A 57671-nucleotide genomic window follows, 5' to 3' on the forward strand; every position below is an offset into this window, starting at 1 on the left:
CACCATGTTCAACGCGGCGCTACGGCCACGGCGATCGCCTTTGTGGAAGTTGTCGATCAGGTTCTGGTCGTTGGTGTACGAGTGAACGGTTTCAACGTGGCCGTTAACGATGCCGAACTTGTCATTCACAGCCTTGAGCACCGGCACGATGGCGTTGGTGGTGCAGGAAGCGGCGGACACGATCTTGTCGTCAGCGGTGATTTCAGCGTGGTTGATGCCGTGCACGATGTTCTTGAGCTTGCCCTTGCCAGGCGCGGTCAGCACAACGCGGTCGACACCCGGGCAAGCCAGGTGCTGGCCCAGGCCCTCGGCATCACGCCATACGCCAGTGTTGTCCACCAGCAAGGCGTTCTGGATGCCGTACTGGGTGTAATCCACCTCAGTCGGGTTCTTCGCGTAGATCACCTGGATCAGGTTACCGTTGGCGGTGATGGTGTTGTTTTCTTCGTCAATGGTGATGGTGCCATTGAACGAGCCGTGTACCGAATCGCGACGCAGCAGGCTGGCGCGCTTGGTCAGGTCGTTCTCGGCGCCTTTGCGCACCACGATGGCACGCAGGCGCAGGCCGTCGCCACCACCGGTTTTCTCGATCAGGATGCGCGCCAGCAGGCGGCCGATACGGCCAAAGCCGTACAACACCACATCGGTGCCTTTGCGGGCGGCAGCGTTTTGCTGGCCAACCACATCGGCCATTTCTTCACGTACGAACTGCTCGGCAGTGCGGCCGGCACCTTCTTTACGGAATTTGTAGGCCAACTTGCCCAGGTCTACCGAAGCCGCGCCGAGCTTGAGCTCGCTCATGGCTTTGAGCAGTGGGAATGTTTCGTGGACGGAGAGTTCGCTGTCGTCGGCGGAGCGATGGCGTGCAAAGCGGTGCGCTTTGAGAATCGCGATGACAGACTGGTTGATCAGGCTGCGGCCATAGATCGAGCTCACCACATTGTTATTGCGGTACAGCTGACCGATAAGCGGAATCATCGCTTCAGCGAGTGCTTCACGGTCGATCCATTCACCAAGACACTGGTCGGGCTTCTGAGTCACGGGAACCTTCCACATGTAGGGGCAGAAAAAAGGGGCTACATTATGTCGCCCGACTGAGCGTTGAGCAATGCGCGAAGGGCAACAAAAAGCCCTTGCAAAAAAATACCACCGCGCTACAGCCCAGGAAACACGCGGGTTCCAGAAGGCCACTAGTTTGGCGAGCAGGCCGACTTGTCCGTAACTCTCCTAAACATTCGCGCTTTTTGGCACTACATATTGAGTCAAAACCCGCCATTGTTTGTCTTAGCCACTACATTTCCTGCAAACCGTAATAGGCACAGTCAGCAACTGACAGGCGGCACCTGGGGCCGTTACAATTACCGACTTTGTCGCAACGCTTGGAGCTCAACCTTCCGTGCCCGTTCTGCGTCTACCGCTACTCCCTGCCGCGGCAGGTAAACAGCACTGGGGCAACCTGCCCGGTGCCGCCCTGAGCCTGGCCATTGCCGAGGCTGCCAGCGCAGCCAAGCGCTTTACCCTGCTGCTCACCGCCGACAGCCAAAGTGCCGAACGGTTGGAGCAGGAGCTGAGCTTCTTCGCCCCGGATTTGCCGGTGCTGCATTTTCCCGACTGGGAAACCCTGCCCTACGACCTGTTCTCGCCGCACCAGGACATCATCTCCCAGCGCATCGCCAGCCTGTACCGCTTGCCGGAACTGGCCCACGGCGTGCTGGTGGTGCCGATCACCACCGCCCTGCACCGCCTGGCACCGACCAAGTTCCTGCTCGGCAGCAGCCTGGTGCTGGACGTGGGCCAGAAGCTCGACGTCGAGCAGATGCGCACGCGCCTGGAAGCCAGCGGCTACCGCTGCGTCGACACGGTGTACGAGCACGGTGAGTTCGCGGTGCGCGGCGCTTTGATCGACCTGTTCCCGATGGGCAGCAAGTTGCCGTACCGCATCGACCTGTTCGATGACGAGATCGAGACGCTGCGCACCTTCGACCCGGAGAACCAGCGTTCCATCGACAAGGTCGACTCGATCAAGCTGCTGCCGGCGCGGGAATTCCCGTTGCAAAAAGACGCGGTAACACGCTTCAAGGCGCGCTTTCGTGAGCGCTTCGATGTGGACTTCCGTCGCTGCCCGATCTTCCAGGACTTGAGCAGCGGGATTACACCTGCCGGTATCGAGTACTACCTGCCGTTGTTCTTCGACGAAACCTCCACCCTCTTCGACTACCTGCCCCAGGACACCCAGGTGTTCTCCCTGCCGGGTATCGAACAGGCGGCGGAAAACTTCTGGAACGATGTGCGCAACCGCTACGAAGAACGCCGCGTCGATCCATCACGGCCTTTACTGCCGCCCGCTGAACTGTTCCTGCCAGTTGAAGACTGCTTCGCGCGCCTGAAAAACTGGCCACGTGTGGTCGCCAGCCAGCAGGACGTGGACGCCGGCAGCGGCCGCGAGCGTTTCCCGGCGAGCGCGTTGCCCGATCTGGCGATCCAGGCCAAAGCCACGCAACCGCTGGAGGCGCTGTCTAACTTCCTCGGTGACTTCCCGGGCCGCGTGCTGTTTACCGCCGAATCCGCCGGGCGTCGCGAAGTGCTGTTGGAGCTGTTGGAACGCCTGAAGCTGCGGCCGAAAACCGTCGACAGCTGGCCGGACTTTGTCGCCAGCAAAGAGCGCCTGGCAATCACCATCGCGCCGCTGGACGAAGGGCTGCAGCTGGATGACCCGGCGCTGGCCTTGATCGCCGAAAGCCCGCTGTTCGGCCAGCGCGTGATGCAACGCCGTCGCCGGGAAAAACGCGCAGACGCCAACAATGATGCAGTCATCAAGAACCTCACTGAGCTGCGCGAAGGCGCGCCGGTGGTGCATATCGACCACGGTGTAGGCCGCTACCTGGGCTTGCAGACCCTGGAGATCGACAACCAGGCCGCCGAATTCCTCACCATGGAATACGCCGAGGGCGCCAAGCTCTACGTGCCGGTGGCCAACCTGCACCTGATCGCCCGCTACACCGGCAGCGACGACGCCTTGGCGCCGTTGCACCGCCTGGGCTCCGAGACCTGGCAGAAAGCCAAGCGCAAGGCCGCCGAACAGGTGCGCGACGTGGCCGCCGAACTGCTCGACATCTATGCCCGCCGTGCTGCCCGCGAAGGTTATGCCTTCGCTGACCCCAAAGCCGATTACGCCACCTTCAGTGCGGGCTTCGCCTTCGAAGAAACCCCGGACCAGCAAACCACCATCGAAGCGGTGCGCGCCGACATGCTCGCGCCCAAGCCGATGGACCGCCTGGTGTGCGGCGACGTGGGCTTCGGCAAGACCGAAGTGGCCATGCGTGCAGCCTTTATTGCGGTACACGGCGGTCGCCAGGTGGCGATCCTGGTGCCAACCACCCTGCTCGCCCAGCAGCACTACAACAGCTTCCGCGATCGCTTTGCCGACTGGCCGGTGACCGTGGAGGTGATGAGCCGCTTCAAGTCCGCCAAGGAAGTGAATGCCGCCGTCGCCGATCTGGCCGAGGGCAAAATCGACATCGTCATCGGTACTCACAAGCTGCTGTCGGACGATGTGAAGATCAAGAACCTGGGCCTGGTGATCATCGACGAAGAACACCGCTTTGGTGTGCGCCAGAAAGAACAGCTCAAGGCCCTGCGCAGTGAAGTCGATATCCTCACCCTCACCGCCACGCCAATTCCGCGCACGCTGAACATGGCGGTGTCGGGCATGCGCGACCTGTCGATCATCGCCACGCCACCGGCGCGTCGCCTGTCGGTGCGCACCTTCGTGATGGAGCAGAACAAGAGCACGGTCAAGGAAGCCCTGCTGCGCGAACTGCTGCGCGGCGGCCAGGTGTATTACCTGCACAACGATGTAAAAACCATCGAGAAATGCGCCGCCGACCTCGCCGAGCTGGTGCCGGAAGCCCGTATCGCCATTGGCCATGGGCAGATGCGCGAGCGCGAACTCGAACAGGTGATGAGCGACTTCTACCACAAGCGCTTCAACGTGCTGATCGCCTCGACCATCATCGAGACCGGCATCGACGTGCCGAGCGCCAACACCATCATCATCGAGCGTGCCGACAAGTTCGGCCTGGCGCAGCTGCACCAATTGCGCGGTCGCGTCGGGCGCAGTCACCACCAGGCCTATGCCTACCTGCTCACACCGCCGCGCCAGCAGATCACTTCCGATGCGGAAAAACGCCTGGAAGCGATCGCCAATACCCAAGACCTCGGGGCCGGCTTTGTATTGGCCACCAATGACCTGGAAATCCGGGGTGCCGGTGAATTGCTCGGCGACGGCCAGAGCGGGCAGATCCAGGCGGTGGGTTTCACGCTGTATATGGAGATGCTCGAACGCGCGGTAAAAGCCATTCGCAAAGGCGAACAACCGAACCTCGACCAACCCTTGGGCGGCGGCCCGGAGATCAACCTGCGCTTGCCGGCGTTGATTCCCGAAGACTACCTGCCGGATGTGCATGCACGGTTGATCCTGTACAAGCGCATTGCCTCGGCGGCCGACGAAGAAGGCCTCAAAGACTTGCAGGTAGAGATGATCGACCGTTTCGGCCTGCTGCCGGAACCGACCAAGAACCTGGTGCGCCTGACCCTGCTCAAGTTGCAGGCCGAGCAGTTGGGCATCAAGAAAGTCGACGCCGGGCCGCAAGGCGGGCGTATCGAATTCGAAGCGCAGACACCGGTCGACCCGTTGGTGCTGATCAAGCTGATCCAGGGCCAGCCCAACCGCTACAAGTTCGAAGGGGCTACGCTGTTCAAGTTCATGGTGCCGATGGAACGTGCCGAAGAACGCTTCAACACCTTGGAGGCGCTGTTTGAACGCCTCATTCCGAAATCCGTTTAAGGACGCCCCCATGCGCGTGTTCCGCATTTTGAGCCTGTTGTTGGTGGTACTCGCACCTTCGGCCTTTGCCGACAGCCTGTATCAGGTGGAAATGATCCTGGTGCGCCAGAATGCAGAACCGGTGATCAGCAGCCGCGCCGCCCCGGAAAACTGGGATGCGGGCGCGCCGCGCCTGGGTGAGCGGATGAGCCCGCCGCGCCTGGGCAATATCGTCGACAAGCTGCGCGCCGACACCAACTACACGGTGCTCGCCCACAAGGCCTGGGAACAGAACCTGGGCGAGCAAGCGGTGAAAGTGGCCATCACCGACGGTCAGGAGCAGTTCGGCCAGTTCCCTATCGAAGGGGTGTTGAGCCTGCAACTGGGGCGCTTTACCGATATCGACGCGGATTTCTGGATCAACCAGTTCGACGGCAACGGCAGCGTGATCGCCAGCGAACACTTGAGCCAGAAAGACGTGCGCACCAAGAACAACCAGCTCAACTACCTGGACGGCGGCCACCTGGCGCTGCTGATCAAGATCACCTCGCTGACCGCCAAGCCACCCAGCGCACCACCGCCCGACCTTCAGGACTGATTGCGCGCCATGCCCCTGACGTCGTCGTTGACCAAACCCCTGGCCCCTTCGTGGGCCAATCGCTTCAAAGAGCAAAGCCTCGAGCGCGGGCGAGGCTACGCCCTGGAGAACCGCGTGCGCATCGTCGAATGCGGCGACAGCACCATCACCGCCAGTTGCGAAGGCTCGGGCGGTAATGTTTACCGCCAGACCATCTCACTGCGCGAATCGGCCAAGGGCCTGCTGATCCTGGTGGACAGCCGCTGCACGTGCCCGGTGCACACCAACTGCAAACACATCGCGGCGGTGCTGCTCAAGGTTCAGGAAACCCTGGCCTACCCGGCAGCGGCCCAGGATGCGCAACTGCTGGAAAAACTCCAGGCCGTGCTCGATAACCGCGTTGTCCTGCCGCAGGTGGTGATGGACGACGTGCAACCGGTGCCACGCCTGTGGCTGGCCAGCGTGGAATTCAGCGCGTTCGAGCCGCGCAACGGCAAGATGCAGCGCTATATCCAGCACCGTGCGGCGCTGTCGTTCAACTACCTGGGCAACTATGTCAGCGGGCAAAAAAATGCCGACATCATTGTGCGCCAGGAGACGCAGAGCTTGCGGATCAAGCGCCAACCCGAGCAAGAGCAGGCCTATCGCGAACACCTGCGCCTGCTTGGCTTCAAGATCGCCACGCGCCAGAGCAAGGCCCTGCCGGAAAGTGCCGGCGAGCTGTTCGAGATGGTCAATGACAGTGCCTGGCTGAACTTCACCCTCAATGTGTCGCCCACTTTGCGTGCCGAGGGTTGGGAGCTGCAGATCGATGAAGACTTCGGCTTTGACCTCAGCCCCGTCGATGACTGGTATGCCACGGTCGATGAAGGGCCGGAACGCGATTGGTTCGACCTGGAGCTGGGCATCATCGTCAACGGCGAACGCTTGAGCCTGCTGCCGATCCTGCTGAACCTGATGCGCTCTCATACCGAGATCCTCAACCCGGAGAAACTCGCGCGGCGCCGCGATGAAGAGCTGATCCTGGTGAACATCCCCGGCCTGCCCAACGGCCACGGCCCGCTGCAAGTGGCGCTGCCCTACGGCCGCTTGAAGCCGGTACTGGCGACCCTCGGCGAGTTCTACCTGCAGGAAGCCGGCACCACCGCGCTGCGCTTGGCCAAGGCCGACGCCATACGCCTCAACCCGCTGGAAGACCTGCCTCTGCAATGGGAAGGCGGCGAGAAGATCCGCAACTTCGCCCAGCGTCTGCGCGATATCAAGGATTTCACCTGCGTGGCGCCCGAAGGCCTGAATGCGACCTTGCGCCCCTACCAGCTGGAAGGTCTGAGCTGGATGCAGTCGCTGCGCCAACTGGAGGTGGGCGGGATACTTGCGGATGACATGGGCCTGGGCAAAACCTTGCAGACCCTGGCGCACATCCTTACCGAAAAAAACGCAGGGCGCCTTGATCGGCCGTGCATGGTCGTAATGCCTACCAGCCTGATTCCAAATTGGCTCGATGAGGCGGCGCACTTCACCCCGCAGCTGAGAGTGCAGGCACTTTATGGCGCAGGACGTAAGAAACATTTCGCCAACCTGAATGACTACGACCTGCTGCTGACCACCTACGCCCTGCTGCCAAAGGACATTGAACAGCTCGCCGCCCTGCCCTTGCACGTCTTGATCCTCGATGAAGCGCAGTACATCAAGAACCCGTCCAGCAAGGCGGCCCAGGCCGCACGCGAGCTGAATGCCCGCCAGCGCCTGTGCCTGAGCGGCACGCCTTTGGAAAACCACTTGGGCGAGCTTTGGTCGCTGTTCCACTTCCTGTTGCCGGGCTGGCTGGGCGACGTGAAGAGCTTCAACCGTGATTACCGCGTGCCGATTGAAAAACGCGCCAGTGACGTGCGCTTGCAGCACCTCAACGGTCGGATCAAACCCTTCCTGCTACGCCGCACCAAGGAACAAGTGGCAACCGAACTGCCACCCAAGACCGAAATCATCCACTGGGTCGATCTCAACGAGGCTCAGCGCGACGTGTACGAAACCATGCGCCTGGCCATGGATAAAAAGGTCCGCGACGAGATCACCCGCAAGGGCGTGGCCCGCAGCCAGATCATCATCCTCGAAGCCCTGCTTAAACTGCGCCAGGTGTGCTGCGACTTGCGCCTTGTCAACGACGCCACCCTGCCCGCCCGTGGCAGCAGCTCGGGCAAGCTCGACAGCCTGATGGACATGCTCGACGAGCTGTTTGCCGAAGGCCGCCGGATCCTGCTGTTCTCACAGTTCACCTCGATGCTGAGCCTGATCGAGGCCGAACTGAAAAAGCGCGGCATTGCCTACGCCCTGCTGACTGGCCAGACGCGGGATCGACGTACACCGGTGAAGGATTTCCAGAGCGGTAAGTTGCAGATCTTTTTAATCAGCCTGAAGGCCGGCGGCGTCGGCTTGAACCTGACCGAAGCCGATACGGTTATCCACTATGACCCCTGGTGGAACCCGGCCACGGAAAACCAGGCCACCGACCGTGCGTACCGCATCGGGCAGGAAAAGCCGGTGTTCGTGTACAAGATGATTGCCCGGGGCACAGTGGAGGAGAAAATCCAGCATTTGCAGAAGGAGAAGTCCGATCTGGCTGCGGGCGTGCTGGATGGGCGAACCACGGGGGATTGGCAGTTGGGCAATGACGAGATTGAAGCGTTGTTTGCGCCGTTGCCCAACAAGCAAGAGAAGCGCTGACTGTTCGGCCGCCTTCGCGAGCAAGCCCGCTCCCACACCTGACTGTATTCACAAATCAAAATGTGGGAGCTGGCTTGCCTGCGATGGCCGCGCTTCGGTTTTCAGTCGATCAACTGCGCATCGCGCAACGCAGTAAGCGCTGTCAGCCAACGCGGATCCTGTTTGTAATCAGTCGACGCAACCGCCTGCCCACGCATACGCGCAATCCGCGCCGATGGCGTGACCTTCATCCGCTGTGCTGCACTGAGCGCCAGCTCGGCCGCCGCACGGTCATTGCACACCAAGCCCATGTCACAACCGGCGGTCAGCGCCGCTTCGATACGACTGGCCGCATCGCCGACCACATGGGCCCCGGCCATGGACAGGTCATCGCTGAAGATCACCCCGTCGAACTGCAACTCACCGCGCAGGATGTCCTGCAACCAGCGACGCGAAAAACCAGCAGGCTGGGCATCGACCTGCGGGTAGATGACGTGCGCCGGCATCACGGCGGCTAATTGCTTGCTCAGGCGTGCGAAAGGCACCAGGTCGTTGGCGCGAATCTGCTCCAGGCTGCGCTCGTCATTGGGAATGGCGACGTGGGAATCGGCCTCGGCCCAACCATGGCCAGGGAAGTGCTTGCCGGTGGCGGCCATGCCGGCGCTGTTCATGCCACGGATAAAGGCACCCGCGAGCACGGCAGCGCGCTCGGGGTCGCCTTCGAAAGCACGGGTACCGACCACGGCGCTGCGTTGGTAGTCGAGGTCCAGCACGGGGGCAAAACTCAGGTCCAGGCCCACCGCCAGCACCTCGGTGGCCATGATCCAGCCGCACTGCTCAGCCAGGTATTCAGCGTTGGGGTTATCCGCCAGCGCACGCATGGCCGGCAGGCGCACGAAGCCTTGGCGCAGACGCTGTACGCGGCCGCCTTCCTGATCCACAGCCAGCAGCAGGTCCGGGCGCACTGCGCGAATGGCTGCGCTCAATTCGCGAACCTGACGCGGGTGCTCGATATTGCGCGCAAAAATGATCAGGCCGCCCACTTCCGGTTGGCGCAACAGATGACGATCCTCGGCCGTGAGCCAGGTACCGGCGACGTCGACCATCAAAGAACCTTGCAGGGCAGCAGTCATAAACCTTCCTTAAATAACGCACACAACCCGTGGTCCCTACCAGGCAGGGCAAGGACGACGGGTTGTGAATAAATAGCTGAAATCGGCATGGCGGCTAGCTTAGCGGATGCAAGCGACCGCGCCCACCCGCAGCGATCAAACCTTGGCGGCGACCGGTACGGTTTTACTGCGCGGGCGCAACTGGGCGGTGGCCATGGCCGGGTCGGTGACGCCGGTTTCGGCGCGCATGCCAGCGGCAAGGAACGGCACCATCAGGCGCATGACTTGCTCGATGGACGTGTTCACACCGAAATCGGTCTCGGCAATTGCCCGCAACGCCTTGATACCCGACATGCTGAAAGCTGCGGCACCGAGCATGAAATGCACACGCCAGAACAGTTCGATAGGCGGAATACGCGGCGCCGCTTCGTTGACCAGCAGCATATAGCGGCGGAACACCTTGCCGTACATGTCTTCCAGATAACGGCGCAAGTGGCCCTGGCTCTGGCTGAACGCCAGGCCAAGCAGGCGCATGAAGATCGATAAATCGTTGCCGCTACGGGGCTGCACGACCAACGCTTGCTCCACGAGGATTTCCAGCAGCTCTTCCAGGCTGGGCTTGTGATCGGCCTTGGCCTGGCGGCGTTCCAGCTCACGGTCGAGGCTTGCGCAGAACGGGCCCAGAAAGCGTGAGAACACCGCCTGGATCAGAGCCTTTTTCGAGCCGAAGTGGTAATTCACGGCGGCCAGGTTGACCCCAGCCTTGCTGGTGATCAGACGCAATGAAGTTTCAGCAAATCCTTTTTCCGCGAACAATTGCTCGGCAGCATCGAGAATGCGTTCAACGGTTTCCGACTGGGCCATGGCTACTCCGCCTGACAAACACTTGTTTGAAACATACGTTTCAGAGTGTGTCTTGTCAAGCCTGCGGGTCCGCTTTGCGGCTGGTCGGTCATCTGTTTCACCGCTATTTAATCATATCCTCGCAGCTCTGTAGGCAGCGCCGCTTCTGCTCTGTAGGACGGCTGACGGATGACCGTCCAGCGGAGCCGCCAAAAAGGATGATTGCCAAGCGCAGTTCACTGTATATAATCCCAGTCACTGTATAAAAAGACAGAGCGATCAACATGCTAAAACTGACGCCACGCCAAGCTGAGATTCTGGCTTTTATCAAGCGCTGCCTTGATGACAATGGTTACCCGCCTACCCGTGCGGAGATTGCCCTGGAATTGGGGTTCAAGTCCCCGAACGCCGCCGAGGAACACCTCAAGGCACTCGCTCGCAAAGGTGCGATCGAGATGACCCCCGGTGCTTCGCGGGGTATTCGCATCCCTGGCTTCGAAGCCAAGGCAGACGAGTCGACATTGCCGATCATCGGTCGCGTCGCCGCAGGTGTGCCGATCCTGGCGCAGCAGCACGTCGAGGAATCCTGCAACATCAACCCGACCTTCTTCCATCCGCGTGCCGACTACCTGTTGCGTGTGCACGGCATGAGCATGAAGGACGTGGGCATCTTCGACGGTGACCTGCTGGCCGTGCATACCACCCGCGAAGCCCGCAATGGCCAGATCGTCGTTGCCCGTATCGGCGACGAGGTCACGGTCAAACGCTTCAAGCGCGAAGGCAGCAAGGTCTGGCTCCTGGCCGAAAACCCTGAGTTTGCCCCGATCGAAGTCAACCTGAAAGACCAGGACCTGGTGATCGAAGGCTTGAGTGTCGGCGTCATTCGCCGTTAAAGGAGGCATCATGCAGCTCGTGCACACCCCACAACACACACAACTGTCGCTGTTCGAGGCCTTCATGGCCCAGCCCCTTGCGCCAATCCTCAAGGAAACGGTCGAAGCCCCCTGGGGCGGCGAACCTGAGGCGTTCAGTGAATTGTCGTTGCGCGGTGCGGCTGAGAGCTGCCTGAACCTGCTGGCACCTATCCTGCGCGAATTGAGCGAAGATCAGGACGCCCGCTGGCTGACCTTGATCGCCCCGCCCGCCAGCCTCACCCAGGCCTGGCTGCGGGACGCCGGACTCAACCGCGAGCGTATCCTGTTGCTGCAACCACGCGGCGCACAAAGCGCCCAGCAACTAACCTGCGAAGCCTTGCGCCTGGGCCGTAGCCATACGGTGGTGAGCTGGTTGAACCCGCTGAATGCCAGCGCCAAGCAGCAACTGATCAGCGCTGCGCGCACGGGTGATGCACAGAGTTTGAATATTCGATTGGGGTAATGATGGGCGCGCCACAGAAGCAGCCTTCACGAAGGACTCAGTGAAGAACGCGCGGCCCTTCTTCTTTCTCCGGCTCGCCTTCGGCAAGGCGACCTGCCATCTGCACACCCACGCTCAACATGGCTTTAGCCACTTCGACGTGCTGGCCTTGCAGGAAGACTTTGGCGTCTTCGGAGAAATCCAGAATAACCAGAGAACCCTCGTCCTCCGCCCGGCGCAGTTCGATTCGGCCGTCAGGCAGTTCAACAATTTCCAGAAAGGACGTTGGCATAAAAGTCTGTTCTCCACGAAAGGCCTGGGATTATATCAGTCATCCACCCAGCCTCGCAGGAGATATGGACAGGTTTGTTGACGGCTTGATGAATGGTGCCCTGGCAAAACGCTAATCAATGTGGGAGCTGGCTTGCCTGCGATGGCGGTGGGTCAGTTATCTCAGGGCTTTTCTGACTCGCCTCTATCTCAGCATGGGCATCACAGAACTTTGCAAGCTGTAGCAGCCAACGGTAACCACGATGCGAAGCGAGCCGCTCTTGATCTTGATCTGCTTGTGATCTTGATCTGGCTTTAGACGCCCCGTTAAACCACGCTGGCCGTACGCAGGCTTGAATTCGTGGGTAACCCGGCAGGACGCCGGGTTAGCCGCCCCGCGCCATGGATGGCGCGTGGCGGCGGCCCACGGATTCAAGGCTGTGTTCGGGCACACCGAGCCTAAGCGAGGTGCCGAGTGGTGGGGCAAGAGCGCTTTGGTTACTTTCGCGCTTTTCGAAAGTGACCCCACGTCAGGCGGAACCCTAAGTGGCCGTTACCGCAGGAATGGATATGTACTCGGTATAACAGGGTCGCCTGTCAGGCCGCCATCGCAGGCAAGCCAGCTCCCACAGTTTGATCGCAGGGAATCAGGTAGATAGGTGTCGCCTGGCAGGCCGCCATCGCAGGCAAGCCAGCTCCCACATTTGGATCCTAGGGCGTCAGGTAGATAAGCGTCGGCCGTCCGGCCGTCGCGGGAGCAAGCTCCATCGCCACAGGTTCAGCGTCGCTGCGCAGCCAGCCCCCTCATTTACTCCTTCAACACTCGTTGAGCCCTTCACGAAAGCGCAGCGCCATCTTCTTCAACTCCTGGCGCCAGCCTTCCAACTCTTCGCGGCTCAAAGGCTTGGGCTCATCCTGTTCCAAGGCCACGGCGACGATCAGCGGCTGGGTGACATCCCCCTTGGGCACATGGGGAATACGCGGCGGCTGAAACATATCCGCATGTGCTTTGAGCAGCCGCGCCACCCAACTGTCGGGGCTCTGGGCCATTTCCACCAGTTCGGCCAACTCGGGGATCGCCATGGCGTCCAGCACTTCACGATTCATGATCATTTCTGCACGCGGCGCACCGGCCTGGGGTAGGCGGTAGAACCCGGCGATTTCATGGCACAGCCCCAGCAAGGCACCGTACAGGTGGAACAACGCCGCTTCGCGCCCCGCCTGTACCAGCGCGATGGCGTTCATCTCTTTCCCTTCCTCGGCACGGCCAAGGGCCTCCAGGGATAAACCCGCGAAGTAAATTTTCTGATTGGTACGGGTATAGAGTTCGTTGGCCATGACGGCAATCTCCACAACGAATAGGCGTGATGCTGACTGCGTAGGAGCGAGCTTGCTGTGGCGAGGGAGCTTGCTCCCGCTCGACTGCGTAGCAGTCGCCAGCTATTGGGGGCGCTTCGCACCCCAGCGCAAGCAAGCTTGCTCGCCACAACAAACTCAATCCTACAGTAAGCAAAAGCCGTCTATACAGACGGCTTTTGGCGTTAACAGACTAGCGGATCAAGCGCCCTGGCGCTTGTCCTCGACCTTCCACTTGCCGCCGTCGTAGAACGCTTTCCAGCCAGTAGGCTTGCCGTCCACTTCGGTCTGCACGTACTGCTCCTTGGTCTTGCGGCTGTAGCGGATCACGGCTGGACGACCATCCGGGTCCTTCTTCGGCGCTTCACACAGGAAGTGGTACTTCGGATCGATCTCGTCCTTGTGCGGCACGATCTCCATCACCAGTGGCGCACGGGTCTCGCGGTTTTTCGGGAACTGGCTCGCAGCCAGGAACAGCCCCGAAGCGCCGTCACGCAGGATGTAGGTGTCGTTGACCTTCTCGCACTTGAGCTCGGGCATTTTCACCGGGTCCATCTTCGGCGGCGCCGCATCACCGCTTTTCAGCAGTTTGCGGGTGTTCTTGCAGGTTGGGTTGGTGCACCCGAAGAACTTGCCGAAACGGCCAGTCTTGAGCTGCATCTCGCTGCCGCACTTGTCGCATTCCAGGCTCGGGCCTTCATAGCCCTTGATGCGATAGGTGCCCTCTTCGATCTCGTAGCCGTTGCAATCCGGGTTGTTACCACAAATATGCAGCTTGTGCTTCTCGTCCAGCAGGTAGGCGTCCATCGCCGTGCTGCAGATTGGGCAACGGTGCTTGCCACGCAGTACCAGCGACTCGGACTCACCCTCGTCGTCAGCCGCGATTTCATCGCCCGGCACCAGGTTGACGGTCGCCTTGCAGCGCTCTTTGGGCGGCAGGCTGTAGCCCGAGCAACCGAGGAACACGCCAGTGGAGGCGGTACGGATCTGCATGGGGCGACCGCAGGTGGTACACGGAATATCCGTCATCACCGGCTGGTTGGCGCGCATACCGTTTTCAGGGTTCTCAGCCACTTCGAGTTTTTTCTTGAAGTCGCCGTAGAACTCGTCCAGCACGTTTTTCCAGTCGCGTTCGCCCTGGGCCACGTCATCGAGGTTCTCTTCCATGCCGGCAGTGAAGCCGTAGTCCATCAGGTTGGAGAAGCTCTCCGACAGACGCTCGGTCACGATGTCACCCATCTTTTCCGAATAGAAACGACGGTTGTGCAACGCAACGTAGCCACGGTCCTGGATGGTGGAGATGATCGCCGCGTAGGTCGACGGACGACCGATACCGCGCTTCTCCATCTCTTTCACCAGGCTGGCTTCGGAATAACGCGCCGGTGGCTTGGTGAAGTGCTGGGACGGGTCGAGCTTGATCAGCTTCAGCGTGTCGCCCTGGGCCATGTCCGGCAGCACATCATCATCGCCAGGCTTGGCGATCTGCGGCATCACACGGGTGTAGCCGTCGAACTTGAGGATACGGCCCTTGGCACGCAACTCGAAATCGCCCGCGCCCACGCTGACGGTAGTAGACAGGTATTGCGCCGGCAGCATCTGGCAAGCCAGGAACTGGCGCCAGATCAGCTCGTAGAGGCGCTCAGCGTCGCGCTCCATGCCGCTCAGCTTGGCAGGCGTGGTGTTGGCGTCAGAAGGACGAATCGCTTCGTGAGCCTCTTGTGCGCCTTCCTTGCTGCTGTAGACGTTCGGCTTCTCCGGCAGGTAGGTCTTGCCGAATTCGCTTTCAATATAGGTACGCGCCATCGCCACCGCGTCTTGCGAGAGGTTGGTGGAGTCCGTACGCATATAGGTGATGTAGCCAGCCTCATACAGACGCTGGGCCATCATCATGGTCTTCTTCACCCCGAAGCCCAGGCGGTTGCTCGCGGCCTGTTGCAGGGTGGAGGTGATGAACGGCGCCGACGGCTTGCTGCTGGTCGGTTTGTCTTCACGCTTGACGATGCTGTAGCTGGAAGCCTTGAGCTTCTCCAGCGCGGCCATGGCCTGGGCTTCGTTCAGCGGTTTGAAGGCCTCGCCTTTCTCACGGGCCACTTCAAAGCGCACATTGGCGCCCTTGGCAGTGCCGAGGTCGGCGTGGACTTCCCAGTATTCTTCAGGAATGAACGCACGGATCTCGCGCTCACGTTCCACCACCAGCTTCACCGCAACCGATTGCACACGGCCGGCGGACAGGCCACGAGCGATCTTCGCCCACAGCAGTGGCGAGACCATGTAGCCGACGACGCGGTCGAGGAAGCGACGGGCCTGCTGGGCGTTGACACGGTCGATGTCCAGCTCGCCCGGCTTGGAGAAGGCTTCCTGAATGGCTTTCTTGGTGATTTCGTTGAACACCACGCGCTTGTAGCGGCTGTCATCACCGCCGATGGCTTCGCGCAGGTGCCAGGCAATGGCTTCCCCTTCGCGGTCCAAGTCCGTCGCGAGATAGATGGTGTCAGCATCTTTGGCGAGCCGGCGCAGCTCTTCGATGACCTTTTCCTTGCCCGGAAGGATTTCGTACTTGGCCTTCCAGCCATGGTCCGGGTCCACACCCATGCGCGAAACCAGTTGCTTGCGCGCTTTTTCTTTAGGCGTGAGTACCGGACCCTCGCCCGCGGCGGCCTTGCCGCGCTTGGCGGCAGGCTCCTTGCTGGCGCTAGCCGAACCGCTGGTGGGCAGGTCTCGGATATGGCCGATACTCGACTTCACCACGTACTCGTTGCCCAAGTACTTGTTGATGGTCTTGGCCTTAGCCGGGGATTCCACAATGACCAGCGATTTGCCCATGGATCGGAAAATTCCTGAATTCGAGAAGTGAAAGGCAGTTGGCGCCTGACGCGGCAACGCTATATATAGTGGCAACCGGATGAGGTCAAGCGCAGCATTCTGCGCGACCTGCCGTTATTGCCCTGTAAAAAGACTGGGTTCGGCCGTGACCAAAGCAAAGCGCGGGACCTGCTCGCCGTCAACTTCGACGGTCTCCAGGAACATGCTCAAAGGGCGCACCCAAAAGCCGTATTCGCCATACAGCGCTTGGTAAAACACCACTTCTTCTTCGGTTTCAGAGTGGCGCGCCACGCTGAAAACACGGTACTGCGGCCCCTTGTAATGCTGGTAGAGCCCTGGTTCGACTTTCATGCTCTGGCCCTCATGCAAAATTTGTTGAAAAAAAATATTTAAAAGTTCCAAAAAACAAAAACCGGGGCACTGGGCCCCGGCTTCCGTCAACCGAACGTTTAGACGCGTTCGAAGACGGTAGAGATGCCTTGGCCGAGACCAATGCACATGGTTGCAACCCCAAGGTTGCCGCCATTTTGCTTCATCACGTTAAGCAAAGTGCCAGAGATACGTGCACCGGAGCAACCGAATGGGTGGCCCAGGGCAATCGCACCGCCGTGCAGGTTAACCTTCTCGTTCATCTTGTCGAGTACTTTCAAATCTTTCAGCACTGGCAGGGCCTGTGCGGCGAAAGCTTCGTTGAGCTCGAAGAAGTCGATATCGGAGATGGAAAGGCCTGCGCGCTTCAAGGCTTTTTGTGTGGCCGGTACTGGACCATAGCCCATGATCGCCGGATCCACACCCGCCACTGCCATCGAACGAATCACCGCCAGCGGCTGGATACCCAGGTCCTGGGCACGCTGTGCCGACATCACGATCATGCACGAAGCACCATCGGTGATTTGCGAGGAAGTACCGGCTGTCACGGTGCCGCCCTTTGGATTGAAGGCTGGCTTGAGGGCCGCCAGGCTTTCCAGGGTAGTGTCCGGACGAATGGTTTCGTCGTAGTCGAACAGTTTCAGGAAGCCATTCTCGTCGTAGCCGTTCATCGGGATGATTTCATCCTTGAACTTGCCTTCCACAGTCGCCTTGTGGGCGAGCTGGTGGGAGCGCAGGCCGAAGGCGTCCTGGGCTTCACGGGTGATGCCGTGCATTTTGCCGAGCATTTCCGCGGTAAGGCCCATCATGCCCGAGGCTTTCGCCGCGTAGAGGGACATGTGCGGGTTAGGATCGACGCCGTGCATCATGCTGACGTGGCCCATGTGCTCCACGCCGCCGACCACGAATACATCGCCGTTGCCGGTCATGATCGCTTGCGCAGCGGTGTGCAGCGCGCTCATCGACGAACCACACAGACGGCTGACGGTCTGGCCGGCCGCGGTGTGCGGGATCTGGGTCATCAACGACGCCATGCGCGCGATGTTCCAGCCCTGCTCCAGGGTCTGGTTGACGCAGCCCCAGATCACGTCCTCGACTTCGTTCGGGTCGACCTTGGTGTTGCGCTCCAGCACTTTGCTGATCAGGTGCGCCGACATGTCTTCGGCGCGGGTGTTGCGGTGCATGCCGCCCTTGGAGCGGCCCATCGGCGTACGACCGAAGTCGACGATCACGACGTCTCTTGGATTCAAGCTCATAAATATTCTCGCTCTAGTCGTCTGGGCACTTAACCGAAGAAGCTCTGGCCATTCTTGGCCATTTCACGCAGCTTCGCGGTCGGGTGGTACAGCGGGCCCAGATCAGCGTACTGATCAGCCAGGGCAACGAACTGGGCCACACCGATGGAGTCGATGTAACGCAGCGCACCACCACGGAATGGAGGGAAACCAATGCCGTACACCAGGCCCATATCGGCTTCGGCGGCGGTTTCGACGATGCCGTCTTCCAGGCAACGCACGGTTTCCAGGCACAGGGCGATCATCATCCAGTTGATGATGTCCTCGTCGGACACCTCACGCTGTTCGTAGATGACCGGAGCGAGTACTTCGTGCACCGACGGGTCGGCCACTTTCTTCTGCTTGCCCTTCTTGTCGGTCTCGTAGGCGTAGAAGCCCTTGCCGTTCTTCTGGCCCAGGCGCTTGGCTTCGTAGAGTGCATCGACAGCCGAACGACGGTCGTCTTTCATGCGGTCCGGGAAGCCTTCAGCCATGACGTCGCGACCGTGGTGGCCGGTGTCGATGCCGACCACGTCCATCAGGTACGCCGGGCCCATGGGCCAGCCAAATTTTTCCATGACCTTGTCGATGCGCACAAAATCCACACCGGCGCTGACCAGCTTGGCGAAACCGCCAAAGTACGGGAACAGCACACGGTTGACCAAAAAGCCCGGACAATCGTTGACGACGATCGGGTTCTTGCCCATTTTCTTGGCGTAGGCAACGGTGGTGGCAACGGCCAGCTCGCTGGACTTCTCGCCACGGATCACTTCCACCAGCGGCATCATGTGCACCGGGTTGAAGAAGTGCATGCCGACGAAGTTTTCCGGACGCTTGAGGGCCTTGGCCAGCAGCGAGATGGAAATGGTCGAGGTGTTGGAGGCCAGGATGGTGTCATCTTTGACCTGGGCTTCCACTTCAGCCAGTACGGCTTGCTTGACCTTCGGGTTTTCGACAACCGCTTCGACCACCAGGTCGACGTGGCCGAAATCGCCGTAGGACAGCGTAGGGCGAATGCCGTTAAGCACTTCAGCCATTTTTGCAGCGGTCATGCGACCTTTATCAACGCGGCCCACCAGCAGCTTGGCGGCTTCGGCCAGGCCCTGCTCGATACCGTGTTCGTTGATGTCTTTCATCAGGATCGGCGTGCCTTTGGACGCCGACTGATAGGCGATACCGCCGCCCATGATACCGGCGCCGAGTACGGCGGCCTGTTTCACGTCCTTGGCGATTTCGTCGTAGGCCTTGGCCTTTTTCTTCAGTTCCTGATCGTTCAGGAACAGGCCGATCAGGCTCTGGGCCGCCGAGGTTTTCGCCAGTTTGACGAAGCCTGCCGCTTCCACTTCCAGGGCTTTGTCGCGACCGAAGTTCGCGGCCTTCTGGATGGTCTTGATCGCTTCCACCGGCGCCGGGTAGTTCGGGCCGGCCTGGCCGGCCACGAAACCTTTGGCGGTTTCGAACGACATCATCTGTTCGATGGCGTTGAGCTTGAGTTTTTCCAGCTTCGGCTGACGCTTGGCCTTGTAGTCAAATTCGCCGCTGATGGCGCCCTTGATCAGGTTCAGCGCGGCTTCGGCCAATTTGTCCGGGGCAACCACAGCGTCGACAGCACCGACTTTCAGTGCATCTTCAGCTTTGTTTTCCTTGCCGGCGGCGATCCATTCGATCGCGTTGTCGGCACCGATCAGGCGCGGCAGGCGCACGGTACCGCCAAAGCCTGGGTAGATGCCCAGCTTGACTTCCGGCAGGCCGATCTTGGCCGTCGCAGACATGACGCGGAAGTCTGCCGCCAGGCACATTTCCAGGCCGCCGCCCAACGCGATGCCATTGATGGCAGCAACGGTCGGCACGTTGAGGTCTTCGAAATCGCTGAAGATCTTGTTGGCTTCGAGGTTGCCAGCCACCAGCTCGGCATCGGGCAGCTTGAAGTTGTCGACGAATTCGGTGATGTCAGCGCCGACGATAAACACGTCCTTGCCGCTGGAGACGATCACGCCCTTGACCGAAGCATCTGCTTTGATGGTGTCTACGGCCTGACGCAGTTCGTTCAGGGTTAGACGGTTGAACTTGTTGACGGACTCACCCTTGAGGTCGAATTTGAGTTCGACGATGCCACTTTCAAGAGCCTTAACCGTGATGGCTTTACCTTCGTAAATCATCAACTGATCTCCACGATATGGAAGCTGAACAGTACACACTGGACGCTGGTCTTTGGTTTGACATTGACAGTTGAATCAATGCTCACGCCAATCCGCCAGGCACACCCGCCAGTGCGATAGTCGGGTTTTGTATGAGTCGTCTGACAGGCAAACGCTCAATTCATACGCCCGTTTGATTTGGGTACGCCACCTTCATCCAATTCCGAGCAATTGTCAATCGCTCCAAAGGCTAGGAAAAACGCGACTTTCCGGTCATTTCAGAACCCGGACCACCGGCTGGCCACCCGCCAATATTCAAATATTCACAGGATCAATAATAGAAAAGGTGTGGGAAAAAGCTGTACAGAACGCAATACACGGCTAGGCTAGCGGCAACCTACAGATTTACCGGCCTGCCTGGCCAGCTCCAGCCCGATGATGATGTCGGGCTTTTTATTGGCCGGCTTTTCTGTAGGAGCGAGCTTGCTCGCGAAAACCTGGAGAGCGCCGCGTATAGCCTGGTTATCCGCGTTATCGTTGGCGATTTTCGCGAGCAAGCTCGCTCCTACAGGTGTGGGTCAGGCCAGGGCCTTGAGCAGCGCATCGATGTCTTTCAGGACGCTCGCGTCGCCCTTTTCGCCCCAATACAGGGCAATCATTTGTTTGTCGGCCTCGACCTTGTAGACGTTTGCCGGCAGCGTTGCAAAATGCGGCAACAACTTCTCATCCACACAGGGTTCACGCCACTGATTGACCCACAGCCCGGGCTCCAGCTGCCAGTAGCTCCAGGTTGCGGGCGCGTTGCCGCGTCGTGGCCGGCAATACTGCGCGCACGGGCTCGGCGGCTCCTGTTTGAGCCAGTGCGGCCACTCCTGGGGCGCCAACTGCATGGCCAGCCCGATGCGGCGTGCCTCCATGCGCAGGGCCATGCGCCCACTCTGCTGGCGCGAAGGGCGCAGCCATACCAGGGGGCTTAAAACCACCGCAAGGATTGACACCACTATCCAGACCGTCATATGTGTACTCCCGAATTTCTAGATGAGCGGATTTGATCTGCGGCAACCCCATCCGCTTGAAAGCAGCCATACTGAACTTATTGCAGCCCCCTGGAGGAACGCCTCATGCCCTACGAACATATTCTGGTCGCTGTCGACCTGACCGAAGAGTGCGATCCAGTGATCAAGCGCGCACAGGAATCCGCGATTGCCAATGGCGCCAAACTGTCGTTGGTACACATCGTCGAGCCCATGGCTATGGCCTTTGGTGGTGACGTGCCAATGGACCTTTCCCAACTGCAGCAGCAACAGTTCGACCAGGCCAAGGAGCGCCTTGACCGCTTGATTCTCAAGTATCCCAAGGTCAGCAAGGAAAATTCCCATCTTACCTACGGCCAACCGCGCCAGGAAATCCACCACTTGGCCAAAGAACAGGGTTGTGACCTGATCGTAGTGGGTAGTCATGGGCGACACGGTTTGGCACTGCTGCTGGGCTCGACCGCCAATGATGTATTGCACGGCGCACCGTGCGATGTACTGGCCGTCAAACTGGTAAAGAGTTCGTAAGACCGATGAAGGTCTAATGTGGGAGCTGGCTTGCCTGCGATAGCGGTGTATCAGCCACCCGATGCATCAACTGACAGACTGCTATCGCAGGCAAGCCAGCTCCCACAGTTGAATCGCATTTCATATTAAAAAGCCCGGCGCTCATAGAAGAGCGCCGGGCTTTTTTATTGCGGGTCGATCAGTCAGGCATCCAGCTCGGCCCAACGCTCAACCAACGCTTCCAGCTCCTGGTTCAGCGTCTCCAGAGAGGCGATGACCTTGGCGGTTTCTGCCGCAGGGCGCAGGTAGAAGCCGGCGTCAGCCATTTCCGCTTCGACCGCAGCGATCTGCTGTTCCTTGGCATCGATATCGCCTGGCAAGGCTTCCAGTTCACGCTGCAACTTGTAGCTGAGCTTTTTCTTGGCAGGCGCAGCTTCAGCAGCCGGTGCAGGCGTTTCGGCAGCGACCGGCGCCACCACCGCCGTGTTCAGGTCGGCCTTGCCCGACTTGCTCTCGGTCACGCCCAGCAGGCGCGGCGAGCCGCCCTGACGCAGCCAGTCCTGATAACCGCCCACGTATTCGCGCACCTTGCCTTCGCCTTCGAAAACCAGGGTGCTGGTGACCACGTTGTCGAGGAATTCCCGGTCGTGACTGACCATCAGCACGGTGCCGTTGAAGGTCAGCAAGACCTCTTCCAACAGTTCCAGGGTTTCCACGTCGAGGTCGTTGGTCGGTTCGTCGAGCACCAGCAGGTTGGCCGGCTTGCTGAACAGCTTGGCCAGCAGCAGGCGCGCGCGCTCACCACCAGACAGAGCCTTGACCGGCGTGCGCGCACGTTGCGGGCTGAACAGGAAGTCGCCCAGGTAGCTGAGTACGTGGCGGCTCTGGCCGTCGATGTCGATAAAGTCGCGACCTTCGGCGACGTTGTCGATCACGGTCTTTTCCAGGTCCAACTGGTGGCGCAACTGGTCAAAGTAGGCCACGTCGATGCGAGTGCCCTCTTCTACCTTGCCGCTGGTCGGTTGCAGACCGCTGAGCATCAGCTTGAGCAAGGTGGTCTTGCCGGTACCGTTGGCGCCCAGCAGGCCGATACGATCGCCACGCTGCAGGACCATGGAGAAGTCCTTGATCAGGAACGGGCCGTCCGGGTGATGGAAGCTGACGTTCTCCAGCACCATCACTTGCTTGCCCGACTTGTCGGCAGTATCGAGCTGGATATTGGCCTTGCCGGTACGCTCGCGGCGCTCACTGCGCTCGACGCGCAAGGCTTTCAAGGCACGCACGCGGCCTTCGTTACGGGTGCGACGGGCCTTGATGCCCTGGCGGATCCAGACTTCTTCCTGGGCCAGCTTCTTGTCGAACAGCGCGTTGGCGGTTTCTTCAGCCGCCAGGGCGGCTTCCTTGTGCACCAGGAAGCTGGCGTAGTCGCCGTTCCAGTCGATCAGGCCGCCACGGTCCAGCTCGAGGATGCGCGTGGCCAGGCTCTGCAGGAATGCACGGTCGTGCGTGATAAACAGCACGGCGCCCTGGAAGTCCTTGATGGCTTCTTCAAGCCAGGCGATGGCGCCGATGTCCAGGTGGTTGGTCGGTTCGTCGAGCAGCAGCAGGTCCGGCTCGGACACCAGGGCCTGGGCCAGCAGCACGCGACGACGCCAGCCGCCGGACAATTCGGCGAGGGTCTTGTCGGCCGGCAGTTGCAGGCGGCTCAGGGTGCTGTCCACCAGTTGCTGCAAGCGCCAGCCATCACGGGCTTCGAGGTCTTGCTGGACGTGCATCAGTTTGTCCAGGTCTTCTTCGGTGACGCAGTTCTGTGCCAGGTGATGGTATTGCGCGAGCAACTCGCCTACGCCGTCCAGGCCTTCGGCTACCACGTCGAACACTGTCCGTCCGTCGGCCACCGGCAATTCTTGCGGCAATTCGCCGATCTTGAGGCCCGGGGCACGCCAGACAGAGCCGTCATCGGGCTTCTGGTCGCCTTTTACCAGCTTCATCATGCTGGACTTGCCGGTGCCGTTGCGGCCGATGATGCACACCCGCTCACCACGGGCGATCTGCCAGGACACCTTGTCCAACAACGGCATGGCGCCGAAAGCAAGGGACACATCGCTGAATTTGAGCAGGGTCATACGCTTCTCCAAAAACTGGGCGCGCATTCTACCTGAGTTGAAGGTGGGATGCGGTCGGGATTTTCTGTATAGACACGTTCTGTAGGACATTTCCGGCGAACTTGAACGAACCAGCCGGCAAAGCTTTCGCGGGCCGCTGGCAAAAGGCTAAGCTAGGGGCAATCAGTGTCGGCGGTGCCGGTGCTAGTCGTGATTTCTCTGCACGGACGTCTCATGCGCAGTCGCCTTTTCAACTTTTTGTCTTGTCTGCTTCTTTCCGCCACTGCCGTTCAATCCGCCCAGGCGGTGGATCTCACCACTCAACGCCAGTATTACGATCAAGCCAAACGCGCCCTGGCCAAGGGCGACACCGGCCCTTACATGCAATACAGCCAGGCCCTGGCCGACTACCCGCTCACGCCCTATCTGGCCTATGACGAGTTGACCGCGCGCCTGAAAACCGCAAGTAACGAGGAAATCGAACAATTCCTCGCCAAACACGGCGACCTGCCCCAGGCCAACTGGATGAAACTGCGTTGGCTGCGCTGGCTGGCCGAACGCGGCGATTGGCAGACTTTTGAAAAGTACTACGACACCAAGCTCAATTTCGTCGAGCTGGACTGCCTGCATGGCCAATACCAGCTCAGCCACAACCTGAAGGCCGAAGGCTACAAGACCGCCGAAAAACTGTGGATGACTGGCAAATCCCAGCCAGCCGCCTGTGACGTCACGTTTGGCCAATGGGCCGCTGCCGGCCAACTCACCGAGCAGAAGATCTGGGACCGCGCCAAGCTCGCCGCCGAAGCGCGTAACTACGCGCTGGCCAACAGCCTGGTGAAAACCCTGCCGACCCTTGGCGCCCAGGGCCGCCTGATGGTGGATGTGGCGCAAAAGCCGGACATGCTCAGCGACCCGTCACGCTTCCAGCCGGCCACCGAGGCCATGTCTGACGCCGTGGGCCTGGGCCTGCGTCGCCTGGCGCGCCAGGATCCGGACAAAGCCATGTCGCTGCTCGATGGCTACGCCAGCAGCATGCACTTCTCCCGTGACGAAAAGGTGTCGATTGCCCGCGAGATCGGCTTGACCCTGGCCAAGCGCTTCGACCCGCGTGCGCTGGAGGTCATGACCAAGTACGACCCCGAGTTGCGCGACAATACGGTTTCCGAGTGGCGCCTGCGCCTGCTGTTGCGCCTTGCGCGTTGGGAAGACGCCTACCAGTTGACCCGCAAACTCCCACAGGACCTGGCCACCACCAACCGTTGGCGCTACTGGCAGGCACGCAGCCTGGAGCTGGCCGAGCCGAAAAACCCGCAGGCTTTGGTGCTGTACAAAAACGTGGCCAAGGAGCGGGACTTCTACGGTTTCCTCGCCGCTGACCGCTCCAAAGCCCCTTACCAGTTGAACAACAAGCCGCTGGTGATGAGCCAGGCGCTGGTCAACAAGGTGCGCAATACCCCTGGGGTGCGGCGTGCCCTGGAGTTCTACGCCCGTGGCCAGATCGTCGACGGTCGCCGCGAGTGGTACCACGTCAGCCGTCATTTCAACCGTGACGAGATGGTCGCCCAGGCCAAGTTGGCCTACGACATGAAGTGGTACTTTCCGGCCATCCGCACCATCAGCCAGGCGCAGTACTGGGACGACCTGGACATCCGCTTCCCGATGGCCCACCGCGACACCCTGGTGCGCGAAGCCAAGGTACGCGGCCTGCACTCCAGCTGGATCTTTGCCATCACCCGCCAGGAAAGCGCGTTCATGGACGATGCCCGCTCCGGCGTCGGCGCCAGCGGCCTGATGCAACTGATGCCCGGCACCGCCAAGGAAACCGCACGCAAGTTCAGCATCCCCCTGGCCTCCCCGGCCCAGGTGCTGGACCCGGATAAAAACATCCAGCTCGGCGCTGCTTACCTGAGCCAGGTGCACAGCCAGTTCAACGGCAACCGCGTGCTCGCCTCCGCTGCCTACAACGCCGGCCCAGGCCGCGTGCGCCAATGGCTGCGCGGCGCAGACCACCTGAGTTTCGACGTGTGGGTGGAAAGCATCCCCTTCGACGAAACCCGCCAGTATGTGCAGAACGTGCTGTCTTATTCGGTGATCTACGGGCAGAAGCTCAACTCACCGCAGCCGTTGGTGGATTGGCATGAGCGGTACTTCGACGACCAATAAGGCTCTGAACCTGCTTCTAATGTGGGAGGGGGCTTGCCCCCGATTGCAGGCTGTCAGTCACACGTCTATTGCTGATCCGCCGCTATCGGGGGCAAGCCCCCTCTCACAGGGTCCGCACTGAACTGCAACGCCGCCAACCGCGCATACAGCGGATTGCTCGCAATCAACTGCTGATGCGTGCCCACCGCCACCAGCTTTCCCTGGTCCATCACCGCAATGCGGTCGGCATTCTTCACCGTGGCCAAACGGTGGGCGATCACCAGCGTGGTGCGCCCCTGCATCAGCTGCGGCAGCGCTTGCTGGATAAGGTGTTCACTCTGGGCGTCGAGGGCGCTGGTGGCTTCGTCCAGCAGCAGGATCGGCGCGTCGACCAGCAAGGCGCGAGCGATGGCCAGGCGTTGGCGCTGGCCGCCGGAAAGGCCCTGGCCACTTTCACCTAAGTGGGTCTGGTAGCCGTCGGGCATTTTCAGGATGAAGTCGTGGGCGTGGGCGATTCGGGCGGCGGCTTCCACCTGGGCGGTGGTGGCGGACGGGTTGCCGTAGCGGATGTTGTCCTCGACGCTGCCGAAGAACAAAGCCGGGCTCTGGGACACCAGAGCGAAATGGCGCCGCAGGTCTAACGGGTCAAGCTCGGTCAGCGGCTGGCCTTCGAGCAGGATGCGGCCTTGCTGGGGGTCGTAGAAGCGCAGCAGCAGATCGAAAATCGTCGACTTGCCCGCACCGGACGGCCCTACCAACGCCAGGGTTTCGCCCGGGTTGATGGTCAGGTTCAAGCCGTCGATGGCGTAGCTGTCCGGTCGCGAAGGATAGGAAAAGCGTAGGTCCTGCAGTTCCATGCGGCCACTGACGCGTTCCGGCAAACGTACGCCGCCTGTGGTCGGCGCCTGGATCTCGTTGCCTGACTGCAACAGCTCACCGATACGCTCGGCTGCACCAAAGGCACGCTGCAACTCGCCAAGCACTTCGCTCAGGGTGCCGACGGCGCTGCCGACAATCAGGCTGTAGAACACGAACGCCGCCAGCTCACCGCCGGAAATGCGTCCGCTGATCACGTCCATGCCGCCCACCCACAGCATCACGCCTACCGCGCCGAGCACCAGCATGATCACCAGGGTGATCAGCCAGGAACGCTGCAAGATGCGTTTACGTGCCGTGACAAAGGCGTCCTCGACGGTAACGGCGAAGCGCTGTTCGTCCTGCACCTGATGGTTATAGGCCTGCACGGTCTTGATCTGGCCCAGCGTTTCGGCGACATAGCTGCCGACGTCCGCGATACGGTCCTGGCTCAAACGCGACAGGCTGCGCACCCTGCGCCCGAAGATCAGAATCGGCGCCAGCACCAGCGGCAACGCCACCACCACGATGCTGGTGAGCTTGGGGTTAGTGATAAACAGCAACACGATGCCGCCGATCACCATCAGGGCGTTGCGCAAAAACAGCGACAGTGATGAGCCGATCACCGATTGCAGCAAGGTGGTGTCGGTGGTCAGCCGCGACTGGATTTCCGAGCTGCGGTTGTTCTCGTAGAAGCCTGGGTGCAGGTAGATCAGGTGATTGAACACCTGCCGGCGAATATCGGCCACCACCCGCTCGCCAATCCACGACACCAGGTAAAACCGCGTGAAGGTGCCCACGGCCAGGCCGAGCACCAGCAGCATGAACAGGCCTATAGACTGGTTGAGCAGATGCGGCGACTGGGTCATGAAGCCCTGGTCCACCAACAGGCGTATGCCCTGCCCCATGGACAAGGTGATGCCAGCGGTGACGATCAGCGCCAACAGTGCGCCAAGCGCCTGCCAGCGGTAGGGCGCGATAAAGCGGCTGGCCAGGCGAATCGCACGGCGTTGACGGATTGAGAACATGGAAGGATCACCAATGGAGAGTCTATACATCAACATTGGGGGAACTTGCACAAATAACAATGAGTCAGGTTAATTATGCCCACCGATGCAGGCCGCTAGAGGCTATCGGTCTAAGACTCATCTGGAAATATGTACCGGTTTCTGGTGGACTGGGTGTTCGAACCGACGAGCGTGTAAGGAGTTGTAACAGCGCGTTCATGTGGGGGAATTAAAGTAGGTACACAACCTGATGAGGAGACAGGCCATGACCTTGCAAAATAGCAGCGACGCCAAGATTGAAGTGATCCGCCAGCCGCAGCAGCTGCCTTGCTCGTATATCGATGCCAAGGGCCGGGAAGTGCAGATTACCGAAGAAATGATCCAGCAAGCCTGCAGCGAGCTGGAACAGCGACTGGTCAAGCCTGCCCAGCAAGGCTGAAGCGCCCACGCTCTTTCAAACCCGGCCCAAGTGGCCGGGTTTTTTGTGCCCCCTGTAGGAGCGAGCTTGCTCGCGAAAAACCTGAGGGCGCCGCGTTAAATCAGAAACGCTGCGCTATCGTTGACGTTTTTCGCGAGCAAGCTCGCTCCTACAGTTATAGGTGTTCGGCACCCAGAGCAGTCACGATCTGTGACAGCACCGCCGACTCCCCCTTGATGCGCACCTTCAAGCCATCGATCTCGCGACGCTCCGGATAGTGCTTGCGCAGCAGGTCGAAGGCTTGGCGCTGTTCCTGCACGGTGCCCACCAGGCTGCGGCGGAAATCCGCGTCGTCACGGCGTGGGTCGTACACACTGCGGCACAAGGTCGCCAGCGCCCAGGCCGGGTCAGTCTCAGGATGCAGGTGCATCTCGGCCAGCCAGGGGGCCGGTAGCAAATCACTTAAGTGAATACTCGGTTCCTGGCCCAGGTGCGCGCACAGCGCCTGGTAAATCTGCGCGGTGCCGCGCTGCTTGCCATCGAGGCTGTAGCCGGCAATATGCGGCGTGGCCAGCACGCACAGGTCAGCCAGGTCGACGTCCACCTCGGGCTCGCCTTCCCACACGTCCAGCACCGCTTGCAGGTCTTCGCGCGCCAGCAACACCTCGCGCAGCGCGGCGTTATCCACCACCGCACCCCGGCTGGCGTTGATCAGCCAGGTGCCCGGCTTGAGCTGTGCCAGGCGCTGGCGATCAAACAGGTGCCAGGTCGAACCGTTGCCGGACTTGATCAGCGGCGTATGCAAGCTGATCACGTCACATTGCTCGATGATCTGCTGCAGGCTGACGTAATCACTGCCCTCGGTAATCTGGCGCGGCGGATCGCACACCAACACATTCCAACCCAGGCCCTGGAGCACCTTGACCAAGCGCCCGCCGACTTCACCCGCGCCGACGATGCCGTAGGTACGCTGCTTGAGGTCAGCGCCTTCGATTTCAGCCAGGGTCTGCAAGCTGCCAAGCACGTAGTCCACCACCCCACGCGCATTGCAGCCGGGCGCGCTGGACCACTGGATACCCGCTTGCTTGAAGTAGTCGAGGTCCAGGTGGTCGGTGCCGATGGTGCAGGTGCCGACAAAGCGCACGTTACTGCCCTCAAGCAAGGCACGGTTGACGTTGGTCACCGAGCGCACCAGCAGTACATCGGCCTGCTCGACGGTGGCGCGGTCGATGGAACGGCCGGGCACGCGGCGAATCTCGCCAAACCCTTCGAAGAATGCATCGATCAGCGGGATATTTTCGTCGGCAACAATCAGCATGGCAGGCTCCTTTGGCGGATTGGCAGTGTACAGAAGATCCTGTGTGGGAGCTGGCTTGCCTGTGATTGCATCGACCCGGTTTGCCTGATGTACCGAGGTGCCTGCATCGCAGGCAAGCCAGCTCCCACAGGGATCAGCGCTGGCCCGGGCGCATCGCTTACAAATCCCTAACACAGGTTTTTTCCTGACCGCTGCGTCAACGCGTAGAATCCGCCGTCCTTGCGACTGCCTTTTTATTGGACACCTGTACGTGAACACTGCCACCGCTACCCTCTCCCGCCCCGCCCGCATCAGCCGGGAAGTGCGCGGCCTGCTGACGCTGGCCTTGCCGATCATGATCGGCCAACTGGCCACCACCGCGATGAGCTTCGTCGACGCGGTGATGGCCGGGCGCGTGAGCCCGCAGGACCTGGCGGCGGTGGGCCTGGGTAATTCGATCTGGATCCCGGTGTACCTGTTGATGACCGGCACTCTGCTTGCCACCACGCCGAAAGTCGCCCAGCGCTACGGTGCGGGCCAGTTCAGCGAGATCGGGCCCTTGGTGCGTCAGTCATTGTGGCTGGCCGTCGTGGTTGGCATCGCAGGGGCGCTGTTGTTGCTATGCGCCGAGCCGATCCTGCATGCGATGAAGGTCGAACCCGACTTGATCGAGCCGTCCATGGGCTACCTGCACGGCATCGCCGCCGGTATGCCGGCGGTGGCGTTGTACTACGTGTTTCGCTGTTTCAGTGACGGCCTGGGCCGCACACGGCCGAGCATGGTCATGGGCTTGTGCGGCTTGGCGCTGAATATTCCGCTGAACTACATCTTCATCTACGGCCACTTGGGCGTACCGGCCATGGGCGGCGTGGGTTGTGGCTGGGCTACTGCGATTGCGATGTGGGTGATGATGATCGGCCTGGCCATCTGGACGCGCTGGGGCGCCGCCTATCAAAGCAGCGAATTGTTCAAGCGCTTCGACTGGCCGCAGTGGGCGGTGATCAAGCGCGTGTTGGGCATCGGCCTGCCGATAGGCGTGGCGATCTTTGCCGAATCGAGTATTTTTGCGGTGATCGCCTTGTTGATCGGCAGCTTGGGCGCCACGGTGGTCTCCGGTCACCAGATCGCGCTGAACGTCAGCTCCCTGGTGTTCATGATCCCCTATTCCCTGAGCATGGCCGTCACCGTGCGCGTCGGCCAGGCGTTGGGGCGCGGCGAACCTCGGGAAGCACGCTTCGCCGCCGGCGTCGGCATGGGCACCGCACTGGCGTATGCCTGCTTTTCCTGCAGCTTGATGCTGTTGTTTCGCGAGCAGATTGCAGCGATCTACACCCCCGACCCGGTAGTGATCCACCTGGCGTCGATGCTGATCGTGTTCTCGGCGCTGTTCCAGTTCTCTGACTCGATCCAGGTCACCGCCGCCGGCGCATTGCGCGGCTACCAGGACACCCGGGTGACCATGGTGCTGACCTTGTTCGCCTATTGGGGCGTGGGCCTGCCGGTAGGTTACGCCCTGGGCCTGACAAACTGGCTCGGCGAGCCCAGCGGCCCGAGCGGTTTATGGCAAGGGCTGATCGTGGGCTTGAGCTGTGCGGCGGGGATGTTGGTGGTGCGCCTGGCGCGCAGTGCACGCCGACGCATTCGGGCCGAAAAGGCGCAGGCTTAATCGGCTTTCTTGCGGATCCAGTACAGGTAGGTGCCAGCATCTTCCTGCTGACGCACCAGTTCGTGGTCGAGAAACACGCAGAACTTGGGGATATCGCGACGGGTCGACGGGTCGGTCGCGATGACCTTGAGCAGGCCGCCCGCCGGCAGGTCGCGGATGTGCTGGTGCAGCATCATCACGGGTTCCGGGCAGTTGAGGCCGGTGGCGTCGAGGGTGCCGTCAACCGGCTGTTCAAGACTCATACTTCACTCCTAAAACTGGCACCGCTCAACAATGTGGGAGCGGGCTTGCCCGCGATGACGGGGGCACATTCAACATAAACTTCGACTGTTATACCGCTTTCGCAGGCAAGCCAGCGCCCACATTTAATATCAGCGGCCTTTGGATTTCTTTACATCTACCAGGCGGCGCAGGTGACAGGTCACTTCTTCGCGATCATGGTAGAGCTGCTTGCAGCCGATCTCCACACGAATGCCACGCGCCTTGAAGCCCTCTTCGATGCGCTCCAGCAAACGCTTCACTTCGGCGTAACGCTGTTTCATCGGCAACTTCAGGTTCACCACCGCCTCGCGGCAATGCCCTTCGCCAATCCACGTTTCCAAGAGTGCCGCGTTGCGAGCGGGCTTCTCAACGATGTCGCAGACCATCCAGTCTACCGGCTGCTTGGGCACGAAGGTGAAGCCGTCGGCCATCAGATGCTGCACCAGGCCGGTGTCCATCAGGCTTTCGGCCATGGGGCCGTTGTCGATGGCAGTCACCAGCATGCCACGGTTGACCAGTTGCCAGGTCCAGCCGCCCGGTGCGGCGCCGAGGTCGACGCCGGTCATGTCGCCGTGCAGGCGCTCGTCCCACTGGTCACGGGGGATAAAGTGGTGCCAGGCTTCCTCCAGCTTGAGGGTCGAACGGCTGGGCGCGTCACGCGGGAACTTGAGGCGCGGGATGCCCATGGGCCACATCGCCGAGTTGTTCGACTCGGCCAGGCCCATGAACACTTCGCGGCCGCTCTTGAAGGTCAGCAGCAGGCGCGGCTTGCTCGGGTCGTCCACCAGCTTGCCGGCGTTAAGCAGGGCTTTGCGCAGGTGCACTTCGAATTTCTTGCAGAAGTTCGACAGTTCCTTGCCGTCATTGGTGTCGACCATCTCCAGCCACAAGCTGCCGCACAGCGGAAACTCGCGCAGGTGGGCGAGGATCACGCTGATGCGGTCGGTTTCCGGCAGGTCGATAAACACCCCGCGCGCCCACTGCCTGGGGAAGATCAGCTCGGCAAAGCGCTGGCCGTGCATCAGGCGCTGGGCGCCGTCTTCTTCGGTGCAGACAAATTCGGCGCAGGCGCTGCCGGTCTTGGCCTTGGCGTAGCCGGAAACGTTCAGGCGCGCAGCGTGCTCCGCGATCTCGGAACAGACTTCGCCTTCAAAACCCGGGCGGCAGTGCATAAAAAGGGTGTTCATTGAATCTCCTGGTGAATCAACCGGCGTTGCGCTATCGCAATACCTGTCATGAAAACGCGCGCATGATAGCCGAGTTCGGAACCTTGGACTCAGCGATAGAGTCCAGTTATTAGCCTGCTAATGAAAACAGCGCTAACGTGATAGCTCTGTTCGTCCCGTCAGGTCCGTAGCCGTGCGGACCATAAGGAGTCATGTAATGTCATCCCTTGATAGCCTGAGAACCCTTAAGACACTGCAAATAGACAGCAAAACCTACCACTACTTCAGCCTGCCCGAAGCCGCCAAGAGCCTGGGTGACCTGGGCAAGCTGCCGATGTCCCTCAAGGTGCTGCTGGAAAACCTGCTGCGCTGGGAAGACGCCAAGACCGTCACCGGCACCGACCTCAAGGCCATCGCCGCCTGGCTCAAAGAACGCCAGTCCGACCGCGAGATCCAGTACCGCCCCGCTCGCGTGCTGATGCAAGACTTTACCGGGGTACCCGCCGTGGTCGACCTGGCCGCCATGCGCGCTGCCGTGGCCAAGGCCGGGGGTGACCCACAGCGCATCAACCCGCTGTCACCGGTGGATCTGGTGATTGACCACTCGGTGATGGTCGACAAGTTTGGCAGCACCAGCGCCTTCGAGCAGAACGTCGATATCGAGATGCAGCGCAACGGCGAACGCTACGCCTTCCTGCGCTGGGGCCAGAGCGCCTTCGACAACTTCAGCGTGGTACCACCGGGTACCGGCATTTGCCACCAGGTCAACCTCGAATACCTGGGCCGCACCGTATGGACCAAAGAGGAAGACGGCCGCACCTACGCCTTCCCCGACACCCTGGTAGGCACCGACTCCCACACCACCATGATCAACGGCCTCGGCGTATTGGGCTGGGGCGTGGGCGGGATCGAAGCCGAGGCGGCGATGCTTGGCCAGCCGGTGTCGATGCTGATCCCGGAAGTGATCGGCTTCAAGCTCACCGGCAAGCTCAAGGAAGGCATTACCGCCACCGACCTGGTGCTGACCGTCACGCAAATGCTGCGCAAGAAAGGCGTGGTGGGCAAGTTCGTGGAGTTCTACGGCGACGGGCTGGCCGATTTGCCCCTGGCCGACCGCGCGACCATCGCCAACATGGCACCGGAATATGGCGCGACCTGTGGCTTTTTCCCGGTGGATGAGGTGACCCTGGACTACCTGCGCCTGTCCGGCCGCCCGGCTGAGACGGTCAAGCTGGTGGAAGCCTATACCAAGGCCCAGGGCCTGTGGCGCAACGCCGGCCAGGAGCCGGTCTTCACCGATACCCTGGCCCTGGACATGGGCACTGTCGAGGCCAGCCTTGCCGGGCCCAAACGCCCCCAGGACCGCGTCGCCCTGCCGAATGTAGGCCAAGCGTTCAGCGATTTTCTCGACCTGCAATTCAAGCCCACCAGCAAAGAAGAAGGCCGCCTGGAAAGCGAAGGCGGAGGCGGCGTTGCCGTGGGCAATGCCGACCTGGTCGGCGAGGCGGATTATGAATACGAAGGTAACACCTATCGCCTGAAAAACGGCGCGGTGGTGATCGCCGCGATTACCTCCTGCACCAACACTTCCAACCCCAGCGTGATGATGGCGGCCGGGCTGGTGGCGAAAAAAGCCGTGGAAAAAGGCCTGACCCGCAAGCCCTGGGTGAAAAGCTCCCTGGCGCCGGGCTCCAAAGTGGTCACCGACTACTACAAGGCTGCGGGCCTCACCCAGTACCTGGACAAGCTTGGCTTCGACCTGGTGGGCTACGGCTGCACCACCTGTATCGGCAACTCCGGCCCCCTGCCCGAGCCGATCGAAAAAGCCATCCAGAAGGCCGACCTCACCGTGGCCTCGGTGCTGTCCGGCAACCGTAACTTCGAAGGCCGCGTGCACCCACTGGTGAAAACCAATTGGCTGGCCTCGCCACCCCTGGTCGTCGCCTACGCGCTGGCCGGCACCGTGCGCATCGACATCAGCAGCGAGCCGCTGGGCAATGACCAGCAGGGTAATCCGGTGTACCTCAAGGACATCTGGCCCAGCAGCCAGGAAATCGCCGAGGCGGTGGCCCAAGTCAGCACCAGCATGTTCCACAAGGAATATGCCGAAGTGTTTGCCGGCGACGAGCAATGGCGAGCCATTGAAGTACCGCAGGCAGCCACCTACGTATGGCAGCAGGATTCCACCTACATCCAGCACCCGCCGTTCTTCGACGACATTGCTGGCCCGCTGCCGGTGATCGAGGACGTCAAGGGCGCCAACGTGCTGGCCCTGCTGGGGGACTCGGTAACCACCGACCACATCTCCCCTGCCGGCAATATCAAGGCCGACAGCCCGGCCGGGCGCTACCTGCGCGAACAGGGCGTGGAGCCGCGTGACTTCAACTCCTACGGCTCACGCCGGGGCAACCATGAAGTGATGATGCGCGGCACCTTCGCCAATATCCGTATCCGCAATGAAATGCTCGGCGGCGAAGAAGGCGGTAACACGCTGTATATCCCTACGGGCGAGAAAATGGCGATCTACGATGCCGCCATGCAGTACCAGGCCTCGGGCACACCGCTGGTGGTGATCGCCGGCCAGGAATACGGCACCGGCTCCAGCCGCGACTGGGCAGCCAAGGGCACCAACCTGCTGGGCGTCAAGGCGGTGATCGCCGAGAGCTTCGAGCGTATCCACCGCTCCAACCTGGTAGGCATGGGCGTGTTGCCGTTGCAGTTCAAGCTGGATCAGAACCGCAAGACACTCAAGCTCACTGGCAAGGAGAAGATCGACATCCACGGGCTGACCGATGCCGAGATCGAGCCGCGGATGAACCTGACGCTGGTGATCACGCGGGAGGATGGCAGCAGCGAGAAGGTTGAGGTGCTGTGCCGGATTGATACCTTGAATGAAGTGGAGTACTTCAAGGCCGGTGGGATTCTGCACTACGTGCTGCGCCAGTTGATCGCCTCTTAAGAGCAACGCAGATCAAAGGTGGGAGCTGGCTTGCCTGCGAAAGCGGTGGGTCAGCCAACATTTTTATAGCTGATACTCCGCCATCGCAGGCAAGCCAGCTCCCACAGTCTTGATCACATTCCAGGCATGAAAAAGGCGCTGTATCTTTCGATACAGCGCCTTTTTTAGGGTGTGCGGTTTAGCCGAACAGCCACTTCCAGAGCAGTACCAGCACCACCACCGCCAGCACCGGCCGCGCAATGCGGTAGGCCTTGGGATGCTTGCGCTTCCACTGTTTGACCTGGCCGCTGAACTTGTCGCTGAAGGTCTTGCTCCAGGCGTACGCCTGGTTGATGCCGCCCACGCGCTCGTCATCGAGGTTCTGCGGTGCGGTTGCGCGGCCCAGTTGCTTGCTGACCCAGCGGTTGATGCGGGTCATCACGCGGTTGCTCAATGGGCGCTCAATGTCGCAGAACAGGATCACTCGGGTCTGTTCGGTTTCGTTTTTCACCCAGTGCACGTAGGTTTCGTCGAACATCACGTCTTCACCGTCACGCCAGGCGTAGACCTGGCCGTCGACGAAGATACGGCAGTCGTCGGAGTTCGGCGTGGACAGCCCCAGGTGATAACGCAGGGAACCGGCAAACGGGTCGCGGTGCGGGTTGAGGTGACTGCCGCCCGGCAACAGCGCAAACATCGCGCCCTTGACGTTAGGGATGCTGCTCACCAACGCCACGGTCTTGGGGCACAGCGCCTCGGCCGATGGCAGCGGCTTGTCGTACCACTTGAGGTAGAAACGCTTCCAGCCCTTCTTGAAGAACGAACCGAAACCGGCGTCGTTGTTCTTTTCGGCGGCGCGGATGTAGCCCTCGTCGAACAGGTGCATGGCCTCTTCGCGGATCACTTCCCAGTTGTCCTTGAGCACATCCAGTTCCGGGAACTTGCTGCGGTCCAGGTAGGGCTTGGACGGCACCGCGGAAAACAGGTACATCAGGGCGTTATATGGGGCGAACAGCGCCGAATGGTTGACGAACTGACGCAACATCGGCAAACGGGCCTTGCCACGCAGGTGCACATACAGCGTGCTGCCGATGAACAGCAGCAACACCGACAGTTTGGCGGCCAAAGAAAAGGTCATGCAGCAACTCCTGGAAATAAGCGCCTGGCCAGCAAATTTCCGTCAATGGGAAACCAGACGTAACAGCCGGCCATGATAAACACTTGAGCCATTATGCAGAAGGCCCAGACCGACCGGGTGACATACATCAACCTTGTGGCGAGGGAGCTTGCTCCCGCTGGAGTGCGAAGCGCTCCCAGAATAATGGGGCCGCTGCGCAACCCAGCGGGAGCAAGCTCCCTCGCCACAGGGTTGCCCTTAAGATCAGGCCTGGTTTTCCTGCTCGGTAAACAAATCGCTGAACAACATGCTCGACAGGTAGCGCTCACCGGAGTCCGGCAAGATCACCACAATAGTCTTGCCCTGCATCTCCGGCTTCTCGGCCAGGCGCACGGCCACGGCCATGGCGGCGCCACAGGAGATGCCGCACAAGATGCCTTCTTCCAGCATCAAGCGTCGGGCCATGGCCTTGGACTCTTCGTCGGTCGCCAGTTCCACGCGGTCGACCATCGACAGGTCGAGGTTTTTCGGCACAAAACCGGCACCGATACCCTGGATCTTGTGCGGGCTGGGCTTGATCTCTTCACCCGCCAAGGCCTGGGTGATCACCGGGGAAACCATGGGTTCCACGGCCACCGACAGAATCGGCTTGCCCGCCGTGTTCTTGATATAGCGTGATACCCCGGTGATCGTGCCGCCGGTCCCCACGCCTGCCACCAGCACGTCCACGGCGCCATCGGTGTCGTTCCAGATTTCCGGGCCGGTGGTTTTCTCGTGGATCGCAGGGTTTGCCGGGTTATCGAACTGGGCCGGCATAAAGTAGGTGGCCGGGTCGCTGGCGACGATCTCGGCAGCCTTGTCGATGGCGCCCTTCATGCCCTTGGCCGGCTCGGTCAGCACCAGTTCGGCGCCGAGAGCCTTGAGCACTTTACGGCGCTCAAGGCTCATGGACGACGGCATGGTCAGCAGCAATTTGTAGCCACGGGCGGCGGCGACAAACGCCAGGCCGATACCGGTGTTGCCCGAAGTCGGCTCGACTATGGTCATGCCCGGCTTGAGTTTGCCGCTGCTTTCCGCATCCCAGACCATGCTGGCGCCAATGCGGCACTTCACCGAATAGCCGGGGTTACGCCCTTCGATCTTGGCCAGGATCGTCACGCCACGCGGTGCGATGCGGTTGATCTGAACCAGAGGCGTATTACCGATGGAGTGCGCGTTGTCTGCGAAGATGCGGCTCATGGCGATTCCTGTTGTCGAGACTTTGGGAAAGGCCCCAAGGGTATGCCTCGTGCTCCCAAGCGTCCAGAAGGAGGAACGTTGCGACGATCAGAACAGTCAATGCCCTACAAGCTAGGAGAACTGCCCTATGAAACGTCGCTACAGTTGGCCGTTAGGGACAATCGCCGCTCTGGTGCTGGTCCTGATTGCCGTGCACATCGCGCTGCCCTATCTGGTGCGCAACTACCTGAACGACAAACTCGCCAACATGGGTGATTACCGTGGCGAGATTGCCGATGTGGACCTGGCGCTATGGCGCGGCGCATACCGGATCAACGGCCTGCAAATCGTCAAGGTGGACGGCAAGGTCCCGGTACCGTTCGTCAAGGCGCCGCTGATCGAGTTTGCGGTGAGCTGGCATTCGCTGTGGTACGACCATGCCGTCGTGGCCGAGGGGCATTTTTTGCGCCCGCAGATCAACTTCGTCGATGGCGGGGCCAACAAACAGGCGTCCCAGACCGGTAAGGGCACCGACTGGCAGGAACAACTGCGCAAGCTGCTGCCGATTACCCTCAATGAAGTGCGCATTGAAGACGGCGAGATCGCCTTCCATAACTTCAGCTCCAAGCCCCAGGTGAATATCAACGCCACCGCGGTCAACGCCAGCTTCTATAACCTGACCAATGTAGTGGATGTCAAAGGCAAGCGTGATGCACGCTTTGAAGGCAAGGCACTGCTGCAAGGCCAGGCGCCCCTGGAAGCCAACGCCACCTTTGACCCGCTGAGCGATTTCGAAGAGTTCGAGTTCCGCTTCCGCGCCCGCGACCTGCAACTCAAACGCATGAACGACTTCGCCTCTGCCTATGGCAAGTTCGACTTCAAGGCAGGCACGGGTGATGTGGTGATCGAAGCCCAGGCTGAAAATGGCCGGCTCACCGGCTATATCAAGCCGCTGCTGCGCGATGTGGAGGTGTTCGACTGGCAACAAGACGTTGAAAACCAGGACAAGAATATCTTCCGTTCGATCTGGGAAGCCGTGGTGGGCGCCAGCGAAACCGTGCTGAAAAACCAGCGTAAAAACCAGTTCGCCACCCGTGTGGAGCTGAGCGGTAGCGTGCATCAGCAAAATATCAGTGCGTTTTCTGCGGTGATCGCGATTCTGCGCAATGGGTTCATCCAGGCGTTCAATGCTCGTTACGAACAGCCCAAGCCCAGCGCTGATTAACCCTGTGGGAGCTGGCTTGCCTGCGATGGCGGTGGGTCAGCCAACTCATCTGTCACTGATACACCGCCATCGCAGGCAAGCCAGCTCCCACACTTCCTGCATGGGCCAGGGCTGATGTGACCCGCCATTCAGAGACTGAATAACCCGTCTGCGTTCACAGTCGCCGGGGCTGAGGGGTATAGTCGGGCCATTGATGAATCCGAGGAATGACCGATGAAGTTCGAAGGCACCCAGGCCTATGTGGCTACCGATGACCTGAAACTGGCCGTCAACGCCGCCATCACCCTGGAGCGGCCGCTGCTGGTCAAGGGCGAACCGGGCACCGGCAAGACCATGCTTGCCGAGCAACTGGCCGAATCCTTCGGTGCCAGGTTGATCACCTGGCACATCAAGTCCACCACCAAGGCGCACCAGGGCCTGTACGAGTACGACGCGGTCAGCCGCCTGCGCGACTCGCAACTGGGCGTGGACAAGGTGCACGACGTGCGCAACTACCTGAAGAAGGGCAAGCTGTGGGAAGCCTTCGAGTCCGAAGAGCGGGTGATCCTGCTGATCGATGAAATCGACAAGGCCGACATCGAGTTCCCCAACGACCTGCTGCAAGAACTCGACAAGATGGAGTTCTACGTCTACGAAATCGACGAGACCATCAAGGCCAAGAAGCGCCCGATCATCATCATTACCTCCAACAACGAAAAAGAGCTGCCGGACGCGTTCCTGCGCCGCTGCTTCTTCCACTACATCGCCTTCCCCGACCGCACCACCCTGCAAAAAATCGTGGATGTGCACTACCCGGACATCAAGAAAGACCTGGTCAGCGAAGCGCTGGACGTGTTCTTCGATGTGCGCAAGGTGCCGGGCCTGAAGAAAAAACCTTCCACCTCCGAGCTGGTCGACTGGCTCAAGCTGCTGATGGCCGACAATATTGGCGAAGCGGTGCTGCGCGAGCGCGACCCGACCAAGGCCATCCCTCCCCTGGCCGGCGCCTTGGTGAAGAACGAGCAAGACGTGCAGTTGCTGGAGCGGCTGGCGTTCATGAGCCGTCGCGGTAATCGCTGATGCTGCTCAACCTGTTCAACGAAATGCGTGCCGCCAAGGTACCGGTGTCGGTGCGCGAGCTGCTCGACCTGATCAACGCGCTCAAACAGCGCGTGACCTTCGCCGACATGGACGAGTTCTACTACTTGGCCCGGGCGATCCTGGTCAAGGACGAGCGGCATTTCGACAAGTTCGACCGGGCCTTCGGCGCCTATTTCAACGGCCTGGAAAAGCTCGACGACCACCTGCAGGCGCTGATCCCCGAAGAATGGCTGCGCAAGGAATTCGAACGTTCCTTGAGCGATGAGGAACGCGCGCAGATCCAGTCCCTGGGTGGCCTCGACAAGCTGATCGAGGAGTTCAAGAAACGCCTGGAAGAACAGAAAGAACGCCACGCCGGTGGCAACAAGTGGATCGGCACCGGCGGCACCAGCCCCTTTGGTTCTGGCGGCTACAACCCCGAAGGCATTCGCGTCGGTGACGCCGGCAAGCGCCAGGGCAAGGCGGTGAAAGTCTGGGACCAGCGCGAGTACAAGAACCTCGACGACCAGGTGGAACTGGGCACGCGCAACATCAAGATCGCCTTGCGCCGCCTGCGCAAGTTTGCGCGCCAGGGCGCGGCCGAAGAGCTGGATATCGACGGCACCATTGACCACACCGCCCGCGATGCCGGCTTGCTGAATATCCAGATGCGCCCCGAACGGCGTAACACTATCAAGCTGTTGCTGCTGTTCGACATCGGCGGCTCGATGGATGCCCACGTGAAAATCTGCGAAGAGCTGTTCTCCGCGTGCAAGACCGAGTTCAAGCACCTGGAGTATTTCTACTTCCACAACTTCGTGTACGAATCGGTGTGGAAGAACAACCAGCGCCGTACTTCCGAACGCACCTCCACCCAGGACCTGCTGCACAAATACGGCGCCGACTACAAAGTGATTTTTATCGGCGATGCGGCCATGGCGCCCTATGAAATCACCCAGGCCGGTGGCAGCGTCGAGCATTGGAACGAGGAGCCCGGGTATGTGTGGATGCAGCGTTTCATGGCCAAGTACAAGAAGCTGATCTGGATTAACCCCTACCCGAAAGATACCTGGGGCTATACGGCGTCGACGGGGATTGTGCGGGAGTTGGTGGAGGACCAAATGTATCCGCTGACGCTGCGCGGGCTTGAAGAGGGCATGCGTTTTCTATCCAAGTGAACCCTGGCCTGTAGCCGATGCTAACGGCTACAGGCACGGCACTCAGCAGTGCTCGTTGTCGATCCAGGAAAACCTGAGAAAGAGCGCAGCGAACTGTTTGATCAGTTCAGAATCCTGGCGGTCTACTTTCCCGTCGTTGTTCACATCCTGATTGATCGAAACACTGGCCCCTTGACCATTCCCGTCGCTGTATACCGCCGCCGAATAGACGATGGTTTCATCTCGAGGGTCTCCCTCGCCATGGTGGAAGTGCAGCCGTACCGTATCAGGAATCCCGTTGTCATCGAAGTCGCCGGCAAACACCTTCAGGTATTTGTCAAAGGGCTCATCGAGACTGAACCACTGGAAAGCCAGAAACAGCTGGGAAAACTCCAGTGCCATCTCCCGGTCAACCTTGTCGACAATGCCGTCTTGATTGAGATCATCCGCAATAATCCAGTCAAACTGGCCATCGTCAGTAATATCAAATGCCGTTGCCCGATGCACAAGCGCGGGGGTTTGGGCGGTGTCATAAAACTCCAGATAGACCACATCCGGAATATCGTTATCGAGTACATCCTGGGCATATATCTTCAAATAGCGCATAGCAAAGCCTGATAGTGAATAAGCCAATCAAGGCTTGCATGGCTGTGCGCTGGGGCAAAGACGACAAAATTCTGCAATGTCGTAGGACTCATCTTTAAAACCCACTTACGCTGAAAACCTGCGTAAATACTCTATGTGCTGCCGATGCGCTGTTTCCTGCACCACCGGGGCCAACCGGACTTTCTCCCCCGGCAAACACTGCGCCAGCCGCGCCAAGGATAAAGGCGTCAACGCGCCCAACCGCGGATAACCACCGATCGTCTGCCGGTCATTGAGCAACACAATCGGCTGCCCATCCGGGGGCACCTGGATCGCGCCCAACGGTATCCCTTCGGAAATCAACGACGGCCCCTGATACTGCAACGGCGTGCCGAGCAAACGCACGCCCATACGGTCGGCACGGCTGTCCAGAGACCATTCGGCGTTGAAGGCATCAAACAAACTCTGCCCGCTGAACTGGCCTATCTGCGCGCCGACGATCACGTCCAGTGATGCACCGGATTGCACATCCGGGTTGGCCAGCACCTTCATTGCACCGCCCGTACCGGAATAGGCCAACCGCCCGCCTTGGGCCAGTGCCTTGCCGCAACCGTCCACCCCGCCCAACGCTTCGCGCACGACCGTGGCACAACTGCCCAGTACCGCCTGCGCATCAAAGCCACCGGGCGCGGCCAGATAAGCGCGTGCCCCATTGCACGGCTGAGTGAAGCGCAGTCGCTGGCCCTTTTGCAGGATAAAACTGCGACCGGGGCTTATCGCCCGCTCATCGACATAGGCGCCCAGGTCCGCACCGGCCAAGGCCAGCAGGCAATAATCCTCAGCCTGTACGGTAAAGCCCCCCAGGGTAATTTCCACCACCGGGGCATCCAGGGCATTGCCCAAAAGCCAGTTGGCCCAGGACATCGACACCCAATCCAGCGCGCCGCCCTGGGTCACGCCCAGGTGGCGTACACCAAAACGACCGGCGTCCTGCAACAGGCACAGTGGCGTGCTGGCCTCGATGATCAAGCGGCTCATGCTTGCGCCTCCAGCGGCGTGTCGTCGCCACCCAAGTGGATGAATTCGGCGTGGCTGACCGAGGCGAAGCGCACCGTGTCGCCGGGTTGCATCAGGCTGTAGCCGTCGCGCTCCCGGTCGAACAGTTTGGCCGGGGTGCGGCCGATCAGGTTCCAGCCGCCCGGGGACACCACCGGGTACGCAGCGGTTTGCCGTTCGGCGATACCGACACTGCCAGCGGCCACGCGTTTGCGCGGCGTGTTGAGGCGTGGGGTGGCGAGCACTTCGTCCACCAGCCCCATAAAGGCAAACCCAGGGGCAAAGCCCAGGGCGAATACCTGGTACTCGTGGGCGCTGTGGCGGCGGATCACCTCCTCCACGGCCAGCCCGCTGCGCTGGGACAGCAAGGTCAGTTCCGGGCCGACACTCAGGTCGTACCACACTGGCAACACATGGCATTGGCCGCTGCCCTGGGCCTGGGGTTGCAGGTCGGTAAGGGCCTGGTCAATCAGCGCCCGGGCCTGGGCCGGGGTTAGCGCAGTGAGATCGTAATGCACCATCAAGGTGGTGTAGGACGGCACCAGGTCCACCAATGCCAAGCCAAAGCCATTGCGCAAGCGCTCGGTAGCCGCGAGCATCCACGGCATGTTGGGCTCGGCGATCACGTCAAACAGGCGCACCATCAGGCAGTCGATCGCCACCACTTCGATGCGTGGGTTCATGCTGTTTTCAACGCTTCGCGGATACGCTGCACGGCAGCCACCGAGCTGGCGTTGTCGCCATGCACACACAGGGTATTGGCCTGGAGTACCAATGAGCTGCCGTCGCTGGCAATCAGCGATTCGCCACGGGAAAGGGTCAAGGCCTGCTGCACAATGGTTTCGCTGTCGTGGTGCACCGCGCCGGGCAACTGGCGGGAAACCAGATGGCCGTTGCTGTCATAGGCACGGTCGGCAAAGGCTTCGAACCACAGCGTCACCCCGTATTCATCACCCAACGCTTGGGCCGCGCGGTTATCCCGGGTGGCCAGCAGCATCAGCGGCAGGTCGCCGTAGGCGGCCACGGCCTGGATCACCGCACGCAACTGCGCGGGGTTGGCCATCATGTCGTTGTACATCGCACCATGGGGTTTCACATAGCTGACGCGCCCGCCCTGAGCGCGGCAGATGCCATCCAGCGCGCCGATCTGGTAGTGCAACAGGTCCTGGATTTCCTGCGGCGTGTAATTCATGGAGCGCCGGCCGAAGCCTTGCAGGTCCTGGTAGGCCGGGTGGGCGCCCACTTGTACGCCGTGCTTGAACGCCAGGCTGACGGTCTTGCGCATGATGCTCGGGTCGCCGGCATGGAAGCCGCAGGCCACGTTGGCGCAATCAATGAACGGCATGACTTCGGCGTCCAGACCCATGGTCCAGTTGCCAAAGCTTTCGCCGATGTCGCAGTTCAGTAGCAGGCGGCTCACGGTGGTCGCTCCTGTAGGTTTTGTTTTTTTGTAGTGTGGGATTTATTACACAGAACTCGCAACTTGTCCTGGCACCCCAACGACGCTTATCGTGGAACGGCTCGATTTTTGGCGCTTGCCCGGTGCGACGTCCAACTAATAAAAACCGATTCATGCATAAGAAAAAGTTGATCCCATGAATTTGAAGTTCCTCGAAACCTTCGTCTGGGTGGCCAGGCTCAAGAGCTTCCGGCTCACGGCCGAGAAGCTGTTCACCACCCAGGCCTCGATTTCCAGCCGCATTGCGGTGCTGGAAAGCGAGTTGGGGGTGAAGCTGTTCCTGCGTGATTCGCGTGGCGTGAGCTTGACGCCGGAAGGCTTGAAAGTGCTCGACTATGCAGAGCAGATGATGGTGACCATGCAGGGCTTGAAGCAGTCCCTGGAGACCACCAGCAGCAAGGTCGGGCGCATTCGGATCGGCGCGATGGACACGGTGATCCACACCTGGCTGAGCCCGCTGGTCGCTGAACTGATGAAGCTGTACCCGCTGGTAGAGATCGAGTTGATCGCCGATACCGCGCTGAACCTCAGCGATCAGTTGCAAAAAGGCTTCCTTGACCTGATCCTGCAAACCGACCTGCTGCGCCTGGAAACCGTGCGCAGCCTGGAACTGGCCAGCCACCCCATGGCCTGGATCGTGGCCAGCCAGTCGATCTACAACCGCGACTACGCCTCCCTCGCCGAACTGGCCCAGGAGCGCATCATCACCTACTCGAAAAACTCTCACCCGCATCAGGACGTGTTGAGTTTGATGCAGGCCAATGGCGTGGCCGCACCGCGCATGAACTGCGTGAACTCGGTGTCAGCGATTACCCGGTTGCTGCGCGATGGCTTCGGTATCGGCGCACTGCCGCCGGTGCTGGTGAGCGAAGAGCTGGAGCGAGGGGAATTGGTGATGCTGCCAATGGCCCAGCGCCTGCCGAACTTGCAGGTGGTGGTGTCGTGGCGCGTAGGAGTGGAGTTGGTGGAGGAAATTGTGGGGTTGTGCCAGAAAGTCGTCGCCCGCTATGCCGAGCAAGTCGGTGCAGAACGCATGCAACTGCATAAACCCGATTAATCGTTCCCATGCTCTGCGTGGGAACGCAGCCTAGGGCGCTCTGCGCCTCCAAGCGCGACGCGGAACGTCAGAAAAAGCATTCCCACGCGGAGCGTGGGAACGATCAGTGGGTCGTTAGAGGCCCTTGAGGTCCCGCTCTTCGATGGGCCGGCTCTGGCGCAGGCGTCGGCCGCCTAACACCACCCAGTCGATCAAGCGGTACAGGCACTCGATGCCGAACGACAACAGCATCGCCCCGCCCAGGCCCCAGCCCATGGCTTCAGGCGTCAGCAGAATCTGGTAGCTGTAGCCATTCCAGGTCTCCGAACGGATATCCGGGTCGGCAGCCACCGCCACTTGCAGGGCACGGATGTACCACGGGCCCTGCATGGCCTGGTATTGCTTGTCCAACTCGAGCTGACGATCGAGCATAGCGCCCAGGCTGCTGGCGTCGCTCTGGAATACCGGGTCATCGCTGGCGCGGTAATGCGCCACCAAGGCTTGCATATCGCCGTTGAAGAACTGCTGCGCCGTGGACTCGAAACCGCGCAAGCCGGTCTGGGCCTCGATCAGGTGGGCTTCGACGCGCTTGGCGTAGTCATTGATAAACCCCGGCACCTGCACGCCGACCAACAAGCCAACGGCAAACAGCACCAACCGCAGATAGCTCAGCAACATGCTCGATTCCTTACTCGGTAACGCCCTGGCTGACACATTCACCGCGTCGCCACAGGCTCCATTGGCCCGGTTCGTAGCGGGTCCAGTTTTCGTTGTCGGTCAACGGCTCGGTGGCGATCACCGTTACCACATCATTGGGGGTGGTTTCGGCCTGAAAATCGACGATCACGTCGACATCTTTCAAGCGCGCCGGGCCAAAAGGCGCACGCCGGGTGATCTGTGCCAGCTTGGTCGAGCAATAGCAGAACAGCCAGTCGCCGTCGCTGAGCAGGCAGTTGAATACGCCCTTGCTGCGGTATTCGGCGCAGGCGGCGATCAGGTCGGGCAGCACCTGTTCGATGTCCACCGGCTCGGGGAAGGCTTCGCGCACACGGTTGAGCAAGTCGCAGAACGCCGCTTCGCTGTCGGTATCGCCCACCGGGCGGTAAAAGGTGGCGCGGGGATTGAAGTCCGCCAGTTGGCCGTTGTGGGCAAAACACCAGTTACGCCCCCACAGCTCGCGCACAAACGGATGGGTATTGGCCAGGCTGACCTTGCCCACATTGGCCTGGCGGATATGGCCGATCACCACTTCGCTCTTGATGGGATAACGCTGAACCAGCAATGCGACTTCCGACTCGCTACTGGCAGCCGGGTCCTGGAACAGGCGCAGGCCACGGCCTTCATAGAAGGCAATGCCCCAGCCGTCGCGGTGCGGGCCAGTGCGCCCACCGCGCTGCATCAGCCCGGTAAAGCTGAACACGATATCGGTGGGGACGTTGGCACTCATGCCCAATAATTCACACATGCCAGGGCTCTCGCTGCAGGGCAGACAACGTTAAAGGCGCGGTTCGACCCGCATACCACCGGCAGGCGCCGGACGACGGAGCGGTTCGTCGTCTTCCGGCTCGGCGGCCAAGGCCGCATCCGCAGCCGCCTTGCGCTCACGGCGAGCATTGGCGGCGCGCTCGATGGGCCAGCGGATCAGCACAAACACGATGTACAGGGCAAACGCGATCATCGTGTACATGAACAGGTCGGAAATGGCGCGCCAGGCGTTGTTGCCGACCTTGAGCACCAGGTCCAGGGCGGTAATGGCCACGGCCGGCGCAAACTGGGTCTTGACCGGGTCGACAATGGTCGGGCTGAGCAGCAACACCGCCATCAGCAATTGCAGGGGCTCGCGCAGCCAGCGCCAGATCCAGCGGGTCATGCGCCACCACACCAACAGGCAGCCCAAAGCGGCGAAGGCGTAAAGGCCCCAAGCGGTCAGATAGTCGTTCTCGGTCATGGTGTCCATGGCAAGGTTGGCAAACAGGCGGCTATGATAACGGCTTTTGCGTGTCGCGGCTGCAATGCCTGCCACCGTCTGCCAGATAGGAAATTATCCATGCCTATTTCCACCGCACCGATTGCCCGCAAGGCCCCAGGCCCAGACCCGTACGCCTGGCTGCAAGAACGCGACAACCCTGAGGTGCTCGACTACCTCAAGGCCGAAAACGCCTGGCAGGAAGCCCAACTGGCCGATCAGCAAGCGTTGCGCGAGACCCTGTTCGAAGAGATCAAGGGCCGCATTCTGGAAACCGACCTGTCCCTGCCCTCCCCTTGGGGCCCGTATCTGTATTACACCCGCACCACCGCCGGCGACGAATACGCCCGCCACTACCGCTGCCGCCGCCCGGCCGATGACAGCAACCAGGTGGACACCAGCAGCGAAGAGCTGTTGCTGGACCCGAACGTGCTGGCCAATGGCGGATTTTTCTCCCTGGGCGCGTTCAGCATCAGCCCCGATCACCAACGCTTGGCCTACAGCCTCGATACCAGCGGCGAAGAGATCTACACCCTGTTCGTGAAGGAATTGGCGACCGACAAGGTCAGCGAACTGGCGTTCGACAACTGCGATGGCAGCATGACCTGGGCCAATGACAGCCTGACCCTGTTTTTCGGTGAGCTGGACGACACCCATCGCCCGCACAAACTGTATCGCTATCGCCTGGACAGCACCGCCGCGCAGGAAGTCTTCCACGAGCCCGACGGCCGTTTCTTCCTGCATTGCTACCGCTCAAGCTCCGAACGCCAACTGTTGCTGGCCCTGGGCAGCAAGACCACCAGCGAAGTCTGGGCGCTGGACGCCGAGCAACCGCACCTGGCCTTCACCTGCCTGGCGCCACGGGTCGAAGGCCACGAATACGACGTCGATCACGGCAAGCGCAATGGCCAGTGGACCTGGTTTATCCGCAGCAACCGCGACGGCATCAACCATGCGCTGTACGTGGCCGCCGACACTGGCACGCCGCCCACCGAAGCCGACTGGCAGAACCTGATCCCCCACAGCGACGAGGTCATGCTTGACGGCGTGAGCCTGAACGCCAACGCCATGACCTTGAGCCTGCGCATCGGTGGCCTGCCGGTCATCGAAGTGCACCCGGAGGATGTGCCGGCCTATCGGGTGCAATTGCCTGACGCCGCCTACAGCCTCTACGTGCAGAACAGCCTGGAGTTTCCCAGCGACAAGATCCGCCTGCGCTATGAGGCCTTGAATCGCCCGGCCCAAGTGCGCCAGCTCGAGCTGGCGACAGGCGCGCAGGTCGTGCTCAAGGAAACCCCGGTGCTGGGCGTCTTCAACGCCGACGATTACGTCAGCCAACGCCTGTGGGCCACTTCCGCCGACGGCACTCAGGTACCCATCAGCCTGGTGGTCAAGCGTGACCAGCTCGGCAAGCCGACGCCGCTGTACCTGTATGGCTACGGTGCCTACGGCTCAAGCCTGGACCCGTGGTTCTCCCATGCGCGCCTGAGCTTGCTCGACCGTGGCGTGGCGTTTGCCATCGCCCATGTGCGCGGCGGCGGTGAGCTGGGGGAAGCCTGGTATCGCAACGGCAAGCAGGAACACAAGCAGAACACCTTCAGCGACTTTATCGCCTGCGCCGAACATTTGATTGCCGAGGGCCTGACCACCTCCCAGCAACTGGCGATCAGTGGCGGCAGTGCCGGCGGCCTGTTGATCGGCGCGGTGCTCAACCAGCGTCCGGAATTGTTCCAGGCGGCGATTGCCGAAGTGCCGTTCGTCGATGTGCTCAATACCATGCTCGACCCGGAACTGCCGCTGACCATCACCGAGTACGACGAGTGGGGCAACCCCGAGGACCCCGAGGTGTATGCGCGCATCAAGGCTTACGCGCCGTACGAGAACGTCCGCGCCCAGGCTTACCCGGCCACGTTGGTGATCGCCGGCTATAACGACAGCCGCGTGCAGTACTGGGAAGCCGCCAAGTGGGTGGCCAAGCTGCGGGATATCAAGACGGACGACAACCTGCTGCTGCTCAAGACCGAGCTGGGTGCCGGCCATGGCGGCATGAGCGGGCGCTATCAGGGCTTACGTGACGTCGCCCTCGAATATGCCTTTGTGTTCAAGGCCCTCGGTCTGGTCTAACCGCCCGGCGTTTTCGGCTTGCTGTCGTTCTGCTGCAGGCCGGGGACCGTCTGGTCCTTGGGCGGCGCCGGCAGCACGATGGGCGCCAGCGGCGGCGAGCCATTCTGGGTCTTGGGCGCAACGGGCGGTGTGACTTGCGGGTACAACGTGGGTGTTGGCGTGCCCGGCGCGCCTGGGGTTGGCGTGGGCGCGACCGGTACGGTTTGTAACTCCTGAGCCTGCGCGGTACCCAATGCGAGCGCGCTCAACACAATGACCGTTAGAATGCTGCACTTCATCGATGGCTCCATGGCCTGACCGGAATGCCCTAAGGCTACTCCCAACCGCGCAAGAATGCCCTTCCCAATGAGATTTCCATGAAACGTTTTGTTCTGCTGGACACCACCCCAATCCCCGACAACGGCGGTGCCTTGTGCCTGTTCGAATACGGCGAGGACTTCGTCATCAAGATCCAGGGCGGTGACGGTGGCCAGTTGATGAACACGCGCATGCATGGCTCCGAAGATGCCCTGGCGGAGATTCCCTGCCGCAAAGTGGCCGGGCGCCCGGGTTCACGTGTGCTGATCGGCGGCCTGGGCATGGGCTTTACCTTGGCCGCGGCGCTCAAGCATTTGGGCAAGAGCGCCGAAGTGGTGGTGGCCGAACTGGTGCCCGGCGTCGTGGAATGGAACCGTGGGCCGCTGGGGGAGAAATCCGGACGCCCGCTGCTGGACCCGCGCACCGTGGTCCGCCTGGAAGACGTGGCCAAGGTACTGCAGGCCGAGCCCCAAGGCTTTGATGCGATCATGCTCGACGTCGACAACGGCCCCGAGGGGCTCACGCAAAAAGCTAACAGTTGGCTGTACTCGGCCAGTGGCCTGGCCGCGTGCGCCAAGGCCCTGCGGCCCAAGGGTGTGCTGGCGGTGTGGTCGGCCAGCGCCGACAAGCTGTTCAGTGACAAACTGCGCAAGGCCGGTTTCAAGGCCGAGGAAGTGCAAGTGTTTGCCCATGGCAACAAGGGCACGCGGCATACCATCTGGATTGCAGAGAAGCTCAAGGGCTGATCACGGTTGATTCAATAGCGCCAATCCCCTGTGGGAGCGGCTAGAATCAACCTTGTCCGTGAACCACCCAATAATAGCCAGGAGCCATGATGAGCTCGAATAACCCACCCTCCCACACCGCCAAGCTGGACCGCATCCTCGCCGATGCCCAGAGCGACCGCGAAATGGGCTACCGCGATAAAGCCTTGAAGATGTACCCCCACGTGTGTGGCCGCTGCGCCCGTGAGTTTTCCGGCAAGCGCTTGAGTGAACTGACCGTCCACCACCGCAACCACAACCATGATGACAACCCCCAGGACGGCTCCAACTGGGAGTTGCTGTGCCTGTACTGCCACGACAACGAACACTCGCGCTACACCGACCAGCAATACTTCGGCGAAGGCTCCACCAGCAGCCCGAGCATTGCCAAGGCAACGCACAACCCGTTTGCGGCGTTGGCGGGGTTGATGAAGAAGGAAGACTAACGTTCTTCTTTGCCTGTTCCGGCCTCATCGCAGGCAAGCCAGCTTCCACAGTAGGAATGCATTTCCCCGTGGGAGCCGGGCTTGCCCGCGATGCGATCGCCCAAGCACTGCATCCCCCCAGGCCGTATAATCGCCGTTTTTCTCAAGGCACCCTTCCCCGTGGGCAATAAACGCTACAGCTGCATCGGTCTGTATAACCCCAAATCCCCCGAAAACGTCGGCTCGGTGATGCGTGCCGCCGGCTGCTACGGCGTGGCCTCGGTGTTCTACACCGGCGTGCGTTACGAGCGCGCCCGGGATTTCATCACCGACACCAAGAAGGTGCACCACGATATCCCGCTGATCGGCATCGACGACCTGAAAAAGATCCTGCCCCTGGGCTGCATTCCGGTGGCCGTGGAACTGGTCGAAGGCGCCCGTCCGCTGCCTGAATACACCCACCCCGACCGGGCCCTGTATATCTTCGGCCCCGAAGACGGCTCCCTGGACAAAGAGATCCGCGACTGGTGCGAGGACGTGGTGTACATCCCCACCACCGGCTGCATGAACCTGGCGGCCACGGTCAACGTGGTGCTCTATGACCGCCTGGCCAAGGGCAATAACACCCGTTCGGGCCCCAAGTACTGACATTGCGGGAACATCCGGCACATGCGCGCAGTCAGCTAATAACACTTGCCCTTGTTGGAGACTGATCATGAGCGACAGCAAAACCTTGCGACCTATCATCGAAGCCACCCCCTTGAAGCCTCAACCCACCCAGAACGTGCATGGCTGGGAGCGCATCGGCTCGGTGGCCGGCGGGGTAATGATGGTGGGTAAAGGCTTGCGCCGCGGCGGGATTTTCGGCTTGATCCAGGTGGCGATTGGTGGCGTGGCACTGGCCCGTGGCTTTACCGGGCACAGTTCGCTCAAGGACAAACTGGAACAGGGCCGCCAGGAAATGAACAGCGTGCGCACCAAGATCGAACGGGCCGGTGAAGAGTTGAAGAACCTGAAGACCAAGGCCGAAGTGGCGGCTGAAAAGGCGGTGAAACCTAAAGCCTGACCTGAGACTTGGACATGCTGGAGATTCAAATGTGGGAGGGGGCTTGCCCCCTCCCACATTTTGAATTGCACAGGGGTTTGGATCAGCGCAGCAGTTTGCTGTCCAGTACCACCGACGACTCACCGATCACACTCTCGGCCAACTGCACGAATTCTTTGGTGTTGACGCTGTTCACCCGCATCAACGCCTGCGCCAGATCGTCCAGGGAGCGTTTGTTGTGGGTCTTCACGCGGATCTCACGGTCCAGCTCCTGCAATACCACCACCGAACGCGCCAGCCTCGCGCCGTTGACGTGCTCGCCTTTGAGAGTGGTGACGTCTTTGCCTTCTTTGGTCAGCCGCGCCTGGATCGCCGCATAGCGTTCATCGGTAATGCCACCGGCACGTCGCATCAGCTCAATCGCGTAGTACTCGCCCAAGCCCTCGCTGATCCAGTCGCTGCTGTCGTGGTCATTGAAGCGTCCGATGGCCTGCACCACTTCGCGCAGCAACGGGCTGCTGCCATTTTCGCCCACCAGCGGCGTGCGGCTGTTGAGGTAGATCGAATCGCGTAACGAATAAGCGCCCCGCCGCATCGGGTCACTGGCACCGACAATCAACAGTTTGCCGGGATGGCGCGGGAACGCGGCTTCCACCTGGGGCCAGACAAACGTCAGCAACGTCAGCACGTCCATGCGGCGCATGCCCTGGCCCTTGGGCGAGGCCACGGTGACGTCGGTTTCACCCAGGCGCAGGCGGCGGCTGCCGAGGTTGCCCGCCAGCATCCAGCCGGTGGGACGGTCGAACAGGCGGGACACGTTGTCGATGCGGAATTTGTTCTGGCCGATGCGCGGCCAGGCCGTTTCGACGCTCTTCCAACCCGTCGGCAGTTCGAACATCAGACGTGAGACCAGCTCGACGCCGTCTTGCTGGTCGAGACGTGCGGCCGGCACCAAGTCTTCGCCGCGCAGTAACGCCCAGCCGGGCGTGATGCGTGTGTCATACACGCCGGGCTTGCGCGCATGGGCCAGGCGCACCCGGTAGGTCAGGCTGGCCTTGTCAGGGCTGGGTTGCCACAGGCCACGGTTGCCCGTGACTTGCCACTGGCCATCGGCCTTGAAGTCGCTGTAGTCACCGTCGCGGCCCAGGTCGAAGTTCAGGCTGCGCACCGCCGCGCCCTGGGACAGGCTGACGCGCACCTCGGCCTGCTGGCTTTGGGGCAACAGCTTGATGTGGTAATCCAGGTCGACTTTCTTCGCGCACCAGCCCGGCCCGCTCAGCGCCAGCACGACCAGGCCCGCTGCCCACTTGGCGGCCACCTTCATACACACTCCTCATTCAGCCTGCGCGGAAAATCAGGTAATCCTCCCAGTCGTCCTCGGGCACGCTGCCTTCGCTGAGCATGCGCCCGGACTGGGAAATGCGTTCATGGTGCACCGCGTCACGGTCGCCGCAGACCAGGTGATGCCACAGCGGCAAGTCCTTGCGCTCGCTGACCAGGCGATAACCGCAGGTCGGCGGCAACCATTTGAACTGATCGGCCTGGCCCGGTGTGAGCTGAATGCAATCAGGCACCGAGGCGCGGCGGTTGGGGTAATCAGTGCACTGGCAGGTTTTCAGGTCGAGCAGTTTGCAGGCGATACGCGTGTAATAGACGCTGTTGTCGTCCTCATCCTCAAGCTTTTGCAGGCAGCACAGGCCACAGCCGTCGCACAATGACTCCCACTCCTCTTGGTCGAGGTGCTCAAGGGTTTTGCGTATCCAGAAAGGTTCGACTTTGGCGGCCATGGCTCTGCATCAGTATCGGAAGATGAAAAGGCCGCCAGTCTAGTGCCCAAGCCCGTTGGGGCCAAGCACTTACGACTGACGGTGTTGCAAGACTTGTCAGGCCTGGGTGGGCGCAGTAGTTTTGAATCCCGTTTTTTTCATCAGGGTCTGTCCATGAGCAATAACCCCCGTGTTGCCGATTATCCGATCCACACCCAATTCACCGAGCGCTGGTCGCCCCGCGCCTTTACCGGCGAGAGCATCCCGCAGGAGACGCTGCTGAGTTTCTTCGAAGCAGCACGCTGGGCGCCTTCGGCCTACAACTCGCAGCCGTGGCGGTTTCTGTATGCGCGCCGTGACACGCCGGACTGGGAGCGCTTCCTGGGCCTGCTGAATGAATTCAACCGCAATTGGGCGCAGCATGCGTCGGCCCTGATCATCATCGCGTCGAAAACCGACTTCATCGCCCCGGGTGCTACCGAAGAAACCCCGGCGCTGTGGCACACCTTCGACACCGGCTCGGCCTGGGGCCACCTGGCGCTGCAAGCCAGCCTCAGTGGCTGGCACACCCACGGCATGGCCGGTTTCGACCAGGAACTGACCCGCAAGGAGCTGAAGATTCCCCAGGGTTATGCGCTGCATGCGGCCGTGGCGGTGGGCAAGCTGGGTGACCAGTCGAGTTTGCCGGAGTACCTGCAAGGGCGCGAAATGCCGAGCCCGCGCAAGCCGTTGAGCGAGCTGGTGTCCGAGGGGAACTTCAGTCTCTAAGCATCGCCCTCTCATCCTCTGTAGGAGCGAGCTTGCTCGCGAAGAACGTCAACGATGACGCGCACTTTCTGAATAAGCGCGGCGCCTGTGAGTTTTTCGCGAGCAAGCTCGCTCCTACATGAGGCCATCGGGCAAGCTCTTCAGTACCCGCGCTCGAAATCCACTTCCCCGCGTAGCGCTTGCTTGGCCTGATACGCCCGCAGGTTCTGCACAAACAACTCCACCATCATTGGCGGCGAGGTCGGGGCCGAGCTGTGCCCGGTCAACAGCAAACCCCACGCCGTCCAGAACGGGTGGCGTTGCGGCAAGGGCTCCTGGCGGCACACGTCGATCACCGCGCCGGCCAGGTGCCCTTCTTTGAGCGCCTCGACCAGATCGGCGTCCACCACCGCCACGCCGCGTCCGACGTTGATAAACAACCCGGTGGGCTGGAATTGCTTGAACAGCGCCGCGTCGTACAGGTCATGGGTATCAGGCGTGTTGGGCAGCAGGTTGATCACGTAATCTACCTCCCCCACCAGCCGGCCCAACTGGTCGAGCCCCGCCACTTCGATAAACGGTGCCTGCTCGCGGGCCTGGCTGGCGATGCCATACAACTGCACGCCGAACGGCAGCAGAAACTCGGCCACGCGCTGGCCGATGTCACCGGTGCCGACGATCAGCGCCTTACGCCCCGCCAGGCTCTGGCCCATGCGGTTATCCCATTTGCGCTCCACCTGGCTGACCAACCGCGCCAGCACTTCACGCTCGTGGCCCAGCATGTAGGTGAGGACAAACTCGGCCATGACCTGGCCAAAAATGCCTACCGCGCGGGTCAGCCGGTAGTCGCGTGGCAAGCCATCGGCCAGCAGGGGCGTGATGCCCGCCCAGGTCGATTGCAGCCATTGCGGATGATGGCCCTGGCGCAGCAGGGTAGCCAACAGATCGGGCTGGCCCAGCCACACCGGACAGTCGGCGGCCAGGCGCGAGAGTTCGGCCGAGTCGCCGCTGGTCAGCACTTCGAGGTCTGGGGCGGCGTCCCTGAGCAATTGGGCGTAGAGCGGATGATCCTGTTCAGCAATCAGAACACGCATGGTTCAAACCTTTGAAAAAACAGTGCAGACGGCCGCCCGCATCCTTACGGCCACCGTCCTCTAATACGATTCCATTGAAGCTGTGCCCTGAAGCGGGCACTGGTCGATCACATCGGGTCGTTGCGGCGCAGCAGCTCTTCGGGCAAGTGCTCGATGTACTCGTCCTCGGCCGGCGGCATTTGCAGGTGGTAGCCCTGCTTGTCGAGGTTTTCCAGCACCACGGCGATGTCTTCGCGCGACAGCTTGCGCTCCGGCGTCAGCACCATGTCAAAGGCGTGATGCGCCTTGCCAAAGGCTTCCATCAACGGCTCGGGCACGCGCTCCAGGGCATCGCTTTTGAGCACATAGAGGTACATGCCGTCTTTTTTCTTGCTGCGGTAGATGGAGCAAATACGTTTCAAGGCTGTTCTCCGGCATTGGCCAGGCTGTCGAGCAACGCCTGGCCCATCAACTCGCGGCGCCAGCCACGCAGCGAGTCTGGCAATTGGTAAGGCCCATCGGGGTAGCCACTTTTAACCAGGGCTTCGAGGGTTTTCTTGCGCAGCATCAGTTCCGGCGCCATGTCCAGGCGCTCGGCGAAGGTTTGGCCCAGGGCACGCAGTTGCTTGATCAACGCTGCAGCGTCCACCGGTAACGGCTCTGCCACGGCAGGCGGCCATTGGTCCATGGGCAGGCTGGCAGTGCGTTTGATCAGGTCCAGCAGGAACTGGCCGTCCTGGCGCACCGTACGCGGGTGCATGTCTTCGATCTTGCCCAGGGCGGCGAGGTTATCCGGCTGGGATTTGGCCAGGGGCCATAACGAGTGCTCGCGAACGATGCGGTTGCGCGGCAAGTCGCGGGCACGGGCCTGCTGCTCGCGCCAGGCGCAGAGCTCACGCAGCACTGCGAGTTGGGCACGGGACAATTTCCACGCCAGCTTGGCGTCGCGGTACAGCTCGTAGGGGTCGATCTCACGGCGCAGGTTGGCCACCAGTTCGGCGCCGTCTTCCAATACCCACGCGTATTTGTCGTCCGACAGTTGCGGGCGCAGGCGGGTGTAAACCTCGGCCAGGTGCACGGCGTCTTCGGCGGCGTAGCTGACCTGCGTCTCTGACAATGGCCGCTGCAGCCAGTCGGAGCGGGTTTCGCCCTTGGGCAGCTCGATATCCAACACCGCCTGCACCAGGCGCGAGTAGCCCATGGAGAAACCGAGGTTGAGGTACGCCGCCGCCAATTGGGTGTCGAACAACGGCACTGGCAAGCTGCCAGTCAGGCGCAACAGCACTTCCAGGTCTTCGCTGCAGGCATGCACCACCTTGATCACCGCCGGGTTCTCCAGCAAGGCGGCCAAGGGTTGCCAATTGTCGATAGTCAGGGGGTCGATCAGGTAAGCGCGCACGCCATCACCGATCTGGATCAGCCCGGCAATAGGGTAAAAGGTGTCGACCCGCATGAATTCAGTGTCGAGGGCGACGAATGGCAACTGCTGCCATTCGGCGCAATGCTGGCCGAGGCTATCGTTGTCGCAGATCCAGTGAATATCGATGGCCACACGGCTCTCCCTTGAAGAATGGCGCGCAGTATATATCGCGAAAGGGGCTTGCGAGCATCCGCAGTGCACACGCCATCATGAAAACTCCGACAGGAGAGGAAGAATAGTCCTACAAACGGGCGTTATCCTCTCTTACGCAAAACGTAGACGCACCATCGCCGCGAGCCCGGCAGGAACTCTTGGTAATTGAGGATTTTGAAGCCGGCTTGGCGAAACTCGCTCTCTACCGGCGTGCCCACGTTCACGGCAACAATCACCGTGTCGCGACTGACGCGGTGAAACTCATGCAATAACATGAGTCGTGCATCGCTGCCGGGCACATGGCGAAACAAATCCAGGCAGAAAATACAGTCCACCGCATTCGCCGAAAGGCCAATGGAAAACGCCGAGCCCTGGAATGTTTTGACACGCTTGAGCAACGTACCCGGGTGATGGGTGCGCGCGTGATCGAGCATCGCCTGGGAGTTGTCCGAGGCCAGGATCACACGGTTGACGTGTTCGGCCAGCACCGGCCAGAAGCGCCCGGAACCGCACGCCAGGTCGAGGATAAGCCCTGGCTCGCCCGCCACTTTCAGGGCCTGGCGCACCAAACGCGCATCGCGCCACGCCGACAGGCGCTGCAACAGCCTGGGCGGACGCGGGTCGCCACAGCCCCTGGCATGCTCACGGTCATAGCGCTCGGTGAATTCGGTCTCGATGGAGGATGGAGGTTGTGGCGACATCGCGGGCTCATGTGAATGAAACGGTAGTGAACGACCTTGATCCGCAGCTTAACCTTCGCAACGTGAAAAAAAGGTCGAAAGCCCACCCCGCTAAAACCGGTCACGCTTGATGCAAGTACCACCGCCAATCCTGCTCCCCCACCTCGCCCATGAACTGGCGGTATTCGGCACGTTTGACCGCCAGGTAAACGCTTAGAAATTCGCGCCCGAACGCATCCGGTGCCCAGCGGGAGGTTTCC

Annotated in this window: 53 protein-coding genes (2 of these 53 cut by a window edge); 20 read left to right on the forward strand and 33 right to left on the reverse strand. The window is 61.0% G+C overall.

Annotated features, from left to right (window positions below):
- On the reverse strand, positions 1-1056 hold the 5' portion of the coding sequence (locus FXO12_RS09690; RefSeq protein WP_032873405.1) for a glyceraldehyde-3-phosphate dehydrogenase. The gene continues 408 nt to the left of window position 1, outside the view; 1056 of the gene's 1464 nt are visible here — the first part of the coding sequence; it begins with the start codon at positions 1054-1056; its stop codon lies beyond the left edge, outside the window.
- 340 nt (positions 1057-1396) lie between these two features.
- Between FXO12_RS09690 and mfd the strand changes: the two genes are divergently transcribed.
- From mfd to FXO12_RS09705, 3 genes are read left to right on the forward strand one after another with little or no spacing between them, the layout of a single operon-like run.
- A complete protein-coding gene (gene mfd, locus FXO12_RS09695) occupies positions 1397-4846 on the forward strand; it encodes a transcription-repair coupling factor (protein ID WP_057975694.1) in 3450 nt (1149 codons plus the stop codon).
- A gap of 10 nt (positions 4847-4856) precedes the next feature.
- Positions 4857-5423, forward strand: coding sequence for a CsiV family protein (locus tag FXO12_RS09700; protein WP_034126649.1), 567 nt, complete (start codon positions 4857-4859; stop codon positions 5421-5423).
- 9 nt (positions 5424-5432) lie between these two features.
- Positions 5433-8123, forward strand: a complete 2691-nt coding sequence (locus FXO12_RS09705; protein ID WP_160049608.1) for a DEAD/DEAH box helicase — start codon at positions 5433-5435, stop codon at positions 8121-8123.
- Positions 8124-8224: 101 nt separating this feature from the next.
- Here FXO12_RS09705 and nagZ read toward each other — a convergent pair whose 3' ends face one another.
- Positions 8225-9235 carry a beta-N-acetylhexosaminidase gene (gene nagZ / locus FXO12_RS09710; RefSeq protein ID WP_019818244.1) on the reverse strand — a complete coding sequence of 337 codons (1011 nt, stop codon included), beginning with the start codon at positions 9233-9235 and terminating at the stop codon, positions 8225-8227.
- A 135-nt stretch (positions 9236-9370) separates the two neighbouring features.
- Positions 9371-10078, reverse strand: a complete 708-nt coding sequence (locus tag FXO12_RS09715) for a TetR/AcrR family transcriptional regulator (RefSeq protein WP_034126647.1) — start codon at positions 10076-10078, stop codon at positions 9371-9373.
- Between the two features lie 263 nt (positions 10079-10341).
- Between FXO12_RS09715 and lexA the strand changes: the two genes are divergently transcribed.
- Complete coding sequence (lexA, locus tag FXO12_RS09720; protein ID WP_160049609.1) at positions 10342-10950, forward strand: transcriptional repressor LexA; 609 nt, start codon at positions 10342-10344, stop codon at positions 10948-10950.
- A 10-nt stretch (positions 10951-10960) separates the two neighbouring features.
- Positions 10961-11434, forward strand: coding sequence for an SOS-induced cell division inhibitor SulA (gene sulA, locus FXO12_RS09725; RefSeq protein ID WP_005786162.1), 474 nt, complete (start codon positions 10961-10963; stop codon positions 11432-11434).
- Positions 11435-11471: 37 nt separating this feature from the next.
- On the opposite strand, the gene FXO12_RS09730 is transcribed toward sulA, so the two are convergent.
- The 8 genes from FXO12_RS09730 to FXO12_RS09765 form a co-directional block, all read right to left on the reverse strand.
- Positions 11472-11705: a hypothetical protein gene (locus FXO12_RS09730; protein WP_003189656.1), complete on the reverse strand. Its 234-nt coding sequence runs from the start codon at positions 11703-11705 to the stop codon at positions 11472-11474.
- Between the two features lie 794 nt (positions 11706-12499).
- Positions 12500-13021, reverse strand: coding sequence for a DUF6586 family protein (locus FXO12_RS09735; protein WP_054898792.1), 522 nt, complete (start codon positions 13019-13021; stop codon positions 12500-12502).
- A gap of 219 nt (positions 13022-13240) precedes the next feature.
- Positions 13241-15862 (reverse strand): type I DNA topoisomerase, encoded by a 2622-nt coding sequence (gene topA / locus FXO12_RS09740; RefSeq protein ID WP_003189652.1) that lies wholly within the window; start codon positions 15860-15862, stop codon positions 13241-13243.
- 114 nt (positions 15863-15976) lie between these two features.
- Positions 15977-16213 carry a DUF1653 domain-containing protein gene (locus tag FXO12_RS09745; protein WP_003189651.1) on the reverse strand — a complete coding sequence of 79 codons (237 nt, stop codon included), beginning with the start codon at positions 16211-16213 and terminating at the stop codon, positions 15977-15979.
- Between the two features lie 98 nt (positions 16214-16311).
- Positions 16312-17487 (reverse strand): acetyl-CoA C-acyltransferase FadA, encoded by a 1176-nt coding sequence (gene fadA, locus FXO12_RS09750; RefSeq protein WP_003189650.1) that lies wholly within the window; start codon positions 17485-17487, stop codon positions 16312-16314.
- Between the two features lie 29 nt (positions 17488-17516).
- A complete protein-coding gene (gene fadB, locus FXO12_RS09755; protein ID WP_003189649.1) occupies positions 17517-19664 on the reverse strand; it encodes a fatty acid oxidation complex subunit alpha FadB in 2148 nt (715 codons plus the stop codon).
- Positions 19665-20029: 365 nt separating this feature from the next.
- Positions 20030-20200 (reverse strand): hypothetical protein, encoded by a 171-nt coding sequence (locus FXO12_RS29390; RefSeq protein ID WP_196492034.1) that lies wholly within the window; start codon positions 20198-20200, stop codon positions 20030-20032.
- 21 nt (positions 20201-20221) lie between these two features.
- Entirely contained in the window at positions 20222-20659 is a 438-nt protein-coding gene (locus FXO12_RS09765) for a hypothetical protein (RefSeq protein ID WP_057975691.1), read from the reverse strand.
- A gap of 105 nt (positions 20660-20764) precedes the next feature.
- On the opposite strand from FXO12_RS09765, the gene FXO12_RS09770 reads away from it, so the two are divergent.
- Positions 20765-21205 (forward strand): universal stress protein, encoded by a 441-nt coding sequence (locus tag FXO12_RS09770; protein ID WP_034126643.1) that lies wholly within the window; start codon positions 20765-20767, stop codon positions 21203-21205.
- A gap of 182 nt (positions 21206-21387) precedes the next feature.
- Here the strand turns inward: FXO12_RS09770 and FXO12_RS09775 are convergent, their stop codons facing one another.
- The gene (locus FXO12_RS09775) at positions 21388-23310 is read right to left on the reverse strand and encodes an ATP-binding cassette domain-containing protein (RefSeq protein ID WP_034126642.1); all 1923 of its coding nucleotides are present in this window, start codon (positions 23308-23310) and stop codon (positions 21388-21390) included.
- A gap of 213 nt (positions 23311-23523) precedes the next feature.
- Between FXO12_RS09775 and FXO12_RS09780 the strand changes: the two genes are divergently transcribed.
- The gene (locus FXO12_RS09780; protein ID WP_054919957.1) at positions 23524-25452 is read left to right on the forward strand and encodes a transglycosylase SLT domain-containing protein; all 1929 of its coding nucleotides are present in this window, start codon (positions 23524-23526) and stop codon (positions 25450-25452) included.
- A gap of 65 nt (positions 25453-25517) precedes the next feature.
- On the opposite strand, the gene FXO12_RS09785 is transcribed toward FXO12_RS09780, so the two are convergent.
- The gene (locus FXO12_RS09785) at positions 25518-27344 is read right to left on the reverse strand and encodes an ABC transporter ATP-binding protein/permease (RefSeq protein WP_164919347.1); all 1827 of its coding nucleotides are present in this window, start codon (positions 27342-27344) and stop codon (positions 25518-25520) included.
- Positions 27345-27558: 214 nt separating this feature from the next.
- Between FXO12_RS09785 and FXO12_RS28755 the strand changes: the two genes are divergently transcribed.
- Positions 27559-27732, forward strand: coding sequence for a PA1571 family protein (locus FXO12_RS28755; protein ID WP_014717504.1), 174 nt, complete (start codon positions 27559-27561; stop codon positions 27730-27732).
- 154 nt (positions 27733-27886) lie between these two features.
- Here the strand turns inward: FXO12_RS28755 and pdxB are convergent, their stop codons facing one another.
- Entirely contained in the window at positions 27887-29029 is a 1143-nt protein-coding gene (gene pdxB / locus FXO12_RS09790; protein ID WP_054919962.1) for a 4-phosphoerythronate dehydrogenase PdxB, read from the reverse strand.
- Between the two features lie 250 nt (positions 29030-29279).
- Between pdxB and FXO12_RS09795 the strand changes: the two genes are divergently transcribed.
- Entirely contained in the window at positions 29280-30674 is a 1395-nt protein-coding gene (locus FXO12_RS09795; protein WP_014717502.1) for an MATE family efflux transporter, read from the forward strand.
- Here the strand turns inward: FXO12_RS09795 and tusA are convergent.
- Together tusA and rlmM are read right to left on the reverse strand one after the other, a co-directional pair.
- The gene (gene tusA / locus FXO12_RS09800; protein ID WP_054919964.1) at positions 30671-30916 is read right to left on the reverse strand and encodes a sulfurtransferase TusA; all 246 of its coding nucleotides are present in this window, start codon (positions 30914-30916) and stop codon (positions 30671-30673) included. The two genes, FXO12_RS09795 and tusA, sit on opposite strands and share 4 nt — an antisense overlap.
- 129 nt (positions 30917-31045) lie before the next feature.
- Entirely contained in the window at positions 31046-32122 is a 1077-nt protein-coding gene (gene rlmM / locus FXO12_RS09805; RefSeq protein ID WP_054919968.1) for a 23S rRNA (cytidine(2498)-2'-O)-methyltransferase RlmM, read from the reverse strand.
- A gap of 196 nt (positions 32123-32318) precedes the next feature.
- Here rlmM and acnA point away from each other — a divergent pair, with 196 nt between their 5' ends.
- Entirely contained in the window at positions 32319-35060 is a 2742-nt protein-coding gene (gene acnA, locus FXO12_RS09810; protein ID WP_057975690.1) for an aconitate hydratase AcnA, read from the forward strand.
- Positions 35061-35238: 178 nt separating this feature from the next.
- Here acnA and FXO12_RS09815 read toward each other — a convergent pair whose 3' ends face one another.
- A complete protein-coding gene (locus FXO12_RS09815) occupies positions 35239-36177 on the reverse strand; it encodes an aspartyl/asparaginyl beta-hydroxylase domain-containing protein (protein ID WP_005786126.1) in 939 nt (312 codons plus the stop codon).
- Between the two features lie 243 nt (positions 36178-36420).
- Entirely contained in the window at positions 36421-37395 is a 975-nt protein-coding gene (cysK, locus tag FXO12_RS09820) for a cysteine synthase A (protein WP_014717498.1), read from the reverse strand.
- A gap of 127 nt (positions 37396-37522) precedes the next feature.
- Here cysK and FXO12_RS09825 point away from each other — a divergent pair, with 127 nt between their 5' ends.
- From FXO12_RS09825 to FXO12_RS09835, 3 genes are all read left to right on the forward strand, one after another.
- Positions 37523-38599, forward strand: a complete 1077-nt coding sequence (locus FXO12_RS09825; RefSeq protein ID WP_060773066.1) for a DUF748 domain-containing protein — start codon at positions 37523-37525, stop codon at positions 38597-38599.
- 213 nt (positions 38600-38812) lie between these two features.
- Complete coding sequence (locus FXO12_RS09830) at positions 38813-39658, forward strand: MoxR family ATPase (RefSeq protein ID WP_003189627.1); 846 nt, start codon at positions 38813-38815, stop codon at positions 39656-39658.
- Positions 39658-40836, forward strand: coding sequence for a VWA domain-containing protein (locus tag FXO12_RS09835; RefSeq protein WP_003189625.1), 1179 nt, complete (start codon positions 39658-39660; stop codon positions 40834-40836). The genes FXO12_RS09830 and FXO12_RS09835 overlap by 1 nt, the downstream gene beginning before the upstream one ends.
- A 42-nt stretch (positions 40837-40878) precedes the next feature.
- On the opposite strand, the gene FXO12_RS09840 is transcribed toward FXO12_RS09835, so the two are convergent.
- From FXO12_RS09840 to FXO12_RS09855, 4 genes are all read right to left on the reverse strand, one after another.
- Positions 40879-41421 (reverse strand): hypothetical protein, encoded by a 543-nt coding sequence (locus FXO12_RS09840; RefSeq protein WP_054919976.1) that lies wholly within the window; start codon positions 41419-41421, stop codon positions 40879-40881.
- 105 nt (positions 41422-41526) lie between these two features.
- Positions 41527-42438: a biotin-dependent carboxyltransferase family protein gene (locus FXO12_RS09845; protein ID WP_057975688.1), complete on the reverse strand. Its 912-nt coding sequence runs from the start codon at positions 42436-42438 to the stop codon at positions 41527-41529.
- Positions 42435-43139 (reverse strand): allophanate hydrolase subunit 1, encoded by a 705-nt coding sequence (locus tag FXO12_RS09850; RefSeq protein WP_057975687.1) that lies wholly within the window; start codon positions 43137-43139, stop codon positions 42435-42437. Before FXO12_RS09850 ends, FXO12_RS09845 begins: the two co-directional genes overlap by 4 nt.
- Positions 43136-43876: a 5-oxoprolinase subunit PxpA gene (locus FXO12_RS09855; protein ID WP_057975686.1), complete on the reverse strand. Its 741-nt coding sequence runs from the start codon at positions 43874-43876 to the stop codon at positions 43136-43138. The genes FXO12_RS09850 and FXO12_RS09855 overlap by 4 nt, the downstream gene beginning before the upstream one ends.
- Before the next feature lie 175 nt (positions 43877-44051).
- On the opposite strand from FXO12_RS09855, the gene FXO12_RS09860 reads away from it, so the two are divergent.
- Positions 44052-44972, forward strand: a complete 921-nt coding sequence (locus tag FXO12_RS09860; RefSeq protein WP_057975685.1) for a LysR family transcriptional regulator — start codon at positions 44052-44054, stop codon at positions 44970-44972.
- A gap of 114 nt (positions 44973-45086) precedes the next feature.
- Here the strand turns inward: FXO12_RS09860 and FXO12_RS09865 are convergent, their stop codons facing one another.
- From FXO12_RS09865 to FXO12_RS09875, 3 genes are read right to left on the reverse strand one after another with little or no spacing between them, the layout of a single operon-like run.
- The gene (locus FXO12_RS09865) at positions 45087-45629 is read right to left on the reverse strand and encodes a DUF2937 family protein (RefSeq protein WP_034126628.1); all 543 of its coding nucleotides are present in this window, start codon (positions 45627-45629) and stop codon (positions 45087-45089) included.
- 10 nt (positions 45630-45639) lie between these two features.
- Positions 45640-46416 carry a class II glutamine amidotransferase gene (locus FXO12_RS09870; protein ID WP_003189615.1) on the reverse strand — a complete coding sequence of 259 codons (777 nt, stop codon included), beginning with the start codon at positions 46414-46416 and terminating at the stop codon, positions 45640-45642.
- Between the two features lie 30 nt (positions 46417-46446).
- The gene (locus FXO12_RS09875) at positions 46447-46974 is read right to left on the reverse strand and encodes a hypothetical protein (protein ID WP_057975683.1); all 528 of its coding nucleotides are present in this window, start codon (positions 46972-46974) and stop codon (positions 46447-46449) included.
- A 24-nt stretch (positions 46975-46998) separates the two neighbouring features.
- Between FXO12_RS09875 and FXO12_RS09880 the strand changes: the two genes are divergently transcribed.
- Positions 46999-49041 carry a S9 family peptidase gene (locus FXO12_RS09880; protein WP_160049610.1) on the forward strand — a complete coding sequence of 681 codons (2043 nt, stop codon included), beginning with the start codon at positions 46999-47001 and terminating at the stop codon, positions 49039-49041.
- Here the strand turns inward: FXO12_RS09880 and FXO12_RS09885 are convergent.
- A complete protein-coding gene (locus tag FXO12_RS09885) occupies positions 49038-49319 on the reverse strand; it encodes a hypothetical protein (protein ID WP_034126625.1) in 282 nt (93 codons plus the stop codon). The genes FXO12_RS09880 and FXO12_RS09885 overlap by 4 nt on opposite strands.
- A gap of 78 nt (positions 49320-49397) precedes the next feature.
- On the opposite strand from FXO12_RS09885, the gene FXO12_RS09890 reads away from it, so the two are divergent.
- From FXO12_RS09890 to FXO12_RS09905, 4 genes are all read left to right on the forward strand, one after another.
- Positions 49398-50084: a spermidine synthase gene (locus FXO12_RS09890; protein ID WP_034126624.1), complete on the forward strand. Its 687-nt coding sequence runs from the start codon at positions 49398-49400 to the stop codon at positions 50082-50084.
- Positions 50085-50173: 89 nt separating this feature from the next.
- The gene (locus tag FXO12_RS09895; RefSeq protein WP_160049611.1) at positions 50174-50548 is read left to right on the forward strand and encodes a YajD family HNH nuclease; all 375 of its coding nucleotides are present in this window, start codon (positions 50174-50176) and stop codon (positions 50546-50548) included.
- A gap of 159 nt (positions 50549-50707) precedes the next feature.
- Positions 50708-51175 carry an RNA methyltransferase gene (locus tag FXO12_RS09900; protein WP_003189607.1) on the forward strand — a complete coding sequence of 156 codons (468 nt, stop codon included), beginning with the start codon at positions 50708-50710 and terminating at the stop codon, positions 51173-51175.
- A 67-nt stretch (positions 51176-51242) separates the two neighbouring features.
- Positions 51243-51593 carry a DUF2892 domain-containing protein gene (locus FXO12_RS09905; protein WP_019818260.1) on the forward strand — a complete coding sequence of 117 codons (351 nt, stop codon included), beginning with the start codon at positions 51243-51245 and terminating at the stop codon, positions 51591-51593.
- Positions 51594-51675: 82 nt separating this feature from the next.
- Here FXO12_RS09905 and FXO12_RS09910 read toward each other — a convergent pair whose 3' ends face one another.
- Positions 51676-52896, reverse strand: coding sequence for a hypothetical protein (locus FXO12_RS09910; protein ID WP_057975680.1), 1221 nt, complete (start codon positions 52894-52896; stop codon positions 51676-51678).
- Between the two features lie 13 nt (positions 52897-52909).
- Positions 52910-53359: a YcgN family cysteine cluster protein gene (locus FXO12_RS09915; RefSeq protein WP_003172524.1), complete on the reverse strand. Its 450-nt coding sequence runs from the start codon at positions 53357-53359 to the stop codon at positions 52910-52912.
- Positions 53360-53512: 153 nt separating this feature from the next.
- On the opposite strand from FXO12_RS09915, the gene FXO12_RS09920 reads away from it, so the two are divergent.
- Positions 53513-54106, forward strand: coding sequence for a nitroreductase family protein (locus tag FXO12_RS09920; protein WP_057975679.1), 594 nt, complete (start codon positions 53513-53515; stop codon positions 54104-54106).
- A gap of 140 nt (positions 54107-54246) precedes the next feature.
- Here the strand turns inward: FXO12_RS09920 and FXO12_RS09925 are convergent, their stop codons facing one another.
- The 5 genes from FXO12_RS09925 to FXO12_RS09945 all read right to left on the reverse strand — a co-directional run.
- Positions 54247-55179 (reverse strand): D-2-hydroxyacid dehydrogenase, encoded by a 933-nt coding sequence (locus tag FXO12_RS09925; protein WP_054919992.1) that lies wholly within the window; start codon positions 55177-55179, stop codon positions 54247-54249.
- A 107-nt stretch (positions 55180-55286) separates the two neighbouring features.
- Entirely contained in the window at positions 55287-55580 is a 294-nt protein-coding gene (locus tag FXO12_RS09930; protein WP_003189597.1) for a YcgL domain-containing protein, read from the reverse strand.
- Complete coding sequence (rnd, locus tag FXO12_RS09935) at positions 55577-56710, reverse strand: ribonuclease D (protein WP_034126618.1); 1134 nt, start codon at positions 56708-56710, stop codon at positions 55577-55579. The genes FXO12_RS09930 and rnd overlap by 4 nt, the downstream gene beginning before the upstream one ends.
- A 122-nt stretch (positions 56711-56832) precedes the next feature.
- On the reverse strand, positions 56833-57432 hold the full coding sequence (locus FXO12_RS09940) for a class I SAM-dependent methyltransferase (protein WP_054919994.1): 600 nt from the start codon (positions 57430-57432) through the stop codon (positions 56833-56835).
- Between the two features lie 100 nt (positions 57433-57532).
- On the reverse strand, positions 57533-57671 hold the final stretch of the coding sequence (locus FXO12_RS09945; protein WP_034126616.1) for a glutamine synthetase family protein. The gene runs 1232 nt beyond the window's last position; only the last 139 of its 1371 coding nucleotides appear in the window; the start codon falls outside the window, past its right edge; its stop codon occupies positions 57533-57535.

This window comes from Pseudomonas sp. J380 (assembly GCF_009827115.1).
Lineage (GTDB): Bacteria > Pseudomonadota > Gammaproteobacteria > Pseudomonadales > Pseudomonadaceae > Aquipseudomonas > Aquipseudomonas paracarnis.

Coding starts and splice junctions, on each gene's coding strand:
- cysK (WP_014717498.1), bottom strand. CDS start 37,395: ATGAGCCGCATCTTCGCAGACAACGCGCACTCCATCGGTAATACGCCT.
- FXO12_RS09830 (WP_003189627.1), top strand. CDS start 38,813: ATGAAGTTCGAAGGCACCCAGGCCTATGTGGCTACCGATGACCTGAAA.
- FXO12_RS09730 (WP_003189656.1), bottom strand. CDS start 11,705: ATGCCAACGTCCTTTCTGGAAATTGTTGAACTGCCTGACGGCCGAATC.
- FXO12_RS09815 (WP_005786126.1), bottom strand. CDS start 36,177: ATGACCTTTTCTTTGGCCGCCAAACTGTCGGTGTTGCTGCTGTTCATC.
- FXO12_RS09705 (WP_160049608.1), top strand. CDS start 5,433: ATGCCCCTGACGTCGTCGTTGACCAAACCCCTGGCCCCTTCGTGGGCC.
- FXO12_RS09840 (WP_054919976.1), bottom strand. CDS start 41,421: ATGCGCTATTTGAAGATATATGCCCAGGATGTACTCGATAACGATATT.
- FXO12_RS09745 (WP_003189651.1), bottom strand. CDS start 16,213: ATGAAAGTCGAACCAGGGCTCTACCAGCATTACAAGGGGCCGCAGTAC.
- FXO12_RS09895 (WP_160049611.1), top strand. CDS start 50,174: ATGAGCTCGAATAACCCACCCTCCCACACCGCCAAGCTGGACCGCATC.
- FXO12_RS28755 (WP_014717504.1), top strand. CDS start 27,559: ATGACCTTGCAAAATAGCAGCGACGCCAAGATTGAAGTGATCCGCCAG.
- FXO12_RS09775 (WP_034126642.1), bottom strand. CDS start 23,310: ATGACCCTGCTCAAATTCAGCGATGTGTCCCTTGCTTTCGGCGCCATG.
- pdxB (WP_054919962.1), bottom strand. CDS start 29,029: ATGCTGATTGTTGCCGACGAAAATATCCCGCTGATCGATGCATTCTTC.
- fadB (WP_003189649.1), bottom strand. CDS start 19,664: ATGATTTACGAAGGTAAAGCCATCACGGTTAAGGCTCTTGAAAGTGGC.
- FXO12_RS09940 (WP_054919994.1), bottom strand. CDS start 57,432: ATGTCGCCACAACCTCCATCCTCCATCGAGACCGAATTCACCGAGCGC.
- FXO12_RS09835 (WP_003189625.1), top strand. CDS start 39,658: ATGCTGCTCAACCTGTTCAACGAAATGCGTGCCGCCAAGGTACCGGTG.
- FXO12_RS09910 (WP_057975680.1), bottom strand. CDS start 52,896: ATGAAGGTGGCCGCCAAGTGGGCAGCGGGCCTGGTCGTGCTGGCGCTG.
- FXO12_RS09715 (WP_034126647.1), bottom strand. CDS start 10,078: ATGGCCCAGTCGGAAACCGTTGAACGCATTCTCGATGCTGCCGAGCAA.
- FXO12_RS09920 (WP_057975679.1), top strand. CDS start 53,513: ATGAGCAATAACCCCCGTGTTGCCGATTATCCGATCCACACCCAATTC.
- rlmM (WP_054919968.1), bottom strand. CDS start 32,122: ATGAACACCCTTTTTATGCACTGCCGCCCGGGTTTTGAAGGCGAAGTC.
- FXO12_RS09850 (WP_057975687.1), bottom strand. CDS start 43,139: ATGAACCCACGCATCGAAGTGGTGGCGATCGACTGCCTGATGGTGCGC.
- FXO12_RS09880 (WP_160049610.1), top strand. CDS start 46,999: ATGCCTATTTCCACCGCACCGATTGCCCGCAAGGCCCCAGGCCCAGAC.
- sulA (WP_005786162.1), top strand. CDS start 10,961: ATGCAGCTCGTGCACACCCCACAACACACACAACTGTCGCTGTTCGAG.
- FXO12_RS09735 (WP_054898792.1), bottom strand. CDS start 13,021: ATGGCCAACGAACTCTATACCCGTACCAATCAGAAAATTTACTTCGCG.
- FXO12_RS09915 (WP_003172524.1), bottom strand. CDS start 53,359: ATGGCCGCCAAAGTCGAACCTTTCTGGATACGCAAAACCCTTGAGCAC.
- lexA (WP_160049609.1), top strand. CDS start 10,342: ATGCTAAAACTGACGCCACGCCAAGCTGAGATTCTGGCTTTTATCAAG.
- topA (WP_003189652.1), bottom strand. CDS start 15,862: ATGGGCAAATCGCTGGTCATTGTGGAATCCCCGGCTAAGGCCAAGACC.
- nagZ (WP_019818244.1), bottom strand. CDS start 9,235: ATGACTGCTGCCCTGCAAGGTTCTTTGATGGTCGACGTCGCCGGTACC.
- FXO12_RS09845 (WP_057975688.1), bottom strand. CDS start 42,438: ATGAGCCGCTTGATCATCGAGGCCAGCACGCCACTGTGCCTGTTGCAG.
- FXO12_RS09925 (WP_054919992.1), bottom strand. CDS start 55,179: ATGCGTGTTCTGATTGCTGAACAGGATCATCCGCTCTACGCCCAATTG.
- FXO12_RS09865 (WP_034126628.1), bottom strand. CDS start 45,629: ATGTTGCTGAGCTATCTGCGGTTGGTGCTGTTTGCCGTTGGCTTGTTG.
- FXO12_RS09700 (WP_034126649.1), top strand. CDS start 4,857: ATGCGCGTGTTCCGCATTTTGAGCCTGTTGTTGGTGGTACTCGCACCT.
- FXO12_RS09780 (WP_054919957.1), top strand. CDS start 23,524: ATGCGCAGTCGCCTTTTCAACTTTTTGTCTTGTCTGCTTCTTTCCGCC.
- fadA (WP_003189650.1), bottom strand. CDS start 17,487: ATGAGCTTGAATCCAAGAGACGTCGTGATCGTCGACTTCGGTCGTACG.
- FXO12_RS09905 (WP_019818260.1), top strand. CDS start 51,243: ATGAGCGACAGCAAAACCTTGCGACCTATCATCGAAGCCACCCCCTTG.
- acnA (WP_057975690.1), top strand. CDS start 32,319: ATGTCATCCCTTGATAGCCTGAGAACCCTTAAGACACTGCAAATAGAC.
- FXO12_RS09770 (WP_034126643.1), top strand. CDS start 20,765: ATGCCCTACGAACATATTCTGGTCGCTGTCGACCTGACCGAAGAGTGC.
- FXO12_RS09860 (WP_057975685.1), top strand. CDS start 44,052: ATGAATTTGAAGTTCCTCGAAACCTTCGTCTGGGTGGCCAGGCTCAAG.
- FXO12_RS09825 (WP_060773066.1), top strand. CDS start 37,523: ATGAAACGTCGCTACAGTTGGCCGTTAGGGACAATCGCCGCTCTGGTG.
- FXO12_RS09885 (WP_034126625.1), bottom strand. CDS start 49,319: ATGAAGTGCAGCATTCTAACGGTCATTGTGTTGAGCGCGCTCGCATTG.
- FXO12_RS09890 (WP_034126624.1), top strand. CDS start 49,398: ATGAAACGTTTTGTTCTGCTGGACACCACCCCAATCCCCGACAACGGC.
- FXO12_RS09785 (WP_164919347.1), bottom strand. CDS start 27,344: ATGTATAGACTCTCCATTGGTGATCCTTCCATGTTCTCAATCCGTCAA.
- tusA (WP_054919964.1), bottom strand. CDS start 30,916: ATGAGTCTTGAACAGCCGGTTGACGGCACCCTCGACGCCACCGGCCTC.
- FXO12_RS09765 (WP_057975691.1), bottom strand. CDS start 20,659: ATGACGGTCTGGATAGTGGTGTCAATCCTTGCGGTGGTTTTAAGCCCC.
- FXO12_RS09870 (WP_003189615.1), bottom strand. CDS start 46,416: ATGTGTGAATTATTGGGCATGAGTGCCAACGTCCCCACCGATATCGTG.